The organism is Natronorubrum sulfidifaciens JCM 14089 (assembly GCF_000337735.1).
Taxonomy (GTDB): Archaea; Halobacteriota; Halobacteria; order Halobacteriales; family Natrialbaceae; genus Natronorubrum; species Natronorubrum sulfidifaciens.
Window position 1 is genome coordinate 1 of record NZ_AOHX01000002.1, and the last position, 57,671, is coordinate 57,671.

Sequence of the window (57,671 nt, forward strand, 5' to 3'; positions counted from 1 at the left end):
CCTCGCGCCATCAGAGATGTGTATAAGAGACAGGAGTGTCTCTTTGCTCTCTTCGGTCAGCCGGTAGTCCGTGAGCCCGAGGACGACACGAACGGTGTCTTCGTCCGCGTACGACGGCACGTACTCCTCGTCGAGTTGTGTGCCGACCAACTCATTCGGGGTGCCGTCGGCCTCGCCGATCGCCAGTTCGTCACCCTCCTCGAGGCTGCGTCCCTCGTGGCCGCCGATTCCGACGAGGGTGTACGTCGAGCGACTCCCCATCACTTCGGGGACGTCGACCCCGCCGGCGACGGCGAGATACGCGCGCGCGCCTTCGGTCGCGAACGCCAACTCGAGTTCGTCGCCAGCGTCGACGGCGACGGTCTCCCACGTCCCGATCGACTCGCCGTTGAGGGTTGGCGACATGTCGGCCCCGGTGATGGCGATGACGCTGTCCTCGTCGAACGTCGCCGTGATCCCTTGGTAGGTCATCTCGATCGTCGCGGCGTCGGCGTCGTTGCCGACGAGGTAGTTCGCGACCGTGTGGGCGTACTTGTCCATCGCTCCCGATGGCGGCATGCCGATGTGGTAGTGGCCAAAACGGCCGCGGTCCTGTACCGTACTCGCGATCCCGCCTTCCTGGATGGTGATCATGCTAGGTCCTCCGTGAGTTGGTCGTTGTACTCGAGTGGCGATTCGAAGAACTCCTCAGTCGAGAAGTTCACGCGCTTGTAGGTGTACTCGTACGTTCCGGCCTCGATCTCCTCGCGGATCGCGTCGTACTCCTCGCGGTCGATCGGTCTGTAGTTTAAGATGTCGCCGGGGTTCGGGAGCACCATCGAGTCGCTGAAGTCGGCCAACTGCTGGTCGACGTCGAGCACTTCGACAGGGGTCCGGCCGTAGAGCTGATACCCGCCAGCGCCCTGTACTGGGTAGATAACCGAGAACGCACCACCGAAGCCGACCGCACGGCTGGGCGTGTCGGTCCGTGGCTCGACGTATTTCGGCACCTCGAGTTGCTGGTCTCGTGGCACCATCTGGAAACACCACGGTAGGCCCGGCACGAATCCAACCATCGTGACCATGTGCGGGGCCGAGACGAACGCCTCGAGGAAGGAGTCGACGTCGTCGAAGCCGTTGAGTTCGGCGGAGTACTCGAGGTCGGTCCCGTCCGGGTCCTGATGGCGGTCACGAAACTCCATGAGCGTCTCGTGGGTCCACGGATCTTCGAACAGGACGGGAATGTCGATGACGCGGGTGTCCCACTCGTAGTTCTCGATGTCGAGTTCCGATTCGATCGCTTTGAGTTCCGCAATCACGTCGTCCGGGTGGATGACGCCGGGATCGATACGAAGCATGTAGGAGGCGTTGGCCGGACAGTTCTCGATGATCCCGTCGATATCGCGCTCGGCGACCTGCTGGGTGATCGCCATCGCCTTGAAATTGGCAGTAAAGCTCATTTCTTCCGCGAGCTCGACGAATACGTGGTCGTCAGCCCCGTACTCGTATCGTGGCTCCGGAAGCTCTTTCGGTGTAATCTCGTTTGCCATGCTGTACGATGACAATTCAGAGTACACGCTTGAATAGATATTGGTCCGTGGTTAACATTCCCATCAGATCTCGAATCAAGTTCAACCAACGGACTGTCTAGGAAATAGAATGCAACCCCGAAACGTCTGTGCGGTTCGACCCCAAACGCACTTCAGGGCTGACGTGGGAGAACGCGTAATGGGAGTTCGAACACGTCTGTCCGGTGGTCCGACATCGGGCTCGAGGGGGTCGACGGCGGCGCCATCCGCGAGTGGTCGCCTCGGATATTCCAGATACCTCTTGGCTGCGGTTGTCGTCCTCGTCGCCGCCTACGTCGTGACTCGAGTGCTTGGCTCGAGCGATGACGCCGGTGATGACCCGCTGGACCGAACGACGGACGCGATGGGGGACGAGCGAAGCCGGCCTGGAAGCGAGGAGCAGGACCGAGCCGGTGATCTCGTGACGATTCCGATCAAGGAGCCGAGAAGCGACGACTCCGCAGCGGATGCCGAGCCGTCTACGGACACGAACGAACGCGACGACGCGACCGACGAGGACGTTTCGGAGGAGTAACCCGACGGTGACATCACGGGCCGATATCGTCTCGTCTACCGATCGTCCTCTCGAACCCTGCTCTCGAGTCAACCGGAGCGTGGCGCTTATCCGCCGTTCGACCCTACCTCGGGGCGATGACTGACGGGGACGTCGCGGCGTTTACGCATCTCGGGTCGACAGTTCGTGGGGCGCTCTCCGAACGCGGTTTCTCGAGGCCGACGCCGCCACAGCAGCTGGCGATACCGCCGCTGTCGGCCGGCCAGCACACGCTCGTGATCGCCCCCACTGGCAGCGGCAAGACCGAGACGGCGATGTTGCCTGTCTTCGACCACCTGCTCGAGGACCTGCCCGAGGGGTTCGGCGCACTTTATGTCACCCCGCTGCGGGCACTCAACCGCGACATGCGCGAACGCCTCGAGTGGTGGGGTGACTATCTCGACCTCGAGGTCGACGTTCGCCACGGTGATACGACCCAGTACCAGCGCGGAAAGCAAGCGGAGAACCCACCGGACGTGCTGGTGACGACGCCCGAAACCCTGCAGGCGATGCTCACCGGCGAGCGGCTGCGGGAGGCCCTCCGAGACGTTTCTCACGTCGTGATCGACGAAGTTCACGAGCTCGCGGCGTCGAAACGCGGCGCCCAGCTTGCGGTTGGCCTCGAGCGATTACAGGACCTCTCAGGGCCAATCCAGCGAATCGGCCTCTCGGCGACGGTCGGCGATCCTGCCGAGGTCGGGCAGTTTCTGACCGGCGGTCGACCCTGTGAAATCCGGGAGATCGACGTCGGAAGCAACGTCGACGTCACCGTTCGTGAACCCGAGATCACCGACGAAGACGAACGGTTGGCAGGCGAACTGATGACCGAAGCCGACACGGCCAGCCACGTTCGCCTGATTCGGGACCTCGTCGCCGACCACGAGTCGACACTGATCTTCGTCAACACGCGACAGACAGCCGAGGCGCTTGGCTCGCGGTTCACCGAACTCGATCTCCCGATCGGCGTCCACCACGGCTCGCTCTCGAAGGAAGCCCGGATCGACGTCGAGGATCGGTTCAAAGCCGGCGAACTGGACGGCCTGCTCTGTACGTCCTCGATGGAATTGGGGATCGATGTCGGCCGCGTCGATCACGTCGTCCAGTACAAAAGCCCGCGGCAGGTGACGCGATTGCTCCAACGGATCGGGCGTGCGGGCCACCGCCAAGACGCGGTCTCGAGCGGTACGATCGTCACAACTCGCCCCGACGACACGCTCGAGGCGGTCGCAATCGCCCGCCGAGCGCGCGACGGCGAGGTCGAACCGGCGGCGATCCACGAGGGGAGTCTCGACGTGGTCGCAAACCAGATTCCGGGCTTCGTCCAGAGCCGCGGTTCGACACCTCTTCGAGAGGCCTACGAGACGGTTACGCGCGCGTATCCGTTTCGCGACCTTCCCGAGGAGACGTTTCGAGAGGTCGTCTCGGAACTGCATCGTAACCGAATCGTCTGGTTCGACGAGAGCGAGGATCGCCTCGAGACCACCGGCGGCACCTGGCAGTACGTCTACGCGAACCTCTCGATGATCCCCGACGAGGAGACCTACGAGGTCCACGACATCGCCTCGAGCACCCAGATCGGGACGTTAGACGAGCGGTTCGTGGTCAACTTCGCCCAGCCCGGCGAGGTGTTCATCCAGCGCGGCGAGATGTGGCGCATCGCCGAGATCGACGACGAGGAGGCGCGAGTGAAGGTCAGCCCGATCGAAGACCCCGCGGGTGAGGTGCCGTCGTGGACCGGTCAGGAGATTCCCGTCCCCGCTGCGGTTGCCGGTGAGGTCGGCGAGATCCGAGCCGTCGCCGAGCCACAGCTGTCGGCTGGTGCGGATGCCGGGGCCGTTTCGCGAGACCTCGTCCAGCGCTATCCGGCTGACGAGGAGACGCTTACGCGTGCCTGCGAACAACTCGAGCGCCACGTCGCGGCCGAGGCCCCGATGCCGACGGCTGATCGACTCGTCCTCGAGCGGCGAGGCCGAACGCTCGTCCTGAACGCGCCGTTTGGCCACATGGTCAACGAAACGCTCGGGCGCGTGCTTTCCTCGCTGCTCGGCCAGCAGGCCGGCTCGTCCGTCGGCCTCGAGACGGACCCTTACCGGATCGAACTCGAGGTACCGAGTTCGGTGGCGACCAGCGACGTCGTGGCGGTGCTCGAGGATACCGATCCCGACCACGTCGAGGCGATCATCGAACTCGGCCTCAAGCGCTCGGATGCACTCGCCTTCCGGCTCGCACAGGTGTCGGCCAAGTTCGGCGCGCTCAAACGCTGGCAGCACAGCGGTTCCGGACGACTCTCGAGTGAGCGACTGCTGGCGGCACTCGAGGACACGCCGATGTACGACGAGGCGATTCGGGAGGTGTTCCACGAGGATCTCGACGTCGACCGGGCGAGTGTGGTCCTCGAGCGACTCCAGTCGGACGAGCTGGAACTGCTCACCTACCGCGGGCGGACGCCGGTTGGACAGGGCGGCCGCTCGGCTGGTGGAAAGGAGTTGCTAGCACCCGAGAACGCCGATGCGAGCGTGATCGAGACGGTCAAAGAGCGTCTGCAGAACGACCGTATCATCTTACTCTGTACCCACTGCAAGGCGTGGAAAGCCACGACGAAAGTCAGGCGCGTTGCCGACCAGCCCGAATGTCCCGAGTGTGGCTCGACGCGAATCGCGTCGCTGAACCCGTGGGCCGACGAGGTCGTGCAGGCGGTCCGCGCCGAGGAGAAAGACGACGAACAGGCGTCGATGACCGAACGCGCCTATCGGAGCGCCAGTCTCGTCCAGAGCCACGGTAAACAGGCCGTTATCGCGATGGCTGCCCGCGGCGTCGGGCCGCACAACGCCGCCCGGATCATCAACAAGCTTCGGGAGGACGAAGCCGAATTCTATCGCGACATCCTCTCGAAAGAACGCGAATACGCGCGAACACAATCGTTCTGGGAGTGATCGACCACGACGGTACAACTGCACTAGACCAGGGGCCAAACTGGAGACGGCCAACCAAGCGGGCTGTACAGCAACGTTCGGTGGTGACACGACTCAGCAGTGTGTGGTAATCCCACAGTGATCCCAGTCCTTATCACCTCGACAGGGTAACCACGAACAATGGAACCCGGGTCCCCTTCCTCTCCGTCCGCCGGACGGACGGGACAGAACGATGGACCGAGCAGTCACGAGCTGGGATCGCTCCTCACTGCGGCGGGCGTCGCCAGCGTCTGGATGGAGCCGGACGGTACGGTTGTCGATGCCAACGACGCCTTCGTATCGGTGACCAGATACGACCGCTCGGAGTTGCTCGGAACCGCGTTTTCGACGCTCGTTGGGGACGACTGTCCAGCCATCGAGTCGCTCATCGCCGACGATGCGACGCGCAAGGTCTCGACGACGCTTCCGATTCGAACCGGCGCGGAGACGAGCCGTTCCGTCGAGATCCACCTCGAGCGATTTGAGACCGAGAACGGGTCGGCACGGATTGTCGGGCTCGTCAACCGTCGAGCAACGCCGACGGAATCCGCGTCGTCGTCCGAGTTCACCTACGGACGGACGTTTCAGGCGCTCGCCGACGCGCTCGCCGACGGGATTATCGTTTTGGATACGAACAGCGATATCCAGTACGCCAACCCTGCCGTCGAACGCATTCTCGGCTATCCGCCCGACGAACTGGTCGGCTCCAGTAAAGTCACGATCATCCCGCCGCGGCTCCGACAGACACACCTCGACGCGTTACAGCGGTATCTCGAGACCGGGGAGCGAAAAATAAACTGGACGTACGTCGAACTCCCGGGCCAACACGAAGCCGGCCACGAAGTCCCACTCGGGGTGTCACTCAACGAGTTCTGGTACGATGACGATCGCTATTTCGTGGGGCTGTTCCGTGATATTTCGCCACGGAAGGAGGCCGAACGAACGCTCACGGCGAAAGTCGCCCAACTCGAGTCGATCGCGTATCTTGGCCGCCATGCACTCGAGACCAGAGATACGGACGCGCTGCTCGAAAATGCGACCGAACTGATCGCGGCAGCACTCGATATCGAGTGCTGTGCCATCTATGACTCCGAGACGGGCGGCACCGACGACGCGTTTCAGGTTCGCTCACGCGTCGGCTGTGACGACGCCACCCTCGAGACCGAAATCCAGCGCTCGAGTGCCGACTCGCTGCCCGAGGCCACGCTCGCCGCACGCGAACCGATCGCCGTCGAATCGTTCGAGACCGATACTCGAGTTCCCGGTTCGACCGGGGTGACTGACCACGGACTCACGAGCGGGGTCGGCGTTCCGATCGGCCCGACGACCGATTCACCGGGCGTCCTCGCCGTCTACAGCGCTGGCGAACGGGAGTTCGCTGACCACGACATCGACTTCCTCGAGAGCGCTGCGACGATCCTCGCGACGGCGATCGAACGGCAGGCCTACGAGCGTCGACTCAACGACACGGTCGCCGAACTTGAGGTCTCGAACGAGCGCTTAGAACAGTTCGCCTACGCGGCCTCGCACGATCTGCAGGAACCACTACGGATGGTTTCGAGCTATCTCCAACTCATCGAGAGCCGGTATGCCGACGACCTCGATGCCGACGGTGAGGAGTTTATCGAGTTCGCCGTCGACGGCGCTGAGCGAATGCGCGACATGATCGATGGCCTCCTCGAGTACTCTCGAGTCGATTCGAAGGGTGCGCCGCTCGAACCGGTCGATCTCGACGTGGTACTCGAGGATGTCCTGACCGACTTGCAGGTGATGATCGACCAGTCCGACGCCGAGATTACGGCGGCGTCGTTGCCCGAGGTACAGGGCGACGCCGGCCAGCTTCGGCAGGTGTTTCAGAACCTGCTGTCGAACGCGATCGAGTACAGCGGTGACGGTCAGCCTCGGGTCCACATCGATGCCGAGCGAACCGGCTCGATGTGGCGTCTCTCGGTCCACGATGAGGGGATCGGAATCGACGCCGAGGAGACATCGCAGATCTTCCAGGTGTTCCAGCGACTCCACAGTCGCACGGAGCACGATGGGACGGGAATCGGACTTGCGCTCTGTCAGCGTATCGTCGAGCGCCACGGCGGGGAGATCTGGGTCGACTCACAACCCGGTGCGGGCTCGACGTTTTCGTTTACCTTGCAGCCGGCCGAGACTCCCCAGCGAAACCATTGCGTGTGAATCGGTGGCCCCATTCGGCCTTCGTTCACCGTTACATCGCCCGGCTCTGCCCACCATCGTAACGGCCATACGACCTGATTGCGTGTGTTCGGGCATGAACTTCGCGCCGGGGGCCTGGAAGTACGCCGTTCTTCCCCTGCTTGCTGCACCGTTCGCGCTCGTGTTCAGCGTGACGGCGAGTCTCCTTGCACTCGCCGCCAGTGTCGGAACACTCGCCTTTTTCCGCGACCCCGAGCGGACGCCGCCGCCGACTGGCGTCGTCTCACCGGCCGATGGGAACGTCTCCGTGCTCCGTGAGGAGGGCGACCGCGTTCGACTGGGCGTCTTCATGAACGTCTGGCACGTCCACGTCATCCGCGCGCCGTTCGACGCCGCCGTGACGGACGTCGAACACGTCTCCGGTGCGAACCGCCCGGCGTTCTCGAAGGAGTCGGATCGCAACGAGCGCGTGCACGTTCGATGTGAGACGGACTCTCCGAACCTCCCTGCAGCCGAGGGATCGGCGACGGGGGCGACTCGAGACACCGACGCGTCGGATTCGAATGCGAACGACGCCGAAGTCACGTTCATCGCCGGCGCGTTCGCCCGTCGCATTCACCCCTACGTCGAACGCGGCGACGATGTCACCCGCGGCGATCGACTCGGCCACATCGCGTTCGGTAGCCGCGTCGACCTGCTCTTTCCACCTACGGTGGACCTCGAGGACATCGATGTCGACGTGGGGGACTCGATGACCGCTGGCGAGACGGTGGTACTCGAGTCGACGGCCGAGTTCGACCTCGAGATTGCCTCCGAGTAAGGGAAGACGGAAACACGATGCAACCGAGACACGGAACGCACTCCCTTTTATCACTCACGTGTCCATCACTGAACCATCGCCCAGCTATATTTTGCTGGCCGTCGTTCGGACGGGTATGTACCGTGCAATCCTGCCGGAAGGACAGATCGCCTGTGAGCGGTACGAACACACGGAGACAGGGCTCGAGTTATACGACGAAGACGACGAGTTCCTCGCGTTCGTTCCGTACGCGAACCTCCACGCACTGGCTGATGACGAGATCTACGCGGCCGACGAACGATCGATCATGTAATCAGGCCGGGGCTTGATCGATGGCCTCGAGTTGCTCGCGGTACCGATTTCGAACGGTGACGACGGTCGTCTGTGCGGTGTCGGCGACTGCTCGCTGGGGAATCGTCTCGTCACAAAGCAGGCCGGCGGCGTAGATCGCTGCGGCGGCGAATCCGGTCGGCGATTTCCCCGAGTGGAGCCCCTGCTGGGTCGTTTCGTCGATAATCTCGACGGCTTTCGTCTCGACGTCTTTGTCGACGTCGAGTTCCGAACAAAAGCGGGGGACGAACTGGCGTGGGTTCGTCGGCTCTAAGTTGATGTCGAGCTCGTCGGCGATGTATCGGTACGTCCGTCCGATCTCTCGCTGATCGACCCGTGAGACAGCGGTTACTTCCTCGAGACTGCGTGGAATGTCCTCCTTTCGGCAGGCAGTGTAGAGGGCGCTGGTTGCAACGCCTTCGATCGATCGGCCTCGGATGAGGTCCTGCTCGAGTGCTTGCCGGTAAATGACGCTTGCCGTCTCTTTGACGGGCTTTGGGACGCCGAGTGCGCTGACCATTCGGTCGATTTCCGAGAGCGCGTACTTGAGGTTCCGTTCGCCCGCGTTTTTCGTTCGGATGCGCTCTTGCCAGACACGGAGTCGATGGAGCTGGCCGTGTTTGTCGGCCGACATCGAGTGGCCGTTGGCGTCTTTGTTCCGCCAGTCGATCGTGGTCGTTAGCCCACGGTCGTGCATCGACTGTGTGAGTGGCGCACCGACACGGGAGAGTTCGTCGTGTTCTTGGGCGTTAAACGCCCGCCACTCCGGACCGTAGTCGATCGGATCTTCGGTGAGGACGAGCCCACACTCCTTGCAGACTCGTTCGCCGCGGTCCGGATCGTGTACGATCGTATCGGTTTCGCAGTCCGGACATAGCCCGGACTCTGTCTTCGCTGATTCTGTCTTCGTGTGATCGATGAGGGACCGCGTCATCAGTAATAAATCGATCCGTGCCGGCATTGTAAGGGTGTAACATGGTTTCGCGAGAAACCCTGACTTACTGGAGTGCTCGTTGAGGCCAAGAGAAAAAGAGCAAACAGCGACATACCGCCGCTGTGCCCGACTGTGACGATCGACTGAATCGTGCTGAAACCGTGTCCCATCGGTCCGCTGTGGGCGAAGCGCCTCGTTGACGTCCTCACCCTACCATGTGGGATGTGGACACAACACATGAAATGTGGGCATAGTTTCGATGATTGGACGCCGTAAATCGTCCATTCACTCCGTAAATTCACCTTTCTGAATCGAACTGTCGCTCGTCTTTATATCGCGGGCATCAAACGTTCCGTACCAGTGTCGTGTCGCATCTCCCCCAGCCGGTTTTCATCCACGCGCTGCCGTCCCTTCACCTGTTATACACGTACGCGAACGATAAACACGGACAGGTGTCCGATACTGCCCGCCGTCAGTCGCGACGGCAACCGAGTGTTCTCCCGGCGGTCTACCCGGGCGCTGTCACAGCCGGGAAGTCAACCCGTACTGCGTCGCACTGCGCGTGCTTTGCAGCCGGTGCGAAACGTGGCTGTGCTTAAGAGTGTCAGTATTGGTGTACAACTTGGTGTGTCAATCGTGACTGCGACTTGTCGACTACGAACGGTGCGGGTTCCGTTGACCGGAACAGCTGGCTGTCGTTTCGCTTCCCGTAACTCGTCAGTATCAAACCCGAACGCAGTTTCAGACCCCGGAGGCGACGACTAATGTCGTCGATCGATACCTCGCTTCCGGACGAGATCGCGTCGGTGACCGAGTCGGGTGAGGAGAAACGGCTCTCGAAAGACGTTATTTTCGAACTCCTGAAGAACCGCCGTCGGCGGGAAGTACTCGCATACTTACTCGAGGCTGACGAAACGGTGACGCTCGGTGAACTCGCCGAACAGATCGCTGCTTGGGAGAACGATACTGAAGTCAGCGCGCTCAGCTCCGACCAGCGAAAGCGGGTGTACGTCGCCCTCTACCAGACTCATCTTCCGAAGATGGACGATGCCGGGATCGTCGAGTACGATCAAGACCGGGGGCTGATCTCGCTCGCGGATAACGCCGATCTGCTGATGATGTATCTCGATACGGATACACACCGGCAGGATCGGTGGGATCGATGGTACGCAACACTCAGTGTCGTCGGCGCAGCGTTCGTTACTGGTGCCTTTCTTGGCCTGCCACCGCTGTCTGCCATCCCGATGCTCGGTGTTGCTGGCATCGTCGTCGTCGCGTTTTTCCTCCTTTCGGCTGTCCACGCCGTTACGAACCGGCAACAGGAGCGTACCGTCGACGGTAAACTCTCACGAATAGAGTGACTACTCCGGGGGGAGTTGGGTCACTGATTTTCTGCCGCTCTCACTGACTGCACCGGCGGCGACAGGTCGTCATCGTCGCGTCTCAACTGCGACGATGTTCACATCCGATCACCTGGATGCGGTCCGATCTGGTGTGTCGTGACGATCAGTGGCCACGCTCGTCGATGCTGTGTGTGACTGGTGTTGGGACCCCGTCTCAGTAATGTGTATGATGGGAAGAAGGACTTTTATTCACTGCTCCCGAACGGACGAGTGGCTCCCGACGACCGTCATCCAGTACCGGAGCAGTTCGCGTGCCAGCATCTGTTCCCGTTTAGGCGCGGGGGCCATTTCCATACTCGGTCTCTCTCGTCGTTTTTCACGTCAGATCGCTCGCTGAATGTCTGATCCGGATCTGTGTGATCACCGGGACACAGTGGATCGAGCCGTATCATGCCGTATCCACTTCCATCTCGAGCGGCTCGTGGGGTGGTAGATCTGCTGGCTCAGGTTGTGCGACCGCATCCTGACAGAACTGCTCGAGCCGTCGCGCCTGTTCGTCCCAGGTGAACGCCTGAACGTCCTCGCGGGCCTGCGTGCCGAGTGTGTCTCGGAGCTCGGCCGACTCGAGGACCATGGTGAGCTTGTCGGCCAGATCTTGCGGGTCGTTGACCCGTGCGAGGAGCCCGTTTTCACCGTTGACTAGATACGTTTTGATCCCCTCGAGAGCCGTCGTCACGACCGGAAGCTCACAGGCCATCGCTTCGACGTTTGCCATCCCGAAACTCTCGTTGTGGCTCGGCAGACAGAACACGTCGGCACCGGCGTGGTAGGCCGGCAGGTCCGGATGTGGGACTTCGCCGTGGAGTTCCACTCGCTCCCACATCCCGAGTTCGCGGGCCCGGCGTCGCAACTGCGCTTTCTCGCTGCCACGACCAACGAAGTGGAGTTCCTGTTCACCCTCGAGACGAGACACTGCCTCGAGTAGGTCGTAGATCCCTTTCGATTCGACGAGCCGACCGACGAAGAGGATGATCGGATCGGCACTCGAGATCGTGGGTTCGACCCCTGGCTGGAACCGATCTTCGTCGACGCCTGGATAAATGAGTTCCTCGACGCTGGAATCGAGTGCGTTCGTCACTCGCTTTGCGGTTTCGTCCGAGTTTGCCAGAAGGTGTTCTGTCTGTGATAGCTTGTCTCGAAGTGTGACGCCAAGACCGAATCCCGTGAGTCGATGGAACGTGTAGACGGTTGGTACGTCGACCACGTTCGAGAGGAGGAGATCATCGAGAAACTGGTACGTAAAGAGGACGTCGAGGTGCTCGTTCATGTGATCGATGAGGCCGTTTCGGACGGTCCACTGGGTCATCAGGAGCTTGCTCCGGTTTTGGGGACCAAGTGGATGCACTGGATCGAGTGACTGCGTCCAGTGGTCTTCGAAGGAGGGCGTTTCGATCACGGTCACGTCCGACTCAGTCAGCAGTGGTGACAGGTCCCCTGCCTGCGTATAGAGGTAGACATCGTTCGATCGGCTGAGTGCCGCCGCCATCTGTTGGGTGTAAATCGCGATTCCACCCGCATGACGAGTCCCAGCAGCGTCGTGATAGAACCCGATTTTCATACTTCAACTAGTCTGTCACGAGTATTTTGTTATCTATTTCGTACTGTCTGTATTCTTCACGTATCGGTGTTCGCCCCGAAAACGCAGTCTCGTCGCCGACGAACCTGTTGCCGGGGTTGCTGGAGTCGCTACTCGTCGATATCTTTCGGCCACCGGTAGATATGGCACGGAAAACGGAAGGTACGGGAGGGATTACAATGACTGTGTCCGGAGTAGTGAGGGTCCAGTGTTCCTGACTCTCTCTCCGCGTAGTCAGCGGGCGACGTCAGCAGTGGTTCTTTCCGCCCGTGTCAACAGCCGCTCATGGCGTCGGTTCCGGATCACCAGCGATGGCTGGCACACCGGCGACGAACTGTCCCGAAACCGAACTGCTGACGGACGAGTTGTCGAGCATGTCGCTCACTGATCGTATCCTCGACGGGTTCAAGGCAACACTCGGTGCCCGACTCGTAAACAACATCGCGAACGGACTCCTGTTGCTGTTGCTTGCCCGTTTTCTGTTGAGCAACGACCAGTATGGGCTGTTGTTCACGATTATCTCCATCGTCGCCATCGCGCAACTCGGTGCGGACCTCGGACTCGCTCGCTCGGCAGCGCGCTACATCTCCGAAAAGAAAGAAACCGAGCCATCGGTCATCCCGTATCTCGTGCGGACGTCGCTTCGCTATCGAATGCTCTTGCTCGGCATTGTCGCTGTCGCCCTCATTGTAACGCGTGACGTTCTCGCGACCGTCCTCGAGATTCCTGAACTCTCGACGCTGATGTGGTTGGCCGCCGGCTATCTGCTCTTCCAGTCGCTGTACTCGTACCACCTGTCGCTGTTTCAGGGCTTCAACCGGGTGAATCTGAGCGCCGTCCTCGAGGTCATCAACAACGTTACACGTGTCCTGTTCGTCGTTGGCCTGACAGCGCTCGGGCTGGGTGTTGCTGGGGCACTGTTTGGGTACATTTTGGGCGCTGCTCTCGCAACGGTCGCTGGGCTGGTATTGCTCTACCGCCGGTTCTACACCCAGTATGTGGACGGCGGTGGGGACAAATCGCTCCGGAACCGGATGCTCAAGTACAGCGTTCCGCTGACGGCCTCTCACAGCGCGAACATCCTTGATCGGCAGGTCGATACGATTCTGGTTGCGTTCTTTATCAATCCGGTTGCGGTCAGTTACTATGTCTTGAGTAAACAAGTCACAGAGTTCGTTCTGGTTCCGGCCAGCTCGCTCGGATTTTCCGTCTCACCGGCCTATGGCGAGGAGAAAGCGAACGAGTCGCTCGATCGTGCGGCCCGGATCTACGAGACGACGCTTCAGTATATGTTCTTGCTGTACATTCCAGCCGCGGTGGGAATCTTACTCGTGGCTGAGCCTGCTATTACGCTTATTTTTGGGACTGAGTATGCGGGTGCAACACCGGTGTTGCAAGTGCTCTCGGTCTACGTCGTTTTCCAGGCAATCACGGGCGTCACGACGCAGGGACTCGATTATCTCGGTCGAGCGAAAACGCGCGCGTACGCGAAAGGTGCGACATCGGTCGCAAACGTCGGTCTCAACATCGCTTTGATCCCGATCTACGGCGTCACCGGGGCCGCCGTTGCGACAGTGCTCACGTTTGGCACCTACACGCTGGTCAACGTCTACGTCATGCACAGCGAACTGTCGCTGGATTTCGTTCGGATCGGTCGTTCGCTCGCGGTGACGTCGGCTATCGCCTGCGGAATGGGGTTGTCAGTGCTGTTTCTCGTTCCGTACGCCTCGTCCATTCCGGCGTTGTTCGGCGTAATCGCGCTCGGCATCGCTATCTGGGGCGTTCTGGTCACAGCAAGTGGCGTCGTCGATCCACGTGAGACGATCGCACAGCTGACGTGACTCGCTGTCGATTTATTTTCAGATATGGGTTGCTCGAGCGTCGAGAATCTGTGAGACTGTTCTTTTCGAGTGATAACGGCGCTATCAGTGTGCGAGCAGTAGCGAGTCGGTCACTGATCGCGGACGTTGTACTGGACGTCCACAGCGGCATTCCCACAGAGGGTGAACGCCTCGATGTCGCCGTCGAACCAGTAGGCATCGAGCCAGTTGCCGACCGCGCCGCGAACGGCCTTTCCTTCGATGACGTCCTCATCGTCGATCGAGGCACCTCGGTAGGTGGATTTGACGACTGCACCGCTCACCTCGAAGGAGTACGTACTCGGATTCTCTGCTTCAGTTCCGTCGATAACGAGGACGTGGGGAAGCAGTTCGTGGTCGCCGTAGTCGGCTGGATCGATCTCTTCACCGTCGAGGCTCACTGTTGCCTCGCCGTCAATGACGGTGACATCAGTCAACGTCCCCGAGAACCGGAACGTCTGGCTTCCGTCGGTGAGCGTGCTCTGGACCGTCGACCCCGACACGGTCGTCGCTTCCTCTTTCGGCTCGTCGTCGCTCTCGAGTTCAATCCTTCCCTCGACTGTGATCTCGAAACTCGTCGGTGAGTCACGGCTCTCGACGTCGAGCACGTGGGGGAGTTTCTCACCGTAGTCGGCGGCATCGATCTCCTCGTCGTTGACCAGCACCGTTGCCGGCCCATCGACCGTGAGTTGCTCGAGGTCACCACTGAAACGGAAGGCGTCTTTCCAGTCTGCGACGACACCGCTTGCGAGTGAGCCGTCGACCTCGGCTCCGTCGTCGATCGTCGCCCCGTCGTGGTTCGATGGCTCAACGTCGCCGCTGACTTCGAACTCGTATCGAGTTACGTCCGCGGCGTCTCCATCGAAGAGGATCACGTTCGGGAGTTGCTCGTCACTCTCGTCGTCGTCGCTCTCGTCGCTGTTTGTGCTTCCGGTGGAGTCGGTGTGTGCCGTTCCAGACGCAGCGGCCTCTGCCGAGGTCGGAACGCCGTCGGGGATCGAGAGATCCGGATTGGTCCCGACGGCGTCACCGACTGTGACGCTTGAGCCGCTTGCACGCTGAATACTCCCTTGGTAACCGCCGCTCTCGAAGCGCACACGACCGGGCGAGCCGTTTGCCCCGGCGACGAGTGCGTAGGGGTACGGTCCGTCGGCGAACTGTGAGTCGCGAATAGCCACGGTGCCGCCGTTCCAGACCCAGACGGGGCGGCCGTTGGTTTCGGTGTAGCCGCCGTAGCCGGGGCCGTAGTCGGTGTTGTCGTTGTACGCGACACAGTTTTCGATCACGTCGTTGCCGCCCGCACAGCGGAACGTCGAGACGCCGTTGTTTTTCCCGAAACAGGTATCGAAGTGGACACTGCTCGGTCCAGACGCGGTGTTAGAACAGTAGAAGCCGTTGTTCGGGAAGCCCTGGACGTTACAGCAACGGAACGTCAGGTTCGCGTCACTGCCACGGTGCATAAAGACCGCACCGGGACCGTGGACGAAACTCGAGCCCTCTTTGGTCGCCCCATCGCCCATATAGATGTTTTCGAAAAGGATGTCGCCGCGGCCGGCGTTGATCGAGATCAGGAACTGATCGCCGCGGTAGAGACCTTTGAAGCCGATGTTTCGAATCACCGAGTTCGCTCCTGTGACGTTCAGCAGGATACTGTCGCCAGTCGAAACGTCGATGAGTTTGTTCTCGAACGTTTCTCCGCGGCCGATGTTGATCACCTGACCGCGTGCGCGGATGACATCGTAGTCTTCGCCGTCGGCGCTTGCGCTCGCCCCGAACACTGTCGCCGCTGCAGTCGTTGCACCGGCGAGTTTCATATACGATCGTCGGTGGAGTAATCCAGTATTACCGCGTTCATCCGCCGACTCGTCCTCGCTGTCGACGGATCCGTCTTCGTTCAGTACCGAAGGTTCGCGTGCCATGCAATCGGGTAATATGATACTACCACCATAAACTTTCTCTTCTATTTTACTTAAAATTTACAGACCTTAGATACACTCTGTATGTTACGTGGGAAAATAAGCAAATTATCTATCGATATTTTATATGTCGTAGATTCGTATGTGTTCGTCGAGTAATCCGCTATTACGTATCGTCTCTCCTCGAGATATTCGCCAATCGCTCGATAATCTCTGCTTACCCGGCCGCCTCGTTCACTCGCTTCTCGAACGGTGTCTTCGATGACCGGCCGTCTGGAGTGATCGGTGAAAAACAGCCAGCGACGAACTCGAGGGAGGGCACCTGTGACGGCGTCTGCAGGGGAGAGAATGCGTCAGCGGGGAGGGGGAGGAGAAAGCGTCAGCGGGGGATACTTTGACTCTCGTCTCAGTTACTGCCGGCGGCTGCCTCTTCGGGACTGGTTGGTGTTCCCGCTGGAACGAATGCTTCGGGGTCGGTACCCGTGTCGTCCTCGAGTTGGACGCTCGAGCCGGCGTGCTCGGCGATACCGCCGTCCGCGTCGTAGTCGGTGTTCCGGAGCACGACATTCGTTCCTTGGCCGTTCGCACCGGCGTCGATCGCGGTGTGGTGGCCGTTCATCTCGATCTGGCAGTCTTCGACTTCGACCGTTCCCGGCGACCAGGCCCAGATACCCCGGCCGGCATAGCCTTCGTTGTCGACGTACACACTGGAGTTCGTTACCTTGCTCCCTTCCGTCGCGAGTCGATAGTGCGAGACATAACAGTTGGCAGCGAAACAGCTATCGATGTGGATCGTCCCACCGCCGCTGTTTCCGGGTGCGGAGGCGTAGATCGCGTTATCCGCAAAGCCCTGAATGTTGACGTTTTTGAAGTCGATGTGTCCGGAGTGGTCGGGGGCGACCCAGAACGCGGTCTGGCCGTGCCCGTTCGGATTGCCGTTTCCGTCACTCGAGCCATCTCCGAGGTAGACGTTCTCGACGGTGCTGGTGCCGCCAGCGCCATCGGAAATGCCGAACGTGGCGGACCCGGTTCCGGAGGTGTTCTCGCCTTTGAAACCGATGTTCCGAACCGTCCACTCGCTGCCGTGTGCGGTGATGACGATATCCTGGCCGGTCGTCATGTCGATGAGCTTGTTCTCCCAGGCTTCGCCATCGCCGATAGTGATGGTCTGGCCGGCGGCTTCGATCACTTCGTAGTCCTCGGCGGCTGTCCCACCGGTGGATTCGGGGTCCACACTGGTGGTTCCGGACTCCTCGTAGTCGTCCTCGGCGGATGTCGTGCCGGCTGCACCGAGCGTGGCTGCCGCGGTCGCGACTGCGGCGAACGAACGCACGTAGCTGCGTCGGCTTAATCCACTATTACGGGTTGCTTTCGGCGTAGTGTCCGTCTCGGACGTACGGGGGTTCTGCGCCATACATCTTCGTAACCTGGGCTTACAGCTATAAACTTTTCTTTGTCGAAGTAGGTTAAATTTACAGAATATATTTCTAACGCTGTATAATACAACAAAAACTGTGGCAATTCGCTCACGAAACTATGATTAAAACACCACCGATCTCCCCCTCGAGTAATTCGGCTTTAGGGCAGAAATATCATCTTACACCCCTCGAGAGGCGCTGTTCCAGCCGATCCGTCACTGCAATCATCGACACCGAACTGTCGACACTATCGTCCTCGAGAACATTTTGTTTGGGGATAGTCGACTATTACCCGTCAAGAATGGCTGTGAACTGAGGCAGATGAGTGACGGCTGATGTCGCCGTCGTTGATCGAAACACCACCTCGAGTTCGAAGCCCGTGTTGTCCGTCGTCAGTCTAGACGACGACCGTCGCTGGAGCGGTACTCGACTCGAGCCGTGAGCACAGGGAGGCGTGTGTCGGGTTTCGATCGTGGGCCGCTGATGTGTGCGTTCACATGTGGAGTCTGGAGTGCTGTTCGCGCGCGCGAAAGAAACAATATAATGACTTATCGCACGACACAGGCTGGCATGCGTACGAGTGTGTCGTGGCGGGTAATGGATTCCACACGCACCGTCCACTCGAGTGTGTCACACGGTCCGATGCCGCCGGTACTGCTCGGTACCGTCCGGGGGACAACTGCGTTGGGAACTACCAGTCTGTCGCGACGATTCAGTTACTCCGCGCCGGAGACGGCGTACATCCGGAACTCGTCGTTCGAGATCACTTTGTTGGCTTCTGAGGACGTCTCGAACGTCTCGAGTGAGTCCTCGCTGTAGTAGAGTTCCTGATAGACCTCGAGTTCACGGGTCATATCGTACTGGGTTGTGATGAAATAGTAGTCGATATCGTTGTATGCCTCGTTGTAGTTGCCGGCTTCGAACGCCTCGGCATCGACCGTCCCGCTTGCGACCGTCGCTCCGCTCAGCGTGCCTTCACCCTCGACGCCGTTGATGCCGTGATCGTATCGGTACGGATCATACCCCATTCCGACGTGGGGAACGTCGTCGTCTGCGTGTTCGAACCCGGACTCGTAGCCGCTGAACTTCTGTTGGGTGACGTGCTGTCCGGGATCGTAGATCATCGGCGATGCGAACACCGTCATCAGTCCGAGGACGAGACAGGCACCGAGGACGAGTGCTGCGACGACGTTGCCGCCCGGCCTCGAGATATACCTCGAGAGCGTGCCGATGCCGCGTGAGATGGCGACACCCGCGAGAATCGTCAGGACAACGGCCAGAAAGCCGACTTGGCGGAACGCCATCGTCGGCGTTCCGACGAAGTAGACGGCGAACAGCCCGGTTAGGGGCACCATCGAGATCGCGAGGTAGTTGACGAGTGACTTCGCCTCGGGATCGAGGCTGGTCCGCCCAAACCACACCAAGAGGATGAAGACGCCGACTAGCAGCGAGATCACAGCCAACTCGAGAAACATCGCTACGAACAGTTCGCCGAGACTGCCGCCGATCTCTGTGAGTGACGATTCACGCTGTTCGACCTCAGCACTGCTGCCGACGTCTGCGGTGAAGATCCCGGTGAGCAGTCCCAGAAGTGCGTCTCTGAACCGCTCGTTGCTCAATGCCCACAGCCCAAACAGCGAGCCGAGAACGACTGTGTGCGCGTACGTGGTTGGATGGTCGAGAACCGGGTGGTCATCGTAGCGGCGTCGAACGACGTACTGGATGGCGCTGATCGTTCCGAGCAGGATAACGACGTTGATCATCTGCTGGGGGTGGATCAACAGGAGTCCAACCCCGGACAGGACGATGAGGAGGCTAAACGGTGAGAGACCGAACGGGAGTCGCTCAATCGCTGCTCGGCGACGGAGATAGGCGAGAAACGCGAAGATGACAACGGGAACGACAAAGAGCGCGTTCGAGTTCGTATGCACCCCCATGTGCGTCGCGATATTGTTGATCGGGAGGGCCATCCACGAGACGATCGCGCCGACGCCGACCGCTAGCCCGGGACCTGTCACCTCCCGTACGACCAACGGAACGAAGAGCAAAAACGGCACGAACAGGATGACCATGCTGAACAGGAGTCCCCGTTCGACCGGGATTCCGCCAGCGTAGTAAAAGACGGACGCGATCGAGTGCACCGCCGGATAAAACAGTTCGTGGGGTGCTAGCTCCCCAGTGGTGATGTTTCGCGTCCATCCCAGGTGCGTAAGCGCATCCCCCATCCCGGAAAAGCGGTAGTTTCTGATCACCGGGAGACTGACGATCCCGGTGACCGTTATCGCGCCAAGACCGATCCCAAATGCCTGCTCGCGGCCACGGCAGATCAGTGCCGTACTGATGGCGATCGCCAACGCCACGGCGAACGCGATCCACGTCGTCGTCGGTGTGCCCGTATATATCGATGGCTCGTAGTTGGTTGCGGGATTTGCCCGTGCGATGAGGAGGCCAGCTGCAGCCGCAACGAAGCCAACGGCGAGCGTGATATTGAGCGTCGCCCGTTTCATAAACTCTCGAGTGGCTGCCTGTCGGTTCCGATATCGATACGCATGTCTTGTCGAGCAGTCATCGACCCAGCCGTTTGTTATCCGGCTCCTATCCGATCGGCTCCCAGCCAGTCTACAGCCGACCGACTCTCACGGCTTGCACTCGATCATGATGGCTGTTAGCGTCCCTCTTCCCCGTGGTTGTGGCTAGCGGTCGTTTTCGAGCGGCTCTCGGCTGTATGCAACCCCTATCGATTGTGAACTGACCTGTATGGGTTGCATTTGTGATTCCTGAACGATCAACGGTTCTGATGGTTTTTGTACTCCGTCGTGATCCCTCGAGATGACTGCGATCAGTGTGCGTCCACTGCCAGTTCGTTCGACCAGCTATGTCATCAATTGTTATCGACCACGTCAGCGCCGACGGTACGACCCTCGAGTGTGACGTCCGGACGTCTGCCGACCTCGAGCGGTTTTTCACGACCGAATCGTTTCGAACCAACTACGATGTCCCGATCGAGACCGTCCCCGAGGGCATCCTCGCGATTCCCGTCCTCGCGCAGGTCTGTCCCGTCGCGTGGGCGAACGGGGCCGACGTCTACGTCGACGAGGTCGACGCGACGTTTGCAAGCGCTCTCGAGGACGTCAAGGAAACGCTGTGCTCGATGCACGACTTTCTCGAGGGTGGGACGCTGTATGCAAAGCGCACGACCGATCCCGAACCCGAACCGGGTGGTGAGAGTGGCCTGCTCTTTACCGGTGGCGTCGACTCGACGTACTCCTATGTCCGCCACCGCGAGGAGTCACCGACGCTGATTAGCATTCGTGGGTGGACGATCACGCCCGAGCCAGCCGACGACGACGACTGGGACGCCCTCCGCTCGCGTGTCTCGTCGTTCGCCGCCGATCACGACCTCGAGACGGCCTTCGTCGAGTCGAACATGCTCTCGTTTCTCGCCCACCCGATGTTGCTGGCTCACTACAAACGCTACGTCGATGGCGCGTGGTACAGCTCCGTCGGCCACGGCCTCGGGCTGCTCGGACTCTGTGCGCCGATGGCCTACGCTCGCGGCATCGAGGACCTCTACGTCGCTGCGACCCACTGGCAGGGGATCGACCTCGAGTGGGGGTCACGGCCCGATATCGACGACTACGTCCGGTGGGCTGGCACACAGTGTCATCACGATGGCTACGAGTTGACCCGACAGGAACGGCTCGACCGCATCGCCGACTACGTCCAAACGGCGGAGCCGACGCTCGAACTCCAGACCTGCAACGTCCGAATGGACGGCAACTGCGGTGAGTGTGAGAAGTGTTACCGGACCGCTGTCGGCCTTCGACTCGCCGGCCTCGAGCCAACGGCACACGGCTATCTGTTCGTCGACGAGGACTATCACGAGATCCGAACTGCACTCGAGGAGGGTCGGTGGGTCCTCGGACAGGACGAACGCTACATGTGGGACGATATCCGCGAGCGCGCTCGCGAAACGGAGCCGACGTCGGACGCCGAAGCGGCGTTTTTCGAGTGGCTCGATGCGGCTGCTCTCGGCGACCTCGTTTCCGACTCCTCGCCGCCGCTGTCGCACCGACTGCTCCGTGCGGGCGCGAGAAACGCGCCAGCTCCCGTCTACAACACCGTCTATCCTGCTTGGACGTCCGCGAAGTCGGGACTGCGCCGCGTTCGATCCGACCGCTAACGGACTCGTGACTTCCGACTGCGGTGTCGGTGTCGTTCCGGGCGAATCGCTGTGCGCTCACGGACTGTTGATCGCAAAACTGACCCCTTCCCGGCTCGGCCGAACTATCGTTCCGGAACGCCGTAATCGATATGCACGTTCGGAACGCTCGCGGAGTCCGGTGCTTCGACGCCGTTCCAGTCGACGACACGAACGTTCGTCACTTGGCCGGCAAAGCGGAATCGCTGAACGCCGACGTCGATCGCTCCCTCCGCGACGCTGCCCGAGACGATCGTTGCCTCCTCAACGGGGTCTTCAGCGTCCATCTCGATCTCGCCATCGACGGCGATTTCGAAACTCGAGGGGACGCCGCGGCCGACGATCGTCACGAGATTCGGAAGTGGTTCTGTCTCTGTCGTGGCAACCTGGTTCTGTACCGGTGTGTCGCGTGCCATACTTCGGTAAGTTTGTCTCTTCGGTATAAGCCTTCTTGTCGACTCATTGGTAGCAGTTCAAGAAATATAGGCACTCAGATACGGCACAACGAGCTGATAGTCATCCAAGATATGACGACAAGTGGAGAGGTAGTGAACGGCGACGGCACGCTACTGACAGCCGACGCACAGCAACTCCTCGTCCGCGTTGTACTGGTGTCGCCGTCCGTTGACGCTGCTGGCTACCGAAGCGTCGAGAACGTGTTCAGGAGGTCACGAACGAACGGGCGTGGATCGTCACGGCTGAGATAGTCGAACCGCGGCTCCTCGTAGAGCGTTCGGGCCACTTCGGCCACCGCCGCCGTCACTGGTGGCTTCTCGACGAGGTCGATGTCTTTTCTAAGTATCGAATGCAGATACAATAGCTCGCCTCGCAGTAGGTGTCCACCGATTCCTGGCTGGTAGCTGTGGTCAATCCGATCACGCGCCCCGTTTGCCAGCAACCAGTAGTAGTACGGGAAGTCCGCACCGGCCTGCACCGAGAAGGGAAGCGACGACCAGAACCGCGGATTGACCTCCATAAGCTTGAACTCGCCTGTCTCCTCATCGCGCAGGAACTCGACCATCGCGAGCCCGTGCCACTCTAACTCATCGAGCAGCGCCAGCCCGGATTCCTCGAGCGCCGGAATGTCGACTGACTCGCGAAACGCACTGGGGCCGCCCGCGTAGCTGTAGCCACGGCGCTGTCGGTGCTGGAAGGTCGCCACTGGCTCGCCTTCGTCGTAGAGTGCGAAGAAGCCGTACTCGTCGGTCGTCGAGACGTACTCCTGAATCAGTGGCACGTGGTGCATCTCGGTGTGGACGGCCTCGGTCGCGGTAGTTCGAGCCGACTCGAGATACTGGGTCGACGGCGGGGCGACACAGGTTTCTGGCGTGTACTCATCGACGTACTCGTCTCCGAGGATTGTATACCGTGGCTTGATGATCCACTTCTGGCCGTCATCGGGTGCGGCTGTAAACAGCGCTGTTTCCGGTGCGCCAACACCGGCCGTGTCGGCGGCTTCGAACAGTCGCATCCGGTCTTGTGCTCGCGCGAGCGTGTCGAACGTCGGCCAAGGGGTGCTAACGTACTCGGCGAACTCGTCTCTGTACTTCGATAACACGTAGATGTCCGGCTCTCGAACCGGGATGATCGTCCGCACGTCCGGGCGCATCGCCAGCGAGCGCAGCGCGTCCTTATATGCCACGAGGTCCTCGTGTGGCGACGGCACACGAACCGCCTCGTTACAGTATTTCGACTGAAACGCAGGGGTCGTTTCATCACTCGAGACGACGATCGTTCGGATACCGCGTCGACCAAGCGACCTCGCACAGGCGACCGTACTCGGCGCGGCGATCCCCGGAACGACGACTGATTCGTTCCCGTTCCAGGCGGAGTTGTCCATACAGCCACTCCAATATCGGATAGAAATGTTATGTCGTCTCTAATCGCTGCCTCGGGGACGCCCAGTCACCGACTACTGCGCTCTCGAGTCCGATTTTGCCACTCGAGTCACGATTGCGAAACGACCTCGACGGTGATCGTTCCACCCACGCGGCCAACACTCGTCCGTCGAGATCGACACGATAACGGCGGGCTATCGGGCGTTTCTTCGAACGGGGTAACGGCGTTTCGCACTGGATACTCGTCGCCCCTGTTGGTCGATGCTCACTCCGTCGCTACTCGAGATAGCCGAGGTCTGCGAGTCGCTTCTCGACGGTGTCGTCAGCTGTTTCGACCGACCGCGTGCCATCGAAGCGCGGATACTGTCGTGTGCCAGCCGAGTCGACACACGGTAGTGGGGACCCATCCATTCTCTCGTCGAACGGAATCCCGAACGTCGACAGGACAGTTGGGGCGATATCGAAGAGGTGGGCGTCCCCGACCCCAGCCGCGGGCTCGATATCCGCTCCCCGAGCCGCGACCGTTCCCTCGAGTTTGTGGTTCCACGGCTCGCTTGGCGGCCCGAACTGCTCGTTCAGCAGCGTCGCCGACAGGAAGTGCTCGAAGTCGGCCGGAACGGTCACGATATCGACCGCGCGCTCGCTTTCGGGACCGTGAAAGTACTCCTCGCTGGGTCTGACAGCCTCGAACACGGGCTCGCCGTCGGGTGTCGTCACCGATCGCAAGGCGTCGATGAGTCGCGTTCGAACTTCCTCGTACGCGCCCGGCGGGACGACGCCGTCCGGTTCGCGCCCCTCGAGGTTGATTCGAACGCCGAGTTCGATCCGCGAGCGCACGTACGCCGTCGAGTTGGGGAAGTCGACCTGCGTTGCTCCCGCGTTGACCATCCCGGCTGGGGCGTACGACGCGACGACCTCGTCGAGGCCGAGTCGCTCGAGGACGGCCCCGATCCGCTGGCTCGTCAGCCCGAATCCGGCGGCGGTCGCCATCGCTCGCTCGGCGACGCTGGCCTCGTGGCGCGTCGTGTCGTCACCGTCTTTCAGATTACCGTCCCGAACTGTCGCCCAGTTTGGCATCCCTCGGCCGCCGCTTGCAGTCGTCACGAATCCCTCCTCGCGGAGGAACTCGTTGATGCGGAACTCCTGTCCGTTGTACGGCCCCATCCCGTGGTCGCTCGCGATGATCACGTTCGCTGGCTCCGTTGCCTCGAGGATCTCGGCCAGCTGTCGGTCGACCTCGCGGTAGATCGACCGAATCGCGTCGTCGTTATCCGGCTGTTCATGGAAGATCGAATCAGTTGCCTGAAACTCGACGAACCCGAACTCGGGATCGTACTCCGCGGCGAGGTAGCGAAACGCCTCCCCTCGCATACGCACGCAATCAGTGTAGGCCTGTCCGAGGTTGGTTGCGTCCTCGTCGGGGTAGACACGGTACTCACCGATCGCCGCTCGGACCTCCTCGAGCAACCCCGACGGATGGCAATCGGGGTCTTCGGGCGCGGTGTAACCCGGAATCAGTGCGCCGTCGAACTCCCGCGGCGGATGGGTGACGGGGACGTTAACGACGACACTCGAGATCCCGTGTCGATCGAGCAGTTCCCACAGCGTCCGCTCGCGAACGTCAGTGGCGTTGACCACGTCCCAGTCGTAGCCGTCGAAATCGAGAAAGCCGTAGACGCCGTGTTTGCCGGGATTCATGCCCGTATACAGCGACGGCCACGCGCTCGCCGTCCACGGCGGAATCTGTGACTCTAACGGGCCACTCGTTCCGTCTCGGTAGATCGACTCGAGGGTCGGTATCTCCTCGGCGTCGAACAGCGGCTCGAGTACCCGGTCACAGGCTGCGTCGATACCGACGAGTAGCGTTTGGAGCGAAGCGTCGTCGTTCATCGTTCATAGACCCGATGCGGGACCCTTTCGTTATGGATATAGTTACTGAGATGATGACAGTGTCTCCAGACATCTTGTCTCCAGTGACGAGCGTAATAGACGGGCTGTGATCCGGCTCAGTGGCCAGACAAGAGAATCGGTCCCGTAGCAACGGAGCGTTCGAAACCGGTCTCGAGCCTATCGTTGTGAGCTCTCAACAGGTGATTGTACTGTCCCGGTGAGTGTATTCGAAGCGGAAATTTATGGCTAACTAACTTCTTGTACCGGTTCGGGCCTCCGTATGGGCAGTGTCGTAATTTCGATCGATACCGAACTCGCATGGGGATTTCACGATCAAGCGGATCGGCCTACTTCTCGGATTCGGTCCGCTCGTAATGCGTGGCAACGAGCCGTCGACGTGTTCGATCGCTATTCGATACCCGCGACCTGGGCCGTCGTCGGTCACCTGCTACTCGATGAGTGTCAGGGTACTCATCCTGATCATCCCGCATCGGATACGGGCTGGTTCGAGTCCGATCCGGGTGGTTCTGAAGCGACGAACGAGCGTTGGTTCGGTTCGACGCTCATCGAAGCGATCGATGAGGCAGACACCGATCATGAACTCGGCTGCCACTCGTTTTCTCACGTTCTTTTCGATAGCGATCAGATTACGACAGAGATCGCCGAAGCCGAGTTACAGCAGTGTGAAGCCATTGCCCGTGAACACAACCTGTCTTTCTCGTCGTTCGTGTTTCCACGGAATATTATCGGGTTTCGTGAACTTCTCCCCAAATACGGATTCCGGGCGTATCGTGGTCGGTCACCGAACCGATGGCACGACGAATCACTGATCTACCCGGTTGCGAAATTCACGAACTACACCGTTGGCAACACGCCGCCACCGCTTGTCCATCCCGAAGTGGATGAGCACGGCCTCGTCAATATCCCGGCATCGCTCGATCTCTTCTCGCTCGAGGGCACTGCTCGGCGGTTTGCATGTTCTTTCGGGGAGGACCCAGTCCTTAGACAGGCGAAAATGGGAATTGATGCAGCAGCGACAGACCAGTCCGGCGTGTTCCACATTTGGTTACACCCGAACAATCTCGTTCGTGATGCCGACTTCGATCGGCTCCAGCGAGTACTCTCGTATATCGCCGACCAGCGTGATCGCGGCCAAATCGCCGTTGAAACGATGGCCGATGTGACAGACCGAACGGTCGCACAACCGTTGTCACAATGAGCCGATATACGATACGTCCGTTTCAAGCGGGTGATCTCGACCAGTACCTTTCGTTGTATAACGCTGTGTTCGGTACTCGTCCGGACGAAACGTGGTTTCAATGGAAGTATCTAGATAATCCGTATATCGACCATGTTCCGATCTACGTTGCGGAAACGGATGGGGACATCGTCGGTGCTCGTTCGTTCTTTGCACTCCCGCTTCGAACCACTCAAGAGACAGTCCTCGCTCTCCAGCCCTGTGACACGATGGTGCACGAAGCACACCGGCGTCAGGGGTTGTTTACCAGAATGACGGCGGTCGCCATCGAGGGGTACCGTGATGGCGCTCCTGAACTCTTTTTTAACTATCCGAACAGCAAGACTCGAGCTGGCAATCGAAAACTCGGCTGGCAAGTAGTGCAGGAAAAAGAACTCTTCTATCGGTTACAACACCCGGCCGTGATTGCGCAGTCGGCAGGTGACAGAAGCGTGGCGAATCTCGCCTCGAGCGTTGTCTCACCAGTCGTCAAAGGATACGTGACTGCTCGCGACGCTCTCGCGAACGAGACCCGACTGGAGGGGACCATCGAACGGCACGAACGAGTCCCGACTGAACGACTCGCCTCGTTCTATTCTACGGCCGTTCCCGACGCATTTCACGTGGTACGAGACGAACGCTTCTTGCAGTGGCGATTTCGCAATCCCGAATGGGAGTACACTACCTATATCGCCATTGTCGGGGGCGCTGATGTTGCTGCAATTGTCACTGGGAGTCAGCAGACCGGCGGAATAACGAAGACTACGATTATCGACGTCCTATCCAGAAGCGATACTGCGGCCGCTGTCTGCGATGGGCTTCTCTCTGCCGTCCTCGAGTATAATCAGGAGACTGATCTGATCGTCGCCATGGGTGAGTCGATTGCCCGTGAGACGTTACTGAAACGCGGGTTTCTTCCGGACAGCAAACCTCCCCTGTCTCCTGTAACGGAGACGACGACACTGATGGTCCGATCTCTTTCGGACGACGGGATACTCGATGGGAATGCAATAACCGAAGCGGAAAACTGGCAAACGACGTTCCTCAGTCACGACACGGACTGATATCGTGGCTCCGAATCGCTCTTTGTTACAAATGATTTTCAGCGGTAGAATCGACCGAGAACGGTCTTATTTGACTGAATCGTACAGCGATGCGACCGTCCGCATCCCCCATGAGCCGTACTCGAGGCTGTAGTACGTCTCCAGTTCGGGATTGAACTTCGCTTTGTACCGGTTGATCCGGCGCGTGTCGGCCCCGACGAGATCGTACGTTTCGAGACCGTTCTCGAGACCGTCGCTCATGATCGCCCAGTCGAGCAGGTCGTTCGTCGGCACGTCGACGTCGGCGTCGGTCCGCACTCCGCCCATCCACCGACCCGTGGTGCCATCGTACTCGAGTGCCAGAATGCCGCCGATAAACTCGCCGTCTACACGGAGGGTGTACGGCCGCACATGGCCGTTTTCGGTTCGGTCGGCGAGCTCGAGGATGAACTCGACTGGCACACCAAAGCTGATGTCCTGTGACTCGTACCGATGTTTCACCTGCTCGTGGATCAGGCGCAGCTCTTTGGGGCCGCCGACCGTGACCTCGTAGGCGTCGTCGTCGGTGTTCCGGATGTTGCTCCGGGCGTCGCTGCTGAACGACATCAACAGGTCCTCTTTCCCGACGGTGAGGTCGACGGCATAGGTGTACTCCGGCGTCACGTCGTAGGCGTTCCACTTGAACGGGCGCGAATCCTCGAACGCCGTTGCCGTCCGGATGTGGCCGTACTTCGGATTCAGTGCCGACTCGATCCACTCGAAACAGCCATCCATGAAGCGCTGACGGCGACGCTCGCGCTTTCGCTGTTTCAGCTTCCCCATGTTCAGAAACGCCGGCCCGAGGTACGGCACGCGGAGGTGTGGAGGCGGGGAAAACGCCGTCGTGACGAACTGCTTTCGGATCTCAAAGACGGGAAACAGCCCAACCGGCTCCTGTCCTTTGAACCCGATCAGTGGGTGGACCGTCGCGTCTGCGTGTTCGGCCTGCACCCGCAGCGCCTCGAGTTCGTGACACAGTGTTCCCTGTGGCGACTGTGCGACGTAGTCGTTCCACTTCTCGAGGTCGTCGTCCGTCGCGACGTGGACATCGATGCTCATCTGTTCGACCACCCGGAGACGGACGCTCGAGTGTCGTCATCGGTTTCTCGGTGTCTCATACGAGAGTGATCCCTTCACGAGCACTTTGTAAGCAACTTGTTTCCGTCTTCGATGCGTTTCAGTCACGACTGCTGTCACTCCTTTCGATCGGTGCGGACGACGTATGCCCACACTACGAACGTCATGTCCCGCAAAGCGTTTTCCTCGCGTGCTGTTCGTGATCCACACGTGCTCGTGCGACTGTGGTCGGCTCGTCGGCGTCGTCTTCGAGTTGGTGTTTTGGCGCGTGACTCCGAGATCAGCGGGCCGCCGGCTCAGCGGAACTGTCCCGGTGACCAGTCAGTCGGTTATGCGACTAGTAACAATGTTCGAACCAGTCGACAGACCGATAACTGACGGATATATGAAAGACATCTTGACTCGAACGTTTCGTCCGTTCGTCGCCGCCGATACCGAAACGACACACCTTCGGGATCGAATCCCGATTGATCTGGTCGGTGTCACTGGATTCGTCGTCATTGCAGCCGTCCTGCTGGCTGTCGTCGATGTTTCGTCTCCGGTCGTGCGGGCCACAGTTGGGATTCCGCTGTTGTTTCTCGCACCGGGATACGTGACCGTAGCGGCCCTGTTCCCACGCGCATCGCCGGTCGATCCGATGCAGTCGACGCTGTTGATCGGTCAGACACGGGACGTAACCGATGTCGAACGCGCAGCACTCGCGTTCGGTATGAGCGTTGCTCTCCTTCCGCTTCTCGGCCTGCTCATCACTGCCCTCTCGTGGGCGTTTACGACGACGACGGTGGTCGGAACCGTCAGCGGATTCGTCCTCGCCGGTGTCGTCATCGCGACTGGCCGACGGACTCGCCAGCCCGTTCATGAGCGCTACCAGTTCCGTCTCGGCCGCAAGCTCGGTGCCGTCCGCGCGGCGATCTTCGGGACGGGATCGACCGTCCACACTGTTGTCAACCTCGTCCTCGTTTTCAGTCTGCTTCTCGCGCTGACCAGCGTTGGCTACGCGCTCGTCGCCCCACAACAGCAGGGCGAACAGTACACCTCTCTCCAGTTACTCACGGAAAACGAGTCCGGTGAACTCGTCGCTGGCGGTTCGCCGGGTGCCGTCGAACCCGATGAACCGATTTCGTTCACGACCGCGATCGAGAATCAGGAAGAACAGGAGATGGAGTACACGGTCGTCATCCAGGAACAATGGCTCGAGGATGGGTCAGTCTTCGATCGCACGGAGGTACAGCGGACCGACCACCGCGTCAGTGCTGGTGACACCCTCACCACTGACCGGGACGTAACGCCGAACGCCGAAAGCGGCACCGTTCGGATCGCAGTGTTGCTGTACGAAACTGACGACGTTCCCGAGACGCCAACGACTGACAACGCCTATCGATACGGCTACCTCTGGATCGATGTGACTCCAGATGGTGAGCTCGCGTCCGATGATGGTGCTGAGGATAGCGACGACGCTGATACAGACGATGGCGATGCGGATGATGTTGACGAGGATGACGACGCTGATGCCGACGACGGTGAAGCGGATGACGCTGACGGAGATGACGACGCTGATGCCGACGACGGTGAAGCGGATGACGCTGACGAAGATGACGACGCTGATGCAGACGACGATGGAGCGGATGACGCTGACGAAGATGACGACGCTGATGCAGACGACGATGGAACGGATGACGCTGATGAGGATGACGACGCTGATGCAGACGACGATGGAACGGATGACGCTGACGAGGATGACGACGCGGATGCCGACGACGACGGGGCTGATGACACTGACGAAGATGACGACGCTGATGCCGACGACGGTTCGGATGATGCTGACGAGGATTCTGATGCCGATTCGGACGCTGATGAAGACGACGATACTGACGAAGACGACTAGTTGACGACCGTCAGCGCCACTCTCCCACAAATCGACTCACAGCATGGCCTTTCGAGAAGGGTATTACCCGGTTTACATGTAGAAACTAGTGAATAACAAGGACTGCAACTGGTGACCCTCGAACCAGTTCGAATGTCTACTCAGTCAGCAATCGATGACGACCTGTTCCCAAAGCTGGCGCTCGTGATCGGATTTCTCGCAGTTGCTAGCAGTGTCCTCGTCGCCCGTGCTAACCCAGCACCAGGCTACGAACTCTCGATATACACGATGACGTCGCCGTTCGTCTGGGCGGGACTGATGGCCGCGCTTGCCGTCGCGCTCGCCATCGCGTTCGTTTCGTCGTCGGACACAAGTCCCACTCGAGCGAATCAGTCACTCGCGATCGTTCTCGGTGGCCTCGTAATGGTCGTTTTCGCCGGGTTGCCGATCATCCGCGGCTATCGATTCTACGGCCATCACGATGCGCTGACCCATCTGGGCTGGGCTCGAGCGATCAGTGAGGGAACGATTGTCCCGTTCGATCTGTACTATCCCGGCATCCACACGGTGACAGTGCTCGTTAACTCAACACTGGAACTCTCGCTTTCACAGTCGATGCTCCTCGTCGTGCTCGTCTCTGTGATCGTGTTCTGCGTCTTCGTCCCGCTCTGTGTCGGGACGATCACGCGGAGCCAGCAGGCAGTCACCATTGGTGCGTTTTCGGCGTTCCTGCTGTTGCCGATTACGACGATCTCGATGTATCTCGTGGCACACGCGATGTCACAGGCGGTGTTGTTTTCGGCGCTGTTGTTCTATCTCTTCACGAAGTACCTTCGCACCGATCGAGCGTCGGCATCAATCTCCGCGATTGGCGTCCTCTTTGCGCTCACCGCGACTGCGACTGTCGTCTATCATCCCCAGCTTGTCGCTCATCTGATCGCCGTTTTCATCGGCATCTCTCTCGTACAGTACGTCGCTCGGCGGTTCTGGAGCCGGGGTCAGATCGCCGGACAGACGCCGATGTACAGCGTGACGGTCTTTTTCATCGCGTTGTTCCTGATCTGGACGGCCAATCACGGCTTTTTCAGCGGCATGCTCGAGTACTTTTTTAACTCCGTGATCGAGTACGTCTTCGAGCGCGGGGACGGCGGTGAAGCGACCATCGCGACACAGGGTGCATCACTTGCAGCGGCTGGTGGGGGCCTGCTCGAGATCTTCCTCAAACTGTTCTTCCCGCAGCTGGTGTACAGTCTCCTCGCCGGTGGCCTCGCGCTTGGCCTCTTGCGCGTTCGACAGTCGGTGTTCGTCTCCAGTGTCCGTGCCGAGACGACGTACTTCGTCACTGCACTCGTCGCACTCGTCCCGCTGTTTTTGGTGTATTTTGCGTCGGCAGGCGCGACGATGTACTTCCGTGTCATGGGGCTGATGATGGTGTTCGTCACGATTCTAGGCTCGCTCGTGATCTACGGGCTCGTCTCCTGGCGTGCAGATCGCAGCCAGCAGCCATCGTCGACCGGGCGGCCGTTGCTCGCTGCTGGGTTCGCGGTGTTGCTCACACTGTCTCTCGTCGCCGTGTTCCCGTCACCGTACATCTACAATCCGTCACCCCACGTCACCGACACACAGATGGATGGGTACGAGACTGCCTTCGCGACGCAGGATGACGACGTCGAATTCGTCGGACTGCGAGATGGGCCGAATCGCTTCGACGATGCGGTCCACGGAAATGCTGAACGGATGCGACTCCATCAGGACGTTCCGGAGGCAGCTCTCGGTTCTCTTGGCGAGCAGTACGATGATGATCGATACCTCGTTCTCACGCAGGCGGACCGAGAGCGAGAAACGATCGCGTATGGTGAACTTCGCTACTCCGAGGCCGAGTTCGATTCGCTTGCGACACAGCCTCGAGTGGATCGTATCCAGACCAACGGTGACCTCGAGACGTATTACGTACACGGCGGAACTGCGACGGCGTAGTTCCGAGGCGCCGATCCCATGACACGGTTGCAGACACGCCCGTGACAGACGGCGTGTTGAAGTGGTAGGAGAGTCATAACAAGGGGTGAACCACTGTACTGGCTGACTGTCTTGATGATTCATTCCATCGAACAGCAGTTTCACAATTCGGTACGTGTAGTCGGGTGTAGTCGGGTTCTGGACCTGTCACGTGACACTGTCTCTGTTGAGAAACGCCGTCGCTGCGTCTGTCGAGACGACCGTCAGATTTCAACTGATGTTTCGGTGAGTTCGCAAACCGTGCTGTCTGGGCTGTCCATTCATGTCCACAATTGAGAAGGCCGTCAACGGATTCAAGGCAAACCTTGTCGCGAAAGCCGTCGAAATCGGTGTCAACGGCCTCCTCATACTGCTCCTCACACGAGTCTTCCTGACAACTGAAGAGTACGGACTGTTGTATCTCGCAATTTCGATTTTCGGAATGGCGGTGTTTTTCAGTCGGATGGGATTCGCCAAATCGGCTGCGCGCTATGTCACCGAGTATCGAGAAATCGATCCATCCAAGATTCCCTTCATTGTCCGCCGTTCGCTTACGTTCAATCTCATCACGATTGCAGTGATGGTTATCGGCCTCATCGTGTTTCGTGATCCGATCGCGACACTGGTCGGCGAACCGGAACTGGTGCCGCTCCTTTCGTTCGGCTTTCTGTTCGTCATCACTCAGACGTTGCACTCGTATGGCTACGTCCTCTGTCAGGGCTTCAATCGAGTCACGTGGAGTGCAGCCTTGCTGATCGTCTCAAATCTCGGTATCCTCGTATTCGTGCTGGTCTTTCTCGGGCTCGGATTCGGCGTTGTCGGGGCGCTGTTCGGGTACATCGCTGGGTACGCACTCGGTGCTGGACTCGGCCTCGTCGTTCTCTATCGGTGGGTGTCACGTATCGACCGCGAGCCACCCGACGCTGTGAACGATCGAACAGGTTCGGACGACGATGGCCTCTCGAGACGCATTCTCGAGTACAGTTTACCACTGACGGTCACGGGTTCGGCGTCGATTTTGTACAAACGCGTCGACATCGTGCTCGTTGGTGCATTCCTTACGCCCGTGGCTGTCGGGTACTACGTACTGGCGAAACAGCTGACGGAGTTCGTGACAGCACCTGCAAGCTCACTCGGATTTGCACTTGCACCCACCTACGGTGAGTCCAAGTCGAGCGACCAACTCGCCAGAGCTGCCGAGATTTACGAAACGACGTTTCAATACACCCTGCTTTTTTATATTCCGGCGGCAGTCGGCATCGTTCTCGTCGCTGATCCTGCCATCCGATACGTCTTCGGGGACGGCTATCTCGGTGCGATTCCGATCATTCAGGTGCTTTCCGTGTTCGTCGTCTTGCAGTCGATCAACAAAATCACGAACGATGCGCTCGATTTCCTCGGCCGTGCACGCCACCGGGCCATCTCGAAGGGAAGTGCGGCGATACTCAACTTGGGACTCAATCTCGTGCTCATCCCGACGATCGGTGTGATCGGCGCGGCGGTATCAACGATACTCAGCTACGCGTTGATGGTCATCGTGAATATTTATTTAATCAATGCAGAGCTGTCACTTTCGCTTCGACGACTGTTTGCAACCGTCGCTCGGGTGTGTGGTGTCACGATTGGCATGGCACTCGTCGTCATACTCTTCCTTCCGTTTGTCTCGAGTGTCGTCTCGCTGCTCGTAATCGTGGCGCTGGGTGTCTGCGTCTGGCTTGCACTCGCGGTCACCAGCGGACTACTCGATCTCAGGTGGGCTGTCGGGCAGCTTAGCTGATCTTTCATACGGTTTACTGTAATCAATCGGGGTGGCTCGAGGCACGGTCACAACGACCAGTATGACACGAGACACCCTTTCGTGCGATTGTTTTTCGACGAGATGGGTAACAATCTGCACCAGTCGCTGAACGTCTATTATTACTCGATAGCTATCGCTCTCCCTCTTTGAATATACGGAGTTGTTCTGGACATTCAAACAAAACAATTCCATTGAGGGTGTGGATATAAAAACTGATCAGCTGAAGAGATACTGACTTTCATACACTGTTCTTTCCAGATTGTATGACAACTAACGACGACAGTCAGGGAAACGCTACGGAGCGATCCGTGATCGGCCGTCGATCCTATCTGAACGCGATCGGAAGTGCAGCTGCGTTGGGTGTCGTCGGTGCTGGCTCGGCCGCTGCCGACGACGGAACCGATTTTGCCGTCATTGAGGTTCCAGCGGGAAGTACGCACACGATCCAACTCGGAGACGACGACACGCTCGAGAACACGCTGATCGATATCTCTGCCAGCGGCGCACAGTATCAGATCTCCGCCGCCGGAAGTGGTTGGACGATTCGAAACGTCGGTGTTCGCGGGGTCTGGGACGGCAACGACAAGGCGGAACCGCTGACTGCCACCGTTCCCGACGAAAACGGCACTGCTCACATCGAAAACCTCTATCTCGGCGATGGGGCCTACGACGATACCTACCCCGGTGCGACCGGCATCTACGTCGCCAACAACCACGCCGGGACCCTCGAGATCGACCGCGTAAACATTCAGGGCTTCCCTGACAACGCGATTTACGGCAGTTCGCCGGGCGATACGGACGCTCACTCGAGCGGCCGTGGCGGTGGTGGCGTCGTCCGAATCACGAACTCCTATGCGGCGGATTGTCGCGCCGGTGGATTCCGTGTCGGTTCTGATGGGTCGTCCGTCGAAAACTGTGTGGCGGTCGGCTGTGACCGAAACGTCTGGGGCTTTTACAACAGCACTGATGTGATCGACTGTGATTTCTCGAACGGTCGTATCGGTGATATCGGGACGGGAGATGGCGTTTGGCAAGCTGACGCCACAGTTACGGTCACGAACTCCCGGTTCGAGACCACTGTCGAACACTCGGGTCGGGTTGTCGGCCAGTCTGCGGGAACACCACGGCGTACTGAACCAAGCGACGTCGAGGGTGTGCCACTGACTGCAACGGACGCCGCGTCCAGTGACTCGCTCACTGCGGCGGACGATTCAGCCACCGACTCGTCGACTGTCGCGGACGATTCATCCGACACCTCGCTGACCGCAGCGAACGACGTATCCACTGTCTCGAATTCGTCTCCAGTGGCTGTTGACCAGCAGTGTCTGGTCGATGAGACGACGACCTCGAGATCGCTGTGGGACCTGTTCCGGTTCTAGCCGGTCACGAGCGCTCTCGTAGCCACTGACCGTCACGACACACCTGATCGAACGATAGCTGTGCGATTGGTGTGTCCATCGTTTCAGTCGGTATCGTACTCCACTGACATTCCCTTTTTATTGTTCTCGAGCCCTTCGGCAACGGTCTCTATTTCCCTTCCGGAGAATCCTCTAACTCGCTTAAAATATGGTAGTTCTGTCTATAATAACAATCCCCTCGAAACGGCACTCTGTGCAATCTGACTATCGCAAAATTCTGATGGTATGGATATAAAGACCGATCAGTTTAAGAGATACTTACTTCGACCAACTGTTCTTCGACAGAAATGTATGATGAACAACGACGAGAGTCGCGAGGAAGCTGACGAGAGGTCTCCACTCGGTCGTCGATCCTATCTGAAAGCTGCTGTCAGTGCGGCTGCGGTGGGTATCGCCGGTGTCGGATCGGCTACCGCTGCTGGTGCTGACTACGATGTTATCGAGGTTCCCGCGGGAAGTACGCACACGATCCAACTCGGCGATGGCGAGACGCTCGAGAACACGCTGATCGATATCTCCGCCACTGGCGCACAGTATCAGATTACCGCCATTGGCAGCGACTGGGCGATTCGAAACGTCGGTGTTCGTGGTGTCTGGGACCGCAACGAGAAAGCAGAACCGCTGATCGTTAGCGTTCCTAACGGAGCCGGTGCTGCCCGAATCGAAAACCTCTATCTCGGCGATGGGGCCTACGACGATACCTACCCCGGTGCGACCGGCATCTACGTCGCCAACAATCACGCCGGGACGCTCGAGATCGACCGCGTGAACATTCAGGGCTTCCCGGATAACGCGATCTACGGCAGTTCGCCGGGCGATACGGACGCTCACTCGAGCGGTCGTGGCGGTGGTGGCGTCGTCCGGATTACGAACTCTTATGCGGCGGACTGTCGCGCCAGCGGGTTCCGTGTCGGCTCCGATGGGTCCTCCATCGAAAACTGTGTGGCGGTCGGCTGTGACCGAAACGTCTGGGGCTTCTACAACGACACGGACGTGATCGACTGTGACTTTTCGAACGCTCGTATCGGTGACATCGCGACGGGCGATAGTGTCTGGCGCGATACTGCAACGGTCTCCGTCACGAACACGCGGTTCGAGACGACAGCCAGCCATTCGGGACAGGTTGTCGGCCAGTCTGCGGGAACACCACAGCGAACCGAACCAAGCGACGTTGATGGGGTGCCGCTGACAGCAACGGACGCCGCAGCTGGTGTCTCGAGGTCGTCTTCTAGTAACACGCCCGAGAGTAACGAAGACGAGGAAGAAGCGGTTGAGGAAGAGGAAACTGAGGACGAACAAGCCGTCGAGACCGAAAATCACCTGCTCGCCTTCGTCACTGAACCAGATTCGAGCTTTGCCGGCTACGAATTCACTGCTGAGGGGACTGTGGAATTCGCTGCAGCCCCATATGACAGTCCGTCTGGCCGTAGTATCGAGGGCGGCACATACGTCGCAGCGGACTTCATCGACGAAGACGGTGAAACCGTCCGCGCTGGCGGGATCACCGGCGGCGGCCACGGTGATGCGTTCGTGGTCGACGGATCGATCACGTCGATCGAGATCGAGCAGTCGGACGTGATGTGGGTCGAACTCGACGGCGAGGTGTTGGCTCCCGACGAGATCATTGAGGCGACGGGTGGCGACGAGGAAACCAAAGATGAAGCGACTGAAGATGCTGACGAACCGGACCTGCTCGCGTTCGTGACCGAACCCGACGCTCGATTTGCGAGCTACGAGTTCACTGCCGACGGTCCTGTTGAGTTCACCGAAGCGCCGTACGACAGTCCGTCTGGCCGCAGCATCGAGGGTGGCACGTACGTCGCAGAGGACTTCATCGACGACGACGGAGAAACCGTCCACGCTGGCGGCATTACCGGCGGCGGACACGGTGATGCGTTCCGTGTCGACGGGCCGATCACGTCGATCGAGATCGAGCAGTCGGACGTGATGTGGGTCGAACTCAACGGCGAGGAACTGTCTCCTGACGAAATCGTCGACGAGAGCTGTTAACGGAGCCGACGGCTCCCGCGCCCCTTTCGGTCCGACGATCGGGAGCGATTCTCGGAGCCACGTCGAACGACTGGCAGCCGTCGTCCAACTCGATCGAACCGTTCCGTTCTATCATAAACTGTCGGTAAGGTCCGTGTTTCGAGTCTTTCAGGAAAGAACGTCTTTCATAACAATTTACCTGCTGGTCGGATCGTTGTGTATGAGACGACGAGCAGTGCTTTGTTCGATCGGTGCAACCGGGCTTGCAGGCTGTGTGGGATCGTACTGGAGCGAAAGTAGTCGGTCCAGCGATGATGCCGATCCTATCGAGGGTGTGCTCGACGATTTCGAAGAGTTGTCACGGTGGCGAACGATCGGCGGTACGCTTTCTGCTGACGAAGAAACGTATCTTGGTGGTTCACAGGCTGCTCGCCTCGAGGCCGGGACCTCTGACGAACGGGCTGGTATCGGCCGGCAGTTCGACCAGCCGATCGATCTCTCGGACCGAACGCTTTCGCTTGCAGTGCGCGCCGACGACCTCATTTATCCGTGGATTCAGCTCGTGGATGACGACGGCAATCGGATGGATCTACGAACGAGTGTCAGAGGTAACTTCCCGTTCAAGCAGTACGATTTCGGCGTCGAATCAGTGACTGGATCGGTCGATCTGACGGCGATCACCGACCTTCGAATTATCGAGTACGTCGGCGAGTCGGAGCGGACGATCTGGTGTGATTCACTCCGGGTTGTCGACCGCCCGGACACGGGGGCTGTGATGATTCAGTTCGACGACGGCAACGTCACTGATCACACGCAGGCGCGACCGATCCTCGAGCAGTACGGATATCAGGCCGTGACGTTCGTCAATCCGGGGACGATCGGCACGGACGGGCATCTGACACTCGAGCAAGTGTCCGAACTCCACGATGCCGGATGGACCGTTGGGAGCCACTCCTACGATCACGTCTCGCTGCCGGCACAAGACGTCTCGACACAGGAAGACCAGATTCGAGAGAGCAAGGAGTGGTTGCTCGACCACGGATTCGAAGACGGTGCGGAGTACTTCGCGTATCCATACACCGACTACGACGAGACGACGTGTTCGCTCGTCGATGAGTACTACACGCTTGGGTTTGCCGGTGGCTTCCCCGCTGGCGGGAACGTGACGAACCCGCTCGAACTCCACCGACTCGGTGATCTCAACGCGGCGGACGCACGCGATGCGATCGATGCTGCAGTTCAGTGGAACGGGATCACGCAGCTGTTTTTCCACTGGCTCGGCGGTGAGACGCTGGCTGAGTTCGAGCAAACGATCGAATATCTCCACGAACGGGAGCAGGCGGGTGAGCTCGACGTTATCTCGCCTGCGGAGTTGGAAGCTGCGTATATGGTATAATCTGCCTTGGGGAAAATCTCCGAAGCACTCGCCTTGGACTTCTGTAGATGCTCCGTTCGAGAGGTCGGTCCCGAACTGTAACCTGTTCGTTCGCAATCGAGAAATAGTTCGCCGAGAACGCCACTATCGACGACCGTTCGAGGATGATGGCTGGTGCTGATTACTTCAGTGAGCCACTCACCCGTTGATACACCGACTTCGCGAGCGTCATCTCGAGCCCCCCCGACTCGACGACATAGTACGGTCGCAACTCGCCGTTGAACTTCCCTTTGTATTCACAGAGCCGTTCGGTGTTGGCCCCGACGAGATCGTAGCCTGTCACCGACTCGAGGGCGGGATCGGTGACGATGTCCTCGAGGATGGCGCGGTGGAGGAGGTTGTTGACGCTGACGTGTTCGTAGGAGGCGGTGACGCCGCCTTGCCAGTAGTAGGCCAAGTCGGGCGAAAACAGTGTGATGATTCCGCTTTTATAGGTCCCGTCGGGGGTTCGGGCCGCGTACACACGCCACCGATCGTCGTCCAGACTCGAGAGCAGGTCACGGAGGAACGGGCGGGTCATCGGGGCGGTATCGTCGTACTCTTCGTACTGCTCGACGACGTCGTCGTAGATCCGGAGGGCGGTGTCGATGCCTTCGGTGTCGATCGTCAGATCGAGCTCATCGTAGCGGCGCATCTCGTTTCGGAGGCTCTTGCTGAACCCGCTCATTGCGTCCTCGAGGTCGGCACAATCCTCGAGGTCGACGACGTACGTAAACTCGGGCTCAATCGAGAACTCGTTCCAGCCGTACGGCCGGGGGTCGGGATACTCGAGTGGGCAGGTCATCCGAAACAGCGTCGACCGGTTGTCGGTCTCGAGGTCCTCGGCGACCGCGTCGGCCAATTCGCTGTTGATTCGCTCCCACTTGCGGCGTTTCGGGCTGTTGGGGTTGATGATCGGCCCGAGTCGAGGGACGCCGAACGAAAGCGGCGGCGAGAACGCCGTTTGGCCGACCGATCTCTCCTCGACGAACACGGGTAATAGGCCGACGATCTGTTGGCCTTTGGCCGTCCCGTAGAGTCGCAACTCGGCGTCGACGTGGGCGTCGAGGACGGCAAGGGCGTCCGGATCGTGAAACACTTCGTACCCCGACCGTGGTAACGCCTCGCCCCACTCCTCGAGCGTCAGTCGTTCAGTCTCCATGTGAGTCTTCGTGTGATGACTATTCGTTTTGTTATCGCGTTGTTACTGCTTATAATGTCGGCTGTAACTGTGTCTCGGGCCTTCTCACGCCTCGAGTGTCGTCAGAATGCGACGCCAATCCTCGCCCGCTTGCGCCAGCGAGAACGAGGACCGAACGTCAGTCGCGTTCGCCGCGAGCGCGTCGCGCTCGTCGGGCTCGTCCAGACACCGCACCATCGCGGCCGCGAACGTCGCTGGCTCTCGGTCAGCGACGACGAGGCCGTTGTGGCCGTCGACGACGACATCCGGGATCGACCCGACCGGCGGCACTACGGGTGCGAGTCCGGTTGCCATCGCCTCGAGCATCACCAGCGGCAACGCGTCGCGACTCGAGGTGAGAACAAACGCTGCAGAACGGTGGTAGTAGGAGAGAGGGTCGTCGATCCAGCCGACGAGGTCGATTCGATCGTCAACCCCCAGCCGATCGATTTCGGCGACGACGTCGTCTCGAAGCACGCCGTCGCCGACCATCGCTGCCCGGAACTCTCGGCCGGTTGCGTCGAGTTCGGCGACCGCGCGGACGAACCGTACCGGGTCTTTTTCCTCGCTGAAGCGGCCGACCCAGACGAACTCGTAGTCGGGGTCGACGTCGTCGTCGGGCGGTCGGTAGGTCTCGATATCGATCGCGTTGGTCAGGATCTCGACCCGGTCAGGGGCGACGCCACACCCGACGAGGCGCTCGACGTGATCCGTTCCGGGGACGGAAACCGCGTCGAACTGCCTGAACGCCCACCGGGGGCCAGCACCGTACCACTCTCGTGCGTGATGGTCGAGATCGATACCGATGATGCCGAGGTGGGCCGGATAGCCGTAGAGTGCTTTCAGGACGAGCGCGTAGATCCCGTAGGGAACCAGTGAGATCGACGCGACCGCGTCGTACTCGTTTCGATACCCCTCATAGAGGGCGAAGAAAAACAGGAGGACGACCCGGACGATCCGTGGGCCGATATCCGGCACTGGCACGGCGGTCGCGCCGTCGATGTCGGTGTCCGGATCGAGACACACGAGCGTTGTCTCGCCGGCGACGTCCGCGAGCGGCCCGTAGTGGCGCTCGTTTTTGTGTGCCAGTCCCGTGATGACGAGGACGCGCATCTCCTCGGCACTGGGCTCGCTCGCCGGTGACGGCCGCTGCCGATCGTTTATCCCCGCTCGAGTCGACGTGTCTCCGTCGCTGTCGGCTGACGTGGTATCACGGCGATTCGATTCGTGTGCTGCACTCTGCTCGGTTATGGGCTGGCTCATGACGGCAGTGGTGTCCGTTCGCGTTCGGCAGTTGATTCCGACTCCAATCGATCCTGACTCGCCAGCAGGAACTCGGACAGCGCATACGACATCCATCCTTGACACCATCGCATCAGCGTCACTCGTTTCGTGTGGTGGCGATACTGCCGGTAGTAGAACTGTCCCTCCTTGACTTGCAGATTCGCGAGCACCCACCGGAGGATTCGCTCGGCGAACTCGAGATCACCTTCGTTCACAAAGACGAGCATACCCTGTGTGCTGGCGTGGATATCACGTGGATAGGCGCTTTTCTCGTCGAAGTTCGGCGCGCCGTCCAGTTCGAACAGGTCGGTTCGGTAGAACTCGAGGGCGTCCGCGAGTGTCTCGGCGTAGCGGTCCGCATCGACGACGTCGCGGTAGCGCTGGAACGCTTCGATCACGAACCCGTTGTGGTGGCTGTCCATCGAGAGGTGTGACGCCGACGCGGGCAGCCGGTACGGCCATCCGCCGATATCGGTCTGGTTGGCCGCGATGTGATCGAGGATCTTCGTCGCCGGTTCGCGGAGGTCCTCGTCGCCGAAGTGCTCGTAGAGATCGACGAGCATTCCGGCTCCCAGCGCGGCCGCGTTGACCGTGTAGGAGTCCTCGGGATGGTTCATGTGGTAGTCGACCTTTGCGCCGTCCTCGGTCTCTCGGTAGTTCAGGTCCTCGACCAGAAACGCCGTCGCCGTCCGGGCGACTTCGGCGTATTCGTCGCCGAGCCCACGCTCTGTGGCTCGCAGGAGCGCCTTGACCGCGTACGCCGTCGAGACGATATCCGGATCGCTCGGCACGCCTTTCGTGTGGAAGTGTTGGATCTCGTGTCGGTGGCCGCCACAGAAGCCGCTGTACCCCGTTATCCGTTCCTCGAGGAGCCACTCGGCGAGTCGGTCGGCTTCGGCGACCGGATCGAACGCGAGGTCGTCGACCTCGCCCCGGCGACTCGCGAGTTCGTGATAGTTGAGGTTGGCCATCGCGAACAGTGCCGCACCCTTGTAGTTTCGCCGGTGTTCGACACGGAGCAGCGGTCTGCTGTCGACCGGCGTGCGTTTGACGACCTCCTGGACGACCAGATTGAGGACCCTGTTCTCGAACGGCAGCGACTGCAGGAGTCGGCTGCTCATCCCGTCTCCATAATCCGGGCCAGTGTAGTCCCGACGGCGGGCGTATGCGAGGGTCGAATCGAGGACTGAGACGTAGTCGTCGACGGCTCGCGGGTGCCACCGTGGCTCGACCTGTCCGTCCGGCTCGGGAGACGTTCGTGACTGCATTGGGAGCATACTCAGAACATATTCACATTATTATACGCTCGCTACCGAGCCAGCCCGCGAGACAGGGTTTGGCTGCTCTCGTTCCGGCTGTCCGTTACATTCCGTACGAGCTAGATAACAAACCCTCCTGATGGAATACCTGTCTCTCATGCGAGGGTGCTATTCAGCATGAACTACCTGTTTTTCACGAACACGCCGGCACACGTCCACCTGTACAAACACGCTGTCCAGCGGCTGCGTGACCGCGGCCACGAGGTCCTTGTCCTCGCTCGAGATTACACCTGCACGGTTGATTTACTCGAGTGGTACGATCTGCCCTACGTCGTCTACGGTGCCTGTGAGACGTCGAAAGGCTCGCTGTTGAGTCGGTTGCCGGCCCACTACGCCCGTGCGATCACGCACGCTCGACGGTTCGATCCGGACCTCGTCTTCGGCATGGGTGGGTACGCGGCACACACCGGCGCAGTAACGCGAACACCGACGGTGTTACTGATCGACTCCGAGCCCGCATCGTTCGATCACACGATCTCGACGCCGTTTGCCCGCACTATTCTCACACCGAATACCTTCCGGAAAGAATTGGGCGAGAACCACTACGTGTTCCCCGGATTCAAAGAGTGTGCGTACCTCCATCCGGAAACGTACGAGTCCGACCCATCGGTCAGACAGCGACTCGGCCTCGAGGCCGACGAACCCTACGCCATCCTCAGACTCAACGCCTTCGGCTCACAGCACGATGTCGGAAAACGGGGGCTCTCTGATGACGACTGTCGCCGACTCGTCGACCGACTCGGCGACGACGTGACAGTGCTCGTCTCCGACGAGGGCGGCGACACCGACCTCGAGGGGCTCTCGGCTCGCTCCTTCGATCTCCACCCCGCGTTGATGCACGACGCACTCGCCGAGGCCGACCTGCTCGTTGCCGATACGCAGACGATGGTTACCGAAGCAGCGCTGCTCGGCACGCCGGCGATTCGGTCGAACTCTTTCGTCGGCGACGACGACATGGGGAACTTCGTCGAACTCGAGAACCGGGATCTGATCTACAACGTCTCGTCGGCGGACGAGATCATCGACCGGGCGGTGGCGCTGCTCGAGGCCGACGATATCGCACAGACGTGGCAGCGGCGACGAAACGCACTGCTTTCGGACAAGGTCAATCTCACCGACGTTATCGTCGACGTGGCGAAAAATCAGGGCTTCGTCGCTGACCTCGAGGCACTCGAGCAGTTCGGACAGACGCCAGAGCCCGAACCGGTGACGTCGGTCGGTGTCGGTGGCGACTGAACGGGCTGTGAACTGATCGACTGTGTCTGTTCGACTCCAGCGTTTTTCTGACCCTGTCCGATGGACGTGACGGGACTCGACTCGCTCTGATGAGGAGTAACTGGTTCGGCAGGGACCGGATTACTCGAGTTCAGCGAGCGGATCGACGGCGAGTTCACTGGCGGCGATGTGGGCCACGGCTACACATTCGAGGCCACTGCAGACATCCAGTAGAGCACCGAGGTCCCGCTCCCAAGGAAGCGGTCAAAACGCATTACTGCACGGCAATGAGGTCAGGCGCTCCCAACGATCCCGACTGCACTATCGTTGCTAGTAGATAATCGCACGATTTCGTTATTCACAAGTGCTCTTGAAACTGAACCAGGGATTTCGGCAACTATCCGTGCGAACTGAGCGTTATTGATAGATATTCTTGGCAAAACATATAGTGATGTGTGTTAAAACAATAACAAGATGGTTTCAAACCACACACAAAGCCGTCGCTCGCTGGCACTGTCCAGTGTGGTCTATTTCGGTTCCGCCTTTGCAATCGGTTTACCCGTGATGTATGTCGTTTACGGGGTTTTTGTAGGGGTACTTAATAGCTTTCAACTCAACTGGTTAGTTACCTCTGCTGTAGGAATTACAGTCGTCGCAGCAGCATTTTTAGTCGGTATGTGGGTCGCTGGAAAAGTCGCCGAGCAGGTCGTCAATCGACTCTCTTAAACAATCCCAACGGTCTGTACCCTCCCCCGTACTGAGTGCGAGTTTCACGACCAACGCTGAATAACGAAATTGTGCTACCAACGACTGTTACTGATCGCGACTGCGCACCGCCCACAGCGCGGCGAGCAGTGCGATCGCCACGACGGCGATCCCGACCTCAAATCCGGGGATCGCCGACTCGGACCCCGTCGACTGCTGTTGGGCCACCGTGACGGCCTCGAGCGAGTCGATCTCCGCGGTGAACTGATACGTCGTGCCCGATTCGCCGCTCACCGTGGTTTCGGCTTCGATCCACTCGCCACCGCTGGCTTCGTAGAGTGCGAGTTCGTCGGGCTCGAGGCCGTGTTCCTCGAGGAGTTCTGCCTCGACGCTGACGGTGACTGTCGCCGAGGCGTTCTGGATCGAGTCGCCGGTCATCGTCAGGGACGATAGCGAGTCGACGTCAGGCGGGGCGGATGGCAGGTCGTCGGGCTGTCGGTCTTCGAACGTGACCGACGCGCTGTCTTCGATTCCGGTCACGTCGACCTGCTCGAACGTGACGCCGTCGGCCGTTCCAGCCGTTGGCTGCAGGGCGATTCGGTCCTCGGCTGTCGCACGGTCGATACTGGCGGTTGTCCCGTCGTCAGTTCGGTCGTACGAGACCGACGGGCTGTCACACGTTCCGGTCCGGATCGTGACTGGCTCCTCGAGCGATGGAAGCGCCGTGCGGTCCGGGTCGTCGGCGTCGCCGGAGAGCACTTCCCAGTCGTCGATCACACCGTCGCCGTGGAACTCGGGATCGTACAGGTCGTCGTTGTCGTAGTGTTCTGCGTCCTCGTTGAACGCCGGCTGAATCGTCACGGCGAACTCGTCGTTGAGACCACCCTGAATCGCCCCGCCGTCGGTTCTGGCATCGCTCCAAATCCAGGACGCGGAGGCCCAACCGTCACCGCTCCCCCACGTTGCCATGTTCGTCTCGCCGTCGTAGAGGTCGTCCTGGACGACCCACGCTGCCTCGGCTGGCAGGCCGACGATATCGAACGTGACAGCGCCGCCTTCGGTCTCGCCATCGACCTGATCGTGGATCATGACGAGGCTCATCCCATCGGTTCCCTGATGTAAGAAGAGCAGACTGGTGTCGTCTTCTTGCAGGTGTTGGGTGCCGTAGGAACTGTACATTCGGTCCACGTCTTCGGGATGCGTTTCGTGGTTTCGGTAGTCGTAGAACGACTCGACTGTGCCGCCAGTCGTCAGTGGCTCGATCGGATGGCAGAACTCGCCTTGCTCGACGACGTAGCTATCGGCTGGTTGAACATTTGTCGACGCGGTACCCGTATTCGCGGCGGACGGCTGCACGAAGCCACCGACGCCACCGACGCCACCGACGATCAAGAGGACGGCGACGGCGATGACGGCTAGCGAGTTCGCCCTCATACGTCGTCCTCCACGGGTGATGGGCGAGCGCTCGAGGGCGTTTCTGCCCCTCCGGGTGCTACTGGTGCCGTCTGTGCGTCTGTGGCGCTTTCGTGGTCGCTTTCTTCTGCGATTGCGTTGCGGAACGCACCGGGTGAGCCGATCCACGCGCCGAGTTCCTGTGCTCGCTCGATCAGCCAGCGATACAGCGTGCGGTGGCCGGGAAACTCCTGTTCGTTGAAATACCGTGGATGCCAGAGCACCGTCATGACGGCGTCGTTGGCCGCAGCCTCCGTCAGCAGTCGCTCACAGGTTCGGCGGGCAGCCTCGAAGCTCGTTCCGGGGTCCGGCAACGCCTGATCCATAATTGTCAGCGGGAAGACGACGAACTCGTCGTCGAACGGCCTGAGCGGCTGGTAGCCGCCGTGGAAGCCACACTCCGTCGTCGAGCCGAGACTCGTGTCGTACTCGAGGCCGATCTCCCGATGGTGGTGCCACGTCTCCGGCACTGTCAGCCGGAGGTGATGTTGGCGGCCACCGGTGACGGGGCCTCCAAGAACGGCCTCGAGAGCGGTTTTCTCTTCGTGTAACCGATTTCGATCGGTCGGCGAGTGATAGGAGCCGTGAAGGCCAACCTCCCAGCCGCCGGCGTCGAGCGCCTGAATGACGGCACTGATTTCGTTGCTGGTAATGTCGTATCGTCCGAGGTGTTGAACCCAGTTCGACGGTACCACCCACTCGCTGGCCGGCCGGTCTGTGAGCAGATGTTGCTCGTTCAGGAAATAAAACGCAGAGCGGACACCCAACTCGTCCTCGAGTTGCATAATCTCGCCGAACTGCCAGTACGGGTTCGACGAGTCCAGCGCCGTTCGGAGGTGGTAACGGGGACGTTCCTGAGTTGCGTAGTACAGCGACCGGAGGCCTTTGTGCGGCCGGTCGACGTCGTGGGTTAGACACAGCCCGAACTCGGCATCAGTTGGGAGGTCGTCGACACGCGAGAGCTGTTGGTCGTCGGACGGCACCTGAATGGTTCGGTCGTGTCCGTCGACGATCGACCTCGAGGCAGGGCCACCTCTCGAGAGCCGATCGCGCCGAATCGGTTCACTCATTACTACTTCACTATCACCGGACCCAATAGGATAGTAAACGACGACATTACGCATTCATTGGATGTCCATACCGCCAGCCGAGCGACTGTTTCACAGACGACAACGGTGTCTCGGGTATCGTTTCACCGCTATTTCCGTCCGTTCGACTCTGAGCGGTTGCGCTGCGGACGCAGGCTCGTGAGAAGCCGTTTCCCACCGAGAAGACACTCCCGAAGCACGGGTGCACCGTCTGCAATCCAGACGATCGCTGCAACCGTCGCCAGCCCGAGCTGGAGCCAGACGTACGTCGAGAGGTCGCCCGCCAGTAGCGCCTGCTGGTACTGGCTGAACAGCCGCGTGAACTGCTCGAGAAACCCCTGACCGTGGTCGTGTGCTCCGACCGTCTCGACGGGCCAGAACATCAGTTCGGGATGGTACGCTCCGCCACGGAGGTAGCCGTCGAGCACGTCCGAGGGCAAGTGCAGCAGATAGCCGATTCCGAACGCGATTCCGGCCGGCGTCCGACCGACTGCTCGAGCCACGAGCCCAACTCCGATTGCGAGCGGAATCGCAAAGAAAACCGAATGTCCCAGCGCATAGCCGGTCTGAAACACGCCGAACTCCCAAGCCAGTGGCTTATCGATGAGATCCGGGAGGACCGACGCGAACACGGCCGCAAACGCCGCGAGTCCGGTCGGCGACTCTCGGTAGTAGAGCCGACTGAACAGTGAGTAGGCGAGATAGCCGACTATCGCATGCTCCCATGGCCACATCAGGGGAACGCAGCCGCCTCGAGTGGTTAGTTATGGGCGCGGTACTGGGTGCCTGCAGCGATACGAGTCGGTTCAGCGGAAGTCTGTGGTCGATCTTCAATCGACCCCTTCGTGTCGATCGAGTCTGCGTCCGTCGCTTGAGGCCGCTTACGACTCGACCTGTTGCTCGAGGTGGCGGACGATTCGCGTCGCCGCGTTGCCACTGCCGTAGAGGTCGGGCTTTGCCGGCGGGTCGGCAGCGGCGCGGACGGCGTCGACGATCTGATCCGTGTCCGCGCCGACGAGTACGTTCCATCCGGCATCGACAGTCTCGATCCACTCAGTCGTCTCTCGAAGGGTGACACAGGGTGTATCCAGATAGAACGCCTCCTTCTGGACGCCGCCGGAGTCCGTCGCGACACAGGTGGCTCCTTCGACGAGCGTGATGAACCGCCCGTAGTTGACGGGCTCGATGACATGGGTTGCCGCGGCTGTGCGCTCCCAGAGCCCGTACTCGCGGAGGGCGGCGACCGTCCGTGGATGGGCGGGGAAGACCACCGGGGTGTCGAGGTGTTCGAACGCGTCGATGATCGACTCGAGCCGATCCTGGTTGTCCGTGTTCTTGGCGCGGTGGACCGTCGCGAGGACGTACTCGTCTGGAACGTCGGACTCCTCTGTTCCGTGCGTATGGAGCCTATCACGAATCTGAAGCAACGTATCGTACATCACATCGCCCGTGACGAACACGCCGTCGGTGATCCCTTCTTGTTCGAGGGTCGCTTTCGCGTGGGGGCCCGGCGTGAACAGCAGATCCGAGCAGTGGTCGGTGAGTCGCCGGTTGACCTCCTCGGGCATCGACCAGTCGTGTGATCGCAATCCAGCCTCGACGTGAGCGAGCAGTGGCGACGACTTCGCTGCCACGAGTGCGCCCGCGAGCGTCGAGTTGGTGTCGCCGTAAACGAGGACGACATCCGGCGATTCGTCGTCGATGATCCGCTCTAGCTCGGTCATCATCGCGGCGGTCTGGCGGGCATGGGAATCGGAGCCGACGCCGAGGTGAAACTCGGGTTCGGGCAGCGCGAGTTCGTCGAAAAACACCGCTGAGAGCTCGGTATCGTAGTGTTGACCGGTGTGAACGAGGCGTTCGTCGTGCTCGCCTCGGAGCTGCTGTGAGACGGCAGCCGCCTTGACGAACTGTGGTCTGGCACCGACGACCGACAGGACGTCCATCAGACGATCACCTCGTTCGATCGGTTGGCGTCGACGCCGACGGCGTCTCTCTCAGCACCGGGAGCGCTGTCCGCGTCATTCTCGAGTCGCCCGTGGACTACTGCTGGTCCAATCTCTCGGCGGTTTCGTCCGTTACTCGCGGTCGAATCGTCGTGCCATTGCCCTCGAATCATACTCTGGTCGATCATCTATGCCCGCGACAGACACGCTCTTAGTAAAGAGTCGAATAACAGACACTCTCTCGCAGTGGAGAGACGCACAGACTGATATGTTCGCACTCGAGTCGACGACTCCTACGGCGTTCGGAAAATCGGATCGAGATACCGGGATGGCAACTCGGTGAGTCTGTTCCACAGCCCTCGAGCCCGCGTTCGGATGGGGGCGACCTTCCCATCTGCCTCGAGGTGGACCGTCGCTGTTGACTGCGAACGTTCGGTTCGCTCGTCAGTGCCTGACGCGAACACGCTGGCCCTGATACGTGCCACGACGCCGACCGCTGTACGTGCAATGCCAAACAGTGTTTTGTACCGGTTCATTGGTCTCACGTTGGTGGTCCGCGTACTCGAGTACGCCGCGTTCGATCGGGTTCCGTCGCGGTCGACCGGAGCTGGCGTCTCGGCGGACGTATGCGCCGTGAACATGGTTCGATCGCTTAATTATAGCCATAGTTATGTATATAACGCATCGCCTACCGACCTCTCCTCTGTCGATGCGACCTCGGCAACCGGTCTGCTGTCCCGACCACGGCGGCGGGGTTGGTGAGCAACGGTCATCGACGACAGCAGCCCGGTCACGCGTCGGTCGTGGTCGACAGTTCGCACAGACTTGAGTAGTATCGTCGCCACTGACCATCACTGTACAGTCCATCGCACAATGGCCCTGCGATGGGTGTGCAAATCAGTTCAGCTGTCGTTACAGTACGGTCCGCGGCGCTCCTGGCTGGTCGGCGCTCACTCCATGTAGCCGAGTCCTTTCAGCCGATCCTCGACGTCGGTGAAGTCGTCGTCGACGCCCTCGCCGTGATCGGTTTTCGACACGCCGGTTCGTTCGACTTTGGTCCCTGCGGGTGTGCTCTCTGCGTCGAAGGCGTCGAACAGCACGCGCCCGTCGGCGTTTTTCGGAACCGGTTCGCCGATACCGTGAAGCAGGGTCGGGGCAATGTCGACGACGCGTGCACCGCGAAGCGTTGCGCCGGCGTCGACCGACGGCCCACGACAGAGGACGATTCCCTCCTTTTCGTGACTCGCAGCGTACGTCCCGGTGTCACCGGTCGGCTCACCAGTGAGTGCGTTGCGAGCCTCATAGACGCCGTGGCCGTTGACGACCAGATCCGGCGATCCGTCGTCGGTCGGGAACAGTTCGTCGCCATCGAAGACATCGAGCATCCGCTCGCCGCTGTCGTCCGTTACCGACTCGAACAGGTCGGTCAGTTCGGCTTTGATCGTCGGAATCTTATTCGGTTCGACCACACCGCTTTCGAAGCGCTCGGTGTCGTTGATATAACAGTTGCCGGCACCGTGAACGAACGCAACCGTCCGGTCGTAATCGACGTCGTACAGCGCGTGATCGCCCGGAATCTGTTCGGCGACCGAATCGACGAGCGCCCGGGGGAGCGTCGAGACAATCATCTCCTCGGAGATCCCGATTCGGTCGAGTGCGTCCGTGATACGATCCCGAGAGATGCCGAGACTCGCCAGTGCACCGCGAGCGCCGTCGTCTTCTTCTCTGAACAGGTATCCTTCCGTCTCGAGGAAGTGGTTGACGTAGACCAGTTCCTCGATCGGGCCAAAGCCGTGGTCGGAGACGACGTAGAGGTCGGCGTCGTGGCGATCCGTGTATTCTATCACCTCGCCCAAAATTTCGTCGAGTTTTTTGTAGTGGTTTCGCAGTCGATCCATATCCCAGATGAGATGCTGGAAGCGGTCAGGGGCCGTGTAGACGAAAAAGAAGAGTCGCCAGTCGTCGCCGGCCTCGTCCATCTGCAACTGCATGAGTTTCCGGCGATTTGCGAGCATGTCGTCGACGGCTCCCTCGAACTCGTCGAGTCGGTTGGCGTAGTCGGGGTAGTCGAGGCTAATCTCGTAGTCGGGAATGTGCGACTCGATCCGCGATTTGAGGTCGGGCGGATGTGTGTACGATTTTTCCGTCGATGGCGTCATCATCCCCGTTACCATCGTCCCATCGATCTCCTTGGCGGGATAGGTCATTGGGACGTTGCCGACGTGGGCTGGTTCGACCTGCTCCCAGAGCGTCGGCTGCTGGAGATCGTGGCTCGTGTACATCTCGTGGGAGTAGCCGGACGAGAGGTTTTGAAAGCCATAGATCCCGTGTTTGTCCGGCCACACACCCGTCGCAATCGATGGCCACGCCAGCGGTGTCGTTGCGGGCTGTGTACTCTCGAGCGTTCCGGACGCGCCCTCATCACGCATTCGGGCGAAGTTCGGGAGTTCGCCCTCGTCGCTCCATTGCTCGATGAGTTTCCACGGTACGCCGTCGAATCCGAGCACGAATGCTCGCTCGGCTGTCGGAGAGGACCTGCTCATGATTGGATATTGAGACGTCGAAGACGCCTGCTGTCCTCCAGATACCGAGATGACCGCTTTGTTATGGGGAGATTTCATGCCACACTGTACCGGTGTGTGGTCGATTTAGTCGTTCTACTGCCGAAATTCACTAGATAGTGTACGACGGGTTTCGTTCCCCGTACTGACCCACTACGTCGCCCGTTATCGAAGCTATCAGCAACGAAAGGTAACCCATAACAAAACCGTCCGTCGGACAGCATCGCTCTATGAGCCACATGCTATGGGTGTCCGCTGGTGGTGGATACTGTGGGTAGCGTCGTGCTCTCCCTCGATGCCGAACTCGGCTGGGGGTTTCACGATCTCGAGAGACTGCCGATCGAGCGGGTCGAATCGGGTCGTCGCGGCTGGACAGTGATGCTCGAGTTGCTCGAGGAGTTCGACGTTCCGGCGACGTGGGCCGTCGTCGGCCACCTCATGCTCGAGTCCTGTGACGGGACCCATGCCCAGCACCCGGCCCCGGATGGCTGGTTCGAACGCGAACGCGGCGAGTGGCAGGATCGAAAGGACCTGCGATTCGGCTGTGATCTGGTGACTGCCCTCCTCGAGTCGGACGTCGACCACGAGTTCGCCAGCCACACGTTCTCGCACGTGCTGTTCGGCCATCCCGAGACGGATCGGGAACTCGCCGCTGCCGAACTCGAGCGGAGCATCGAAATCGCGACTGAGTGGGGCTGTTCGTTCGAGTCGTTTATCTATCCGCGAAACGCCGTTGGCCATCGCGATGTCCTCGCGGAGTACGGTGTCTCGGCTTATCGAGGGTGGACCCCGAACCGCGAGGGTGCACGCGCCGTGTTCGATTCGATGGTTCGCGATCAGTCGTTGCTCGTCGACCCCTACATCGACGACTACGGGCTGGTGAACGTGCCGGCATCGCTGTTTCTGTTCGGGTTCGAAGGGACGGCTCGGACGCTTGCGGAGTCGATCTGGACAGATCCGATGGTCGCCCTTGCTCGCCGCGGTATCGACGAGGCTGTGACTCACGACGGCACGTTTCATATGTGGCTGCACCCGAACAACCTGACGACCGAACGCGATGACAAACGAATGCGGGCGATTCTCTCGTATCTCGAGCGTCGTCGCTCGGAGTCCGATCTCGTCGTCGAAACGATGGCCGATGTGACACGTCGAGTCCGGCAATCACGCGGTGTCGATGGCGTCTCAACTCGCCTCAACACCGAGGCGAAAGCGAGCTGGAACTGAAGTCGTCCTCGAGCGTGACGGCCGCAGTCGCGCGACTGCTCTTCGAAGAGTGCTGTCCAACACCAACAGTATGAACGGTCGTTAGCAAGGTGCTTGTCCGCTTAGCTGGACGACCAGCGCCGTCCCAAACCCGTCGTCGGTATGTGAACGGAGAACACGACCGATCCGAAGGGGCGTACTACAGCTGTGGATATGAAAACGATAACAAAGCCCGCTCCCGGCCCGGTCTGGAGCAGATGCCATCAACACTTCTCGGTCGATGGGCCGACTCGAACGCACTCTCTCTTGGCGTCCTTGGTGTCGGAAACATCGGCATGGTTCACCTGAAATCGGCACTCGCGATGCCCGACGTCGACGTCGTCGCGGCTGCTGATGCGCTCCCGGCGAATCGCGACCGGGCCGAACGCGCCGGTGTGGCCCGCACGTACGACGACTACACGACGCTGCTCGAGGCCGAAGACCTCGACGTGGCGGTCGTCGCGCTCCCACCGTTTCTCCACGCCGACGCCGTTGAGTGTGCCGCAGACGCTGGTGTCGACGTTTTCGTCGAGAAACCACTCGCTCGCTCGACTGACGAAGCCGACGAACTGCTCGAGACGGCTCGTGAGGCGAATATCGCCGTCGGCGTCGACCACACGCTTCGCTACCAGCCCGATATGGCTGGCGTCAAGGACGACTACGACGACGGCGCTGTCGGCCACGTCCCGTACGCCTCGATCACGCGGCTCAACGACCACCCACTCGGTCGGCCACCCGCCGACGACGCGCCGCCGGAATGGCCGCTCGATCCCGATGCCGCTGGTGGCGGCTCGCTGATCGAACTCGGCGTTCACTGTTTCGACGTCCTCGAGTGGCTCTTTGGCGACCTCGAGGTTCGGGACGCGACGATGGGACAGAGCCTCGACATTCCCGCCGAAGACGCCGCGACGGTGTTGCTTCAGGCACCGGAGACGGGGACGGCGATCACGCTCCACTGTGGAACCTACCAGTGGGAACAGCTTCCGGAAGTCAATACGCGATTACGGCTCGAGGGGATCACGGGGACGATCAGCAATCAAGATCATCTCCCCGAGAACTTCTATGCGAGTGCAGCGACGTCCGCCCTGTCGAACGTCGCAAGCCGGCTCACTGGCAGTGGACCGGACGTCTTCGGCCCGACGTTCTACTTGCAGGCTCACTACGACGCGCTGGCGGACTTCTGTACTGCCGTTCGCGAAGGCGAGACGCCGCCAGTCGATGGGGCCGACGGCCGGCGGACACTCGAACTCGCCGAGACCGCCTACGAACTGGCCGAGGCGGCCGAGAGCGACACACTCGAGGTGCCGGAGGTGATGACGTGAGCGTCCACGTCGCCACCGTCGACGTTCCAGAGCGACGCGGCGGCTGGACGACCGATACCGACCGGCGGCTAGCCCTTCTCGAGTCGCCAGTTCGCGCCGTGCTCGAGCCGTATGCAGACTCGCATTCTGACGTCGACCGAATTACGCTCGTTCCCGACGCTCACTACCCGTTCCATCCCTCATCGGGGATGGTCACCGATCCTGCCGTTGTCGGCTCGATCGCTGCCGTGCTTCAGGCTCAGACCGGGGCTGACATCGCCGTTTCCGGGGCGACCGACGACACCATCGCGTTCGACCGCGCTGCCGGCTATCTGGGGTACCCCTCCGTTCTCGATCGGTTCGATGTCGACCTCGTCGACCTCGCCGAGGAGTCTCGACGGGACTGTGTCGTCTCGGTTCCGGAACAGCAGCTTTCGGTCTCCGTCCCAGATCGACTGCTCGAGAGCACTGTAATCGTCGTGCCGACGTTGCGCCCCACTCGAGCCGGCTCCGTCGCTGGCGGGATACGAACGCTCGGCCGACTCACCGCCAGCGTCGCCGACGCTGATCTGACTGCTCTCGGCGCGATGCGTGCGATCGAGCCCGCGTTCTCCGTGCTGGACGCGACGACTGCCTACGGCGGCGACCCGATCGCAGCCGACACGTTGGCGACGGGACCGACACCACAGGTCGACGCGATCGGTGCGTCGTTGCTCGATCGCTCGCTCGAGTCGGACCCGGTGCTCAAACACGCACTCGGTGCCGACGAGCCGTCGATCACTGTCGAAAGCGCGACGGGCGACGATGTCGACCTCACAGCACTGCGACGGCGGCTGCCTGATGGCGAGTTGCCGCCGCCGGATGACACGCACCCGGCTGTCTCGACTGCCTATCGACTGTACGCGGCGGTAGCCGGTGACGCCGTCCCGCCACAACTGGAGCAACGCCGATGACGGACCACACTGCAGCCGTCACCGGCGCGACGGGCTTTCTCGGCTCGCGACTCTGTGAGCGCTTGCTCGAGGATGGCTGGGACGTTCGTGGCCTGAGCCGGCCGACGTCGGATCGTGGCGACCTCGAGGGCGTCGACTGGCACGTCGGCGATCTGTTCGACGACGGGACGCTACGATCGCTGGTCGACGGAGCCGACGTGGTCTTCCATCTCGCTGGCGTCAGTCTCTGGAACGCCAGCCCCGAGACGGTCGAACGGGTCAACGTCGACGGGACCCGAAACGTCATCGAGGTCTGTCGCGACTGTGAGGCTGGGCGACTCGTCTTTACCAGTACGGCCGGGACGCGCCGACCGCCCGACGATGCCGTCGTAGCGGACGAAACCGACGTCGCCACGCCCGTCGGGGCCTATCAGTCCTCGAAAGCACAGGCTGAACAACTGGTCGACCAGTACGCCGAGACCGACGGCGACGCCGTCACCGTCCATCCGACGTCGATCTTCGGCCCCGGTGACGAGGCCTTTACCGCCCAACTGCTGTCGATGGGACTCGAGCCGACGATGCCTGCCTATCTCCCCGGTGGGCTGAGTATCGTCGGTGTCTCGGACGTCGTCGATGGCCTGCTCGCGGCTGCCGAACGCGGCACGAACGGCGAGCACTACATCCTCGGCGGCGAGAACCTCACGTACAATCAGGCCGTCTCTCGGATCGCCAACGCCGTCGACGGCTCGCCCGCCCGAATCCGCGTTCCGGCGACGGCGATCCACGCTGCCGGCCCGGTCGCCGAAGTCGCGGGTTCAGTCGCCGGCGTCCGGATGTTTCCCTTCGACCGACAGATGGCCCAACTTGCGACCCAGCGGCTGTTTTACTCCTCGAGAAAAGCCAGCGACGAACTTGGGTACGAGTACCGGCCACTCGAGGACCAGCTCCCCGAGACGATGGACTGGTATCGGTCGGAGAACTATAGTCGCCACTGACTGTCACTGCACACCAGATCGCACGACTACTGCGCGATCTGTGTGTACATCGTTTCAGTTGTTACTATAGCCATTCCGTGTGCGTTTCGTGCGTGAGACGTCGGATTTGCCGTCAGCGATGTCGCTGCATGACTGCGTCGACGGCAGCCGTCACCCGTTTCGGTCGTCCCGCATCCGCAACTCGTTCGTAGACCTCGAGCAACTGATCCGTGGTTCGTTCGATACTGACCTCGTGGACAGCCTCGCGGCCGTTCGAGCGTTCCTCGCGTTGGAGGACGTCGATCAGCCCGTCGATCAGTTCCTCGTCGGTCGTCGCGACGTGAGAGGGAGAGACTCCAGCTAGCCGTTCGCGAACGTCGCCGACGTCGGTGGCGACCACGGGCAGGTTACAGGCCAGCGCCTCTTTCACCGAGTTCGGCGACCCCTCGCTGTCGGAAGTCAACAGCAGCGCGTCTGCAGCGTTCATGTAGTCCGAAACCGCGTCGTGATCGACGCCGTGGACGACGCGGAGTTCGACGGGGCGCTCGAGCAGGTTGTCGACCACCGAGACGATGCGTTTCGCTCGTGGGTAGTTTTTGACCGTGCGTTCGGGTGGGTACGGAAAGAGTACCTGATAGGCGTCGCCGACATCGTCCCAGCCGACGGCCTCGCGGGCCCGTTCCTGTGGTTTCGGCTGGAATCGTGCGACATCGACGCCGTCGGGGATCACCCGACAGTCCTGTCCCAGTTCCGTTCGCATCCCCTCGGACATGACGATTACCTCGTCACACAGCGGCGCAGACGCGACGCTGATCGGTTTGACGGGACCGTGAACGTCCGAGCCCCACAGCGACAACACGACCGGCGTCTGACGCTGTGCAATCGCCATTGGAGCCGTCAGCCCGTAGTGTGCGTGAATCAGGTCGTACCCGTTGCCCGCTTCGGTGATCACCGACGGCACGGTGCGGAGGTAGTCGGTCGGCCCCCGTGCGGTGTCGGCGTCGACCTCGCCGGCGACCGATAGCGTCGAAAACGAGACGCCGCGATCCTCGAGAGCGGCCATCTGCTGGGTCATGAAGGGGGCGTCGGCGTGTGTCGTGAGTGTGAGGACGTGCATCTCGAACTGCCGGAAAGAGGGGCTGTAGCCGTTTTGTTATCCAGTCTGCAGCGTCGATGGCTCCGCCGTCAATCCCGGAATACGTGCTGTAACGGTTCGTTCG

Annotated in this window: 44 protein-coding genes and 1 pseudogene; 23 read left to right on the top strand and 22 right to left on the bottom strand. The window is 60.4% G+C overall.

Annotated features, from left to right (window positions below; all coding sequences use genetic code 11):
- A partial coding sequence (locus C495_RS00300) for a 5-oxoprolinase subunit C family protein (protein WP_008158889.1) occupies nt 1–633 on the bottom strand: 633 nt, incomplete at its 3' end.
- Nucleotides 630–1,529, bottom strand: a complete 900-nt coding sequence (locus C495_RS00305) for a 5-oxoprolinase subunit B family protein (protein WP_008158891.1) — start codon at nt 1,527–1,529, stop codon at nt 630–632. The genes C495_RS00300 and C495_RS00305, both read right to left, overlap by 4 nt.
- A gap of 178 nt (nt 1,530–1,707) precedes the next feature.
- Between C495_RS00305 and C495_RS00310 the strand changes: the two genes are divergently transcribed.
- The 5 genes from C495_RS00310 (at nt 1,708) to C495_RS17985 (ending at nt 8,329) form a co-directional block, all read left to right on the top strand.
- On the top strand, nt 1,708–2,082 hold the full coding sequence (locus C495_RS00310) for a hypothetical protein (protein ID WP_152418829.1): 375 nt from the start codon (nt 1,708–1,710) through the stop codon (nt 2,080–2,082).
- Between the two features lie 116 nt (nt 2,083–2,198).
- Complete coding sequence (locus C495_RS00315; protein WP_008158894.1) at nt 2,199–5,033, top strand: DEAD/DEAH box helicase; 2,835 nt, start codon at nt 2,199–2,201, stop codon at nt 5,031–5,033.
- A 159-nt stretch (nt 5,034–5,192) separates the two neighbouring features.
- Nucleotides 5,193–7,238, top strand: coding sequence for a PAS domain-containing sensor histidine kinase (locus tag C495_RS00320; protein WP_008158896.1), 2,046 nt, complete (start codon nt 5,193–5,195; stop codon nt 7,236–7,238).
- 94 nt (nt 7,239–7,332) lie between these two features.
- On the top strand, nt 7,333–8,037 hold the full coding sequence (locus C495_RS00325; RefSeq protein ID WP_008158898.1) for a protein sorting system archaetidylserine decarboxylase: 705 nt from the start codon (nt 7,333–7,335) through the stop codon (nt 8,035–8,037).
- A gap of 115 nt (nt 8,038–8,152) precedes the next feature.
- On the top strand, nt 8,153–8,329 hold the full coding sequence (locus tag C495_RS17985) for a hypothetical protein (RefSeq protein ID WP_008158900.1): 177 nt from the start codon (nt 8,153–8,155) through the stop codon (nt 8,327–8,329).
- On the opposite strand, the gene C495_RS00330 is transcribed toward C495_RS17985, so the two are convergent.
- Nucleotides 8,330–9,280: a transcription initiation factor IIB gene (locus C495_RS00330; protein WP_008158901.1), complete on the bottom strand. Its 951-nt coding sequence runs from the start codon at nt 9,278–9,280 to the stop codon at nt 8,330–8,332.
- A gap of 764 nt (nt 9,281–10,044) precedes the next feature.
- On the opposite strand from C495_RS00330, the gene C495_RS00335 reads away from it, so the two are divergent.
- Entirely contained in the window at nt 10,045–10,641 is a 597-nt protein-coding gene (locus tag C495_RS00335; RefSeq protein ID WP_008158902.1) for a DUF7344 domain-containing protein, read from the top strand.
- Between the two features lie 430 nt (nt 10,642–11,071).
- Here the strand turns inward: C495_RS00335 and C495_RS00340 are convergent, their stop codons facing one another.
- Entirely contained in the window at nt 11,072–12,241 is a 1,170-nt protein-coding gene (locus C495_RS00340; RefSeq protein WP_008158903.1) for a glycosyltransferase family 4 protein, read from the bottom strand.
- 329 nt (nt 12,242–12,570) lie between these two features.
- On the opposite strand from C495_RS00340, the gene C495_RS00345 reads away from it, so the two are divergent.
- On the top strand, nt 12,571–14,100 hold the full coding sequence (locus C495_RS00345) for a flippase (protein WP_008158904.1): 1,530 nt from the start codon (nt 12,571–12,573) through the stop codon (nt 14,098–14,100).
- A 110-nt stretch (nt 14,101–14,210) separates the two neighbouring features.
- On the opposite strand, the gene C495_RS00350 is transcribed toward C495_RS00345, so the two are convergent.
- The 3 genes from C495_RS00350 to C495_RS00360 form a co-directional block, all read right to left on the bottom strand.
- Nucleotides 14,211–16,037: a hypothetical protein gene (locus C495_RS00350; RefSeq protein WP_008158905.1), complete on the bottom strand. Its 1,827-nt coding sequence runs from the start codon at nt 16,035–16,037 to the stop codon at nt 14,211–14,213.
- Nucleotides 16,038–16,440: 403 nt separating this feature from the next.
- Complete coding sequence (locus C495_RS00355; protein WP_049890058.1) at nt 16,441–17,448, bottom strand: hypothetical protein; 1,008 nt, start codon at nt 17,446–17,448, stop codon at nt 16,441–16,443.
- Nucleotides 17,449–18,168: 720 nt separating this feature from the next.
- Nucleotides 18,169–19,959, bottom strand: a complete 1,791-nt coding sequence (locus C495_RS00360) for a hypothetical protein (protein ID WP_008158907.1) — start codon at nt 19,957–19,959, stop codon at nt 18,169–18,171.
- A gap of 368 nt (nt 19,960–20,327) precedes the next feature.
- Between C495_RS00360 and C495_RS00365 the strand changes: the two genes are divergently transcribed.
- Nucleotides 20,328–21,635 (top strand): hypothetical protein, encoded by a 1,308-nt coding sequence (locus C495_RS00365; protein ID WP_008158908.1) that lies wholly within the window; start codon nt 20,328–20,330, stop codon nt 21,633–21,635.
- A 104-nt stretch (nt 21,636–21,739) separates the two neighbouring features.
- Here C495_RS00365 and C495_RS00370 read toward each other — a convergent pair whose 3' ends face one another.
- The 3 genes from C495_RS00370 to C495_RS00380 all read right to left on the bottom strand — a co-directional run bounded on the left by C495_RS00370 (nt 21,740) and on the right by C495_RS00380 (nt 25,381).
- Nucleotides 21,740–22,069: a hypothetical protein gene (locus C495_RS00370; RefSeq protein WP_008158909.1), complete on the bottom strand. Its 330-nt coding sequence runs from the start codon at nt 22,067–22,069 to the stop codon at nt 21,740–21,742.
- Between the two features lie 221 nt (nt 22,070–22,290).
- Nucleotides 22,291–23,493: a carboxylate--amine ligase gene (locus C495_RS00375; protein ID WP_008158910.1), complete on the bottom strand. Its 1,203-nt coding sequence runs from the start codon at nt 23,491–23,493 to the stop codon at nt 22,291–22,293.
- A 274-nt stretch (nt 23,494–23,767) separates the two neighbouring features.
- Complete coding sequence (locus tag C495_RS00380; protein ID WP_008158911.1) at nt 23,768–25,381, bottom strand: alkaline phosphatase family protein; 1,614 nt, start codon at nt 25,379–25,381, stop codon at nt 23,768–23,770.
- Nucleotides 25,382–25,661: 280 nt separating this feature from the next.
- Between C495_RS00380 and C495_RS00385 the strand changes: the two genes are divergently transcribed.
- From C495_RS00385 to C495_RS18280, 3 genes and pseudogenes are all read left to right on the top strand, one after another.
- Nucleotides 25,662–26,600 carry a polysaccharide deacetylase family protein gene (locus C495_RS00385; protein WP_049890059.1) on the top strand — a complete coding sequence of 313 codons (939 nt, stop codon included), beginning with the start codon at nt 25,662–25,664 and terminating at the stop codon, nt 26,598–26,600.
- Nucleotides 26,597–26,986 (top strand): annotated as a pseudogene (locus C495_RS18565) (GNAT family N-acetyltransferase); the annotation flags it as partial. The gene C495_RS00385 and the pseudogene C495_RS18565, both read left to right, overlap by 4 nt.
- Before the next feature lie 255 nt (nt 26,987–27,241).
- A complete protein-coding gene (locus tag C495_RS18280; RefSeq protein WP_241430569.1) occupies nt 27,242–27,682 on the top strand; it encodes a hypothetical protein in 441 nt (146 codons plus the stop codon).
- Nucleotides 27,683–27,748: 66 nt separating this feature from the next.
- Here C495_RS18280 and C495_RS00395 read toward each other — a convergent pair whose 3' ends face one another.
- The gene (locus C495_RS00395) at nt 27,749–28,759 is read right to left on the bottom strand and encodes a lipid II:glycine glycyltransferase FemX (protein WP_049890066.1); all 1,011 of its coding nucleotides are present in this window, start codon (nt 28,757–28,759) and stop codon (nt 27,749–27,751) included.
- A gap of 403 nt (nt 28,760–29,162) precedes the next feature.
- On the opposite strand from C495_RS00395, the gene C495_RS00400 reads away from it, so the two are divergent.
- From C495_RS00400 to C495_RS00425, 6 genes are all read left to right on the top strand, one after another.
- The gene (locus C495_RS00400; protein ID WP_083902424.1) at nt 29,163–30,662 is read left to right on the top strand and encodes a DUF1616 domain-containing protein; all 1,500 of its coding nucleotides are present in this window, start codon (nt 29,163–29,165) and stop codon (nt 30,660–30,662) included.
- 132 nt (nt 30,663–30,794) lie between these two features.
- Complete coding sequence (locus C495_RS00405) at nt 30,795–32,618, top strand: hypothetical protein (protein WP_008158916.1); 1,824 nt, start codon at nt 30,795–30,797, stop codon at nt 32,616–32,618.
- A gap of 301 nt (nt 32,619–32,919) precedes the next feature.
- Nucleotides 32,920–34,413 carry a flippase gene (locus C495_RS00410; RefSeq protein ID WP_008158917.1) on the top strand — a complete coding sequence of 498 codons (1,494 nt, stop codon included), beginning with the start codon at nt 32,920–32,922 and terminating at the stop codon, nt 34,411–34,413.
- Between the two features lie 284 nt (nt 34,414–34,697).
- Entirely contained in the window at nt 34,698–35,813 is a 1,116-nt protein-coding gene (locus C495_RS00415) for a hypothetical protein (protein ID WP_008158918.1), read from the top strand.
- Between the two features lie 330 nt (nt 35,814–36,143).
- The gene (locus tag C495_RS18185; RefSeq protein WP_008158920.1) at nt 36,144–37,862 is read left to right on the top strand and encodes a hypothetical protein; all 1,719 of its coding nucleotides are present in this window, start codon (nt 36,144–36,146) and stop codon (nt 37,860–37,862) included.
- Between the two features lie 199 nt (nt 37,863–38,061).
- Complete coding sequence (locus tag C495_RS00425) at nt 38,062–39,237, top strand: polysaccharide deacetylase family protein (RefSeq protein ID WP_083902425.1); 1,176 nt, start codon at nt 38,062–38,064, stop codon at nt 39,235–39,237.
- A 160-nt stretch (nt 39,238–39,397) separates the two neighbouring features.
- On the opposite strand, the gene C495_RS00430 is transcribed toward C495_RS00425, so the two are convergent.
- The 3 genes from C495_RS00430 to C495_RS00440 form a co-directional block, all read right to left on the bottom strand.
- Entirely contained in the window at nt 39,398–40,417 is a 1,020-nt protein-coding gene (locus tag C495_RS00430; RefSeq protein ID WP_008158924.1) for a GNAT family N-acetyltransferase, read from the bottom strand.
- 84 nt (nt 40,418–40,501) lie between these two features.
- A complete protein-coding gene (locus C495_RS00435) occupies nt 40,502–41,698 on the bottom strand; it encodes a glycosyltransferase (protein WP_008158926.1) in 1,197 nt (398 codons plus the stop codon).
- Nucleotides 41,695–42,987: a prenyltransferase/squalene oxidase repeat-containing protein gene (locus C495_RS00440; RefSeq protein ID WP_008158928.1), complete on the bottom strand. Its 1,293-nt coding sequence runs from the start codon at nt 42,985–42,987 to the stop codon at nt 41,695–41,697. Before C495_RS00440 ends, C495_RS00435 begins: the two co-directional genes overlap by 4 nt.
- Before the next feature lie 168 nt (nt 42,988–43,155).
- Between C495_RS00440 and C495_RS00445 the strand changes: the two genes are divergently transcribed.
- Complete coding sequence (locus tag C495_RS00445; protein ID WP_008158929.1) at nt 43,156–44,274, top strand: DUF354 domain-containing protein; 1,119 nt, start codon at nt 43,156–43,158, stop codon at nt 44,272–44,274.
- Nucleotides 44,275–44,727: 453 nt separating this feature from the next.
- Complete coding sequence (locus C495_RS17470; protein WP_152418830.1) at nt 44,728–44,979, top strand: hypothetical protein; 252 nt, start codon at nt 44,728–44,730, stop codon at nt 44,977–44,979.
- Between the two features lie 87 nt (nt 44,980–45,066).
- Here the strand turns inward: C495_RS17470 and C495_RS00450 are convergent, their stop codons facing one another.
- The 7 genes from C495_RS00450 to C495_RS00480 form a co-directional block, all read right to left on the bottom strand.
- On the bottom strand, nt 45,067–46,392 hold the full coding sequence (locus tag C495_RS00450) for a hypothetical protein (protein ID WP_008158931.1): 1,326 nt from the start codon (nt 46,390–46,392) through the stop codon (nt 45,067–45,069).
- Nucleotides 46,389–47,480, bottom strand: a complete 1,092-nt coding sequence (locus tag C495_RS00455) for a polysaccharide deacetylase family protein (protein WP_008158932.1) — start codon at nt 47,478–47,480, stop codon at nt 46,389–46,391. The genes C495_RS00450 and C495_RS00455 overlap by 4 nt, the downstream gene beginning before the upstream one ends.
- Before the next feature lie 128 nt (nt 47,481–47,608).
- The gene (locus C495_RS00460; RefSeq protein ID WP_008158934.1) at nt 47,609–48,232 is read right to left on the bottom strand and encodes a metal-dependent hydrolase; all 624 of its coding nucleotides are present in this window, start codon (nt 48,230–48,232) and stop codon (nt 47,609–47,611) included.
- 147 nt (nt 48,233–48,379) lie between these two features.
- Nucleotides 48,380–49,441, bottom strand: a complete 1,062-nt coding sequence (wecB, locus tag C495_RS00465; protein WP_008158936.1) for a non-hydrolyzing UDP-N-acetylglucosamine 2-epimerase — start codon at nt 49,439–49,441, stop codon at nt 48,380–48,382.
- Nucleotides 49,441–49,629: a hypothetical protein gene (locus C495_RS00470; RefSeq protein WP_008158937.1), complete on the bottom strand. Its 189-nt coding sequence runs from the start codon at nt 49,627–49,629 to the stop codon at nt 49,441–49,443. The genes wecB and C495_RS00470 overlap by 1 nt, the downstream gene beginning before the upstream one ends.
- 105 nt (nt 49,630–49,734) lie before the next feature.
- On the bottom strand, nt 49,735–49,926 hold the full coding sequence (locus C495_RS17475) for a hypothetical protein (RefSeq protein ID WP_152418831.1): 192 nt from the start codon (nt 49,924–49,926) through the stop codon (nt 49,735–49,737).
- A gap of 465 nt (nt 49,927–50,391) precedes the next feature.
- A complete protein-coding gene (locus C495_RS00480) occupies nt 50,392–51,984 on the bottom strand; it encodes an alkaline phosphatase family protein (RefSeq protein ID WP_049890060.1) in 1,593 nt (530 codons plus the stop codon).
- Between the two features lie 288 nt (nt 51,985–52,272).
- On the opposite strand from C495_RS00480, the gene C495_RS00485 reads away from it, so the two are divergent.
- The 4 genes from C495_RS00485 to C495_RS00500 all read left to right on the top strand — a co-directional run bounded on the left by C495_RS00485 (nt 52,273) and on the right by C495_RS00500 (nt 56,472).
- Complete coding sequence (locus C495_RS00485) at nt 52,273–53,226, top strand: polysaccharide deacetylase family protein (RefSeq protein WP_049890069.1); 954 nt, start codon at nt 52,273–52,275, stop codon at nt 53,224–53,226.
- Between the two features lie 236 nt (nt 53,227–53,462).
- The gene (locus C495_RS00490) at nt 53,463–54,566 is read left to right on the top strand and encodes a Gfo/Idh/MocA family protein (RefSeq protein WP_049890061.1); all 1,104 of its coding nucleotides are present in this window, start codon (nt 53,463–53,465) and stop codon (nt 54,564–54,566) included.
- Nucleotides 54,563–55,498 (top strand): DUF362 domain-containing protein, encoded by a 936-nt coding sequence (locus tag C495_RS00495; protein ID WP_008158944.1) that lies wholly within the window; start codon nt 54,563–54,565, stop codon nt 55,496–55,498. Before C495_RS00490 ends, C495_RS00495 begins: the two co-directional genes overlap by 4 nt.
- Nucleotides 55,495–56,472 (top strand): NAD-dependent epimerase/dehydratase family protein, encoded by a 978-nt coding sequence (locus C495_RS00500; protein WP_008158946.1) that lies wholly within the window; start codon nt 55,495–55,497, stop codon nt 56,470–56,472. The genes C495_RS00495 and C495_RS00500 overlap by 4 nt, the downstream gene beginning before the upstream one ends.
- Before the next feature lie 112 nt (nt 56,473–56,584).
- On the opposite strand, the gene C495_RS00505 is transcribed toward C495_RS00500, so the two are convergent.
- Nucleotides 56,585–57,568: a glycosyltransferase gene (locus C495_RS00505; protein WP_008158948.1), complete on the bottom strand. Its 984-nt coding sequence runs from the start codon at nt 57,566–57,568 to the stop codon at nt 56,585–56,587.
- Nucleotides 57,569–57,671: the final 103 nt, after the last annotated feature.

Coding starts and splice junctions, on each gene's coding strand:
- C495_RS00305 (WP_008158891.1), bottom strand. CDS start 1,529: ATGGCAAACGAGATTACACCGAAAGAGCTTCCGGAGCCACGATACGAG.
- C495_RS00310 (WP_152418829.1), top strand. CDS start 1,708: ATGGGAGTTCGAACACGTCTGTCCGGTGGTCCGACATCGGGCTCGAGG.
- C495_RS00315 (WP_008158894.1), top strand. CDS start 2,199: ATGACTGACGGGGACGTCGCGGCGTTTACGCATCTCGGGTCGACAGTT.
- C495_RS00320 (WP_008158896.1), top strand. CDS start 5,193: ATGGAACCCGGGTCCCCTTCCTCTCCGTCCGCCGGACGGACGGGACAG.
- C495_RS00325 (WP_008158898.1), top strand. CDS start 7,333: ATGAACTTCGCGCCGGGGGCCTGGAAGTACGCCGTTCTTCCCCTGCTT.
- C495_RS17985 (WP_008158900.1), top strand. CDS start 8,153: ATGTACCGTGCAATCCTGCCGGAAGGACAGATCGCCTGTGAGCGGTAC.
- C495_RS00330 (WP_008158901.1), bottom strand. CDS start 9,280: ATGACGCGGTCCCTCATCGATCACACGAAGACAGAATCAGCGAAGACA.
- C495_RS00335 (WP_008158902.1), top strand. CDS start 10,045: ATGTCGTCGATCGATACCTCGCTTCCGGACGAGATCGCGTCGGTGACC.
- C495_RS00340 (WP_008158903.1), bottom strand. CDS start 12,241: ATGAAAATCGGGTTCTATCACGACGCTGCTGGGACTCGTCATGCGGGT.
- C495_RS00345 (WP_008158904.1), top strand. CDS start 12,571: ATGGCTGGCACACCGGCGACGAACTGTCCCGAAACCGAACTGCTGACG.
- C495_RS00350 (WP_008158905.1), bottom strand. CDS start 16,037: ATGGCACGCGAACCTTCGGTACTGAACGAAGACGGATCCGTCGACAGC.
- C495_RS00355 (WP_049890058.1), bottom strand. CDS start 17,448: ATGGCGCAGAACCCCCGTACGTCCGAGACGGACACTACGCCGAAAGCA.
- C495_RS00360 (WP_008158907.1), bottom strand. CDS start 19,959: ATGAAACGGGCGACGCTCAATATCACGCTCGCCGTTGGCTTCGTTGCG.
- C495_RS00365 (WP_008158908.1), top strand. CDS start 20,328: ATGTCATCAATTGTTATCGACCACGTCAGCGCCGACGGTACGACCCTC.
- C495_RS00370 (WP_008158909.1), bottom strand. CDS start 22,069: ATGGCACGCGACACACCGGTACAGAACCAGGTTGCCACGACAGAGACA.
- C495_RS00375 (WP_008158910.1), bottom strand. CDS start 23,493: ATGGACAACTCCGCCTGGAACGGGAACGAATCAGTCGTCGTTCCGGGG.
- C495_RS00380 (WP_008158911.1), bottom strand. CDS start 25,381: ATGAACGACGACGCTTCGCTCCAAACGCTACTCGTCGGTATCGACGCA.
- C495_RS00385 (WP_049890059.1), top strand. CDS start 25,662: ATGGGCAGTGTCGTAATTTCGATCGATACCGAACTCGCATGGGGATTT.
- C495_RS00395 (WP_049890066.1), bottom strand. CDS start 28,759: ATGAGCATCGATGTCCACGTCGCGACGGACGACGACCTCGAGAAGTGG.
- C495_RS00400 (WP_083902424.1), top strand. CDS start 29,163: ATGAAAGACATCTTGACTCGAACGTTTCGTCCGTTCGTCGCCGCCGAT.
- C495_RS00405 (WP_008158916.1), top strand. CDS start 30,795: ATGTCTACTCAGTCAGCAATCGATGACGACCTGTTCCCAAAGCTGGCG.
- C495_RS00410 (WP_008158917.1), top strand. CDS start 32,920: ATGTCCACAATTGAGAAGGCCGTCAACGGATTCAAGGCAAACCTTGTC.
- C495_RS00415 (WP_008158918.1), top strand. CDS start 34,698: ATGACAACTAACGACGACAGTCAGGGAAACGCTACGGAGCGATCCGTG.
- C495_RS18185 (WP_008158920.1), top strand. CDS start 36,144: ATGATGAACAACGACGAGAGTCGCGAGGAAGCTGACGAGAGGTCTCCA.
- C495_RS00425 (WP_083902425.1), top strand. CDS start 38,062: ATGAGACGACGAGCAGTGCTTTGTTCGATCGGTGCAACCGGGCTTGCA.
- C495_RS00430 (WP_008158924.1), bottom strand. CDS start 40,417: ATGGAGACTGAACGACTGACGCTCGAGGAGTGGGGCGAGGCGTTACCA.
- C495_RS00435 (WP_008158926.1), bottom strand. CDS start 41,698: ATGAGCCAGCCCATAACCGAGCAGAGTGCAGCACACGAATCGAATCGC.
- C495_RS00440 (WP_008158928.1), bottom strand. CDS start 42,987: ATGCAGTCACGAACGTCTCCCGAGCCGGACGGACAGGTCGAGCCACGG.
- C495_RS00445 (WP_008158929.1), top strand. CDS start 43,156: ATGAACTACCTGTTTTTCACGAACACGCCGGCACACGTCCACCTGTAC.
- C495_RS17470 (WP_152418830.1), top strand. CDS start 44,728: ATGGTTTCAAACCACACACAAAGCCGTCGCTCGCTGGCACTGTCCAGT.
- C495_RS00450 (WP_008158931.1), bottom strand. CDS start 46,392: ATGAGGGCGAACTCGCTAGCCGTCATCGCCGTCGCCGTCCTCTTGATC.
- C495_RS00455 (WP_008158932.1), bottom strand. CDS start 47,480: ATGAGTGAACCGATTCGGCGCGATCGGCTCTCGAGAGGTGGCCCTGCC.
- C495_RS00460 (WP_008158934.1), bottom strand. CDS start 48,232: ATGTGGCCATGGGAGCATGCGATAGTCGGCTATCTCGCCTACTCACTG.
- wecB (WP_008158936.1), bottom strand. CDS start 49,441: ATGGACGTCCTGTCGGTCGTCGGTGCCAGACCACAGTTCGTCAAGGCG.
- C495_RS00470 (WP_008158937.1), bottom strand. CDS start 49,629: ATGATCGACCAGAGTATGATTCGAGGGCAATGGCACGACGATTCGACC.
- C495_RS00480 (WP_049890060.1), bottom strand. CDS start 51,984: ATGAGCAGGTCCTCTCCGACAGCCGAGCGAGCATTCGTGCTCGGATTC.
- C495_RS00490 (WP_049890061.1), top strand. CDS start 53,463: ATGCCATCAACACTTCTCGGTCGATGGGCCGACTCGAACGCACTCTCT.
- C495_RS00500 (WP_008158946.1), top strand. CDS start 55,495: ATGACGGACCACACTGCAGCCGTCACCGGCGCGACGGGCTTTCTCGGC.
- C495_RS00505 (WP_008158948.1), bottom strand. CDS start 57,568: ATGCACGTCCTCACACTCACGACACACGCCGACGCCCCCTTCATGACC.